Genomic DNA, 55,553 nt, shown 5'->3' on the forward strand with positions numbered 1-55,553 from the left:
CAAATCCTTCAAGAGCAACCACCGCTGTTGCTCCGATCATCATTAAACGCCCAAATCTTATTGACATGAGACTCCGCGAAGGTCTCAATTGACATACCTACCAGTCGGTTTGTAGCTTAGGTGCATGGAGAACGGCGATACAGGCAGCACACCAAAAGGCGTGGCCACCCGGAACGAGATCCTTCGGGTTGCCGCGGAAGTCTTCGCGCGGAAGGGGTTCGAACAAACCCGAATGGATGACATCATTCGCGAAGTGGGACTCACAAAAGGCGCCATCTACTTCCATTTCTCCTCGAAGGCACAGTTGGCCCAGGCCGTCGTCGACGAGCAAAAGGCCCACTGGCTGAGTCGCGTCCAAGAGGAAATTCTCAGCAAGAACAATCCGATCGAAGAGTTGCGCGGTCTCGGGGAGTTCATGGTCAGGACGGTCCTGAGTGATTCTTCAGCGTGGGGCGTAGTGCACTTGGCCAATCAACTGGCCTCAGTGAAAGAGCACCCGGGCGGCCCATCTCCGCTGGCCGCATGGGTGGAACTCGTGGCCGGCATCCTGCAACGGGGCCGGGCAAGCGGCGTCTTGACTTTTTCAGGCGCTCCCAGCGACACCGCCACCGTCATCGTGGCCGCATTCGATGGCTTGAAGTCGGTAACCGACGCTCTTGATCCCCAGGATCTCAAGGCCTTCGAACGGCGCGCGACGGTTCTCTTGCAGCTCCTGGAGCAGCAATTCATTTCCAGCTAAGACCAACAGCACAGCTTAAGACGTCAGTTTAAGAGGAGAAGAAATGAACATCACCGCCAAAACAGCACTCATCACGGGAGCGTCTACCGGCATTGGAGCAGTCTTTGCGCGAAGGCTTGCCGCCGAAGGGGCACGTTTGGTGCTTGTTGCCCGCAGCCAGGACAAACTTGACGAAATAGCACGCGAACTCCGCGAACTCGGCACCGAAGTCACCGTTCTGGCCATGGACTTGAGCGTGCCGGACTCCGCCAAGGAGCTCCGCCTCGCCACGGAGGCCCTGGGACTCACGATAGACATCCTGGTCAACAACGCAGGTTTCGGAACCCATGGACAGGTCCTCCATGCCGACCCCGATCGCTACAGCGAGCAGATCCAGCTTAACTGTTCCACGCTGGTCGGAACCACCACGCGCTACTTGCCCGGCATGGTGGAGCGCGGATCGGGTGCCATCATCAACATCGCGAGCACAGCCGCGTTTCAGCCGGTACCCCACATGGCCGTTTACGGAGCGACGAAGGCGTTCGTTCTCTCCTTCACTCAAGCACTCTGGGCCGAGACGCAAGGCACGGGCGTGAAAGTCCTCGCCGTTTGCCCAGGCGCCACGGACACGCCATTCTTCGAAATCGCGGGCGAGGCGGCGGCTGCCGGTTCCATGCGAACTCCGGCCCAGGTGGTGGAAACGGCATTGTCCGCCATCAGGGCAAACAAGCCGAGTGTCGTGGATGGCCGGCTCAATTCCTTGGTTGCGCGGGTGGCCGTCAAGCTGCTCCCGGAGAAGCTGGTGATTGCGGCCGCGGGGCGAGCCGTGCGCCCGGCCAACTAGGCCTCAAAGCAGCCGGTTCAGCCTCCTTGGATGATTCCGATCTGGACTACGCCCGTATTGACCAGCGTTTTGGCCAAGTACACCACTTGGCCGGAGTGCTCCACGGTTTGGGTCAAGATCAACACGGGATCCGCAGCATCGAGCTCAAGGAGCTTGCCTCGCGCCACGCCCGGAGTGCCGGCAGCGATGTCGGTTTCTCCGGGGCCAAAGGCCGGGCCAACAGCCGTAATCAGGTTCGCCAACAGGGTGGACTCCTTCCCGGCGTCGTCCATAATGGCCCGCGCCGATTCAGGATCCCCGTCAATCAGGGCGCCCGTCCTCGCCACATGTTCCTGAATCAGGGCGATCGGTGAGCCATCGCGTTTGAGAACGCTCTCGAAGAACCAGGAAGCCTCGTCTTCCCGGATGCCGAGGGGTTCCGCAATGAAGACCGACGACGACGGGTGCAGAACGTGCTGCGTACGGCACACCTGGACACCGGAACCAGCCTCGCCCAGGATCTCCTCCATGGGCCTGATCCGCTCGAGGCCGACGCGCGGCAGCCGAGTAGCCACAAAACGCCCAATGCCGCGGCGGGACCGTACATAGCCGTCTTCTTCCAGGAGCATCAGGGCCTCACGGACCACTGTCCGGCTGACCTTCATGGCCGAACCCAGATCCGTTTCCGAAGGCAACAGCGAGGAAACGGGGAAGTGCCCTGCCCGGATCGCGTTCATGATGCGCGAGTAGACAGCAACACGGAGCGGGATGTTGGCCGAGGCATCCAGGGGTTCGGAAAGAACGGCTTCAGCACTGCGGTCCAAGGTGGCTCCCTTCGTTGATATTGAGAGTTTACGCGATGGGTATTCCAAGCTTGTATAACAAGCGTGTATGATGCACATATAAGCCGCCTAGTGCTCTGCGCCACACCTGCATCGAGCCGCCTCTCCAGCCGTTCTGTTTCAAACAAGGAAGTTTGTCCATGACAACCCAACCCCACACCCTTCCAGGGCTCCAGTCCCGGCGCAAAGCAGCCCGGGTGCCTGTCCTCATCGCCACGCTCATCCTCTCGATCCTCAGCTACCAGCTCAACGCCAGCCTGTTCTCGGCTGCGCTGCCGGCTATGGCTGCCCACTTCCACGAATCCACGGAAAACGTAGCCAAGGTCCAATCGCTGTTCTTCCTGACGGGGGCAGTCGCTGGGCATGGCGTTCTCCCGCTGGAGCGACTTCCTGGGACGCCGCCGCACGCTGCTGATCGTCCTTACCCTGATGTTGGGCGGTACGGTCACGTGCCTGCTGGCACCGAACCTTACCGTTCTCCTTCTCGGCAGAATCCTGCAAAGCGCCACGAGCGCCACGTTCACCATTTCCTTCCTGCTGTTGTCGGAGCGGTTCAGCAAACGCCTCTTCGGCATATCGGTCGGCGTTATCTCTGCGGTCAACGGCGGGATCGGCGGACTCGATGGCTTCCTGGGAGGTTTCATCACGGACACCATCGGCTGGCAGTTCCTCTTCGTCTTGGTCCTCGGTGTGGGCGTGCTGGCGCTCGTGCTGGTCGCCGTCGTCGTCCCCAAGAGATCCGCCCGCACGAGGGAAGGGCGCATGGACTGGTGGGGCGCCTGCACCCTGAGCACGTTCCTGATTCTGCTGAGCAACTTGATCGGGCAGGCTTCCACCTCGGGATGGGGAGACGCCTGGACGCTTGGCTATCTCGCTGGCGCCGTGGTTGCTGGGCTGGCGTTTGTGGCCGTGGAAAAGCGAGTTGCCCGCCCCTTGATCGCGATCGAGCAATTGCGATCCCGCCAGGTATGGCCCGTTTTGGCCAGCACCGTCCTCACGCTTGCCGGCATCTTCTCGGCGCTGAACTTCACCGTGATCCTCCTGAGCCAAGACGCAAAAGCCGGATACGGACTGTCCGCGTCCATGTCAGCACTCCTGTACCTGACGCCCACCGCCTTCGTGGGCGTGCTCACCGCCGTGTTCTCCGGCTGGTTCGCGCAGCGCATCGGCTGGTTCAAAGCGCTGCGGATCAGCAGTGGGCTGATCGTCGTGGTAGCGGTCGCGGTCGCAATCTTCGCGGCAGACCGATGGATGGTTTTCGCCCTGCTGATCATCATGGGAATCCTCTACCTCGGCCAGTTCCAGAGCACCGTCAGCGGCATCGCAGTGCTGAATTCACCCAAATCGGCGCCGGGATCCGTGCCCGCCTCAATGGAGCGTGCTTTGGAATCGGAGCCAGCGTGGGTATCGCCGTCGTCGCACCGGCCGTCGCCGCCGGAACCATCGCCGGCTACCAAACTGCCCTGTGGATCTCGGCTGGCTTTGCCCTCGCAGCCTTTGCTGCTTCCCTCATCCTCCGGCCCGTTCCTGCGAGCGCCGGGGCGGTTCCCGCCGTCGTCGTCGCTCATTCCTAAGTCCGCCTCACCCCTTACCAAGGAGCAGCATGTCCATCACCACACCGCAGCCGTTCTATCTTGATTGCGATACCGGCATTGACGATTCCCTCGCAATCGCCTATCTCCTGGCGAGCCCGGAAGTGGATCTTGCCGGAATCGGGACCATCAGCGGCAACGTCAGCGCCGCGATCGGCGCCACGAACACCCTGAACTTGCTTCACGCCGCCGGCCGGGCCGGGATTCCGGTCGCTGTGGGGGCTCACGATCCGCTGATCGGAAAGTTCGACGGCGGCGCGCCGCACGTACACGGCAACAACGGCATCGGCGGGGCAACCTTGAGCGAGTCCGCGCATACCGTTGAAGCAGAGTCCGCAGCGGAAATGCTCGTGCGGCTCGCCCACGAATATCCGGGCGAATTGCGTGTGATCGCGGTAGGTCCGCTCACCAACCTGGCCCTCGCGCTGCAGTTGGACCCGGAGCTCCCGGCACTCGTCCGCGACGTCACTGTGATGGGCGGAGCGGCCTTTGTGCCGGGCAACATCAGTCCCGTTGCCGAGGCGAACATCTTCAATGACCCCGAGGCAGCCGCCGCGGTGATGGATGCCGGCTGGCCGGTCACCCTGGTTCCCTTGGACGTGACCATGAACCACCGCTTTGACGAGACCCATCGGGGCGCCCTGGCGGCCGCAGGCCATCCTGTGGCCAGCGCCTTGTCCGACATGCTTGTCCAGTACTTCGCTTTCTACAACACGATTTTCGGCGAGCACTGTGCCGCCCTCCACGATCCGCTCGCGGCGGCCATCGCGGTGGGTGCCCTTGAACTTGACGACGCTCCGCGCGTTGGAATTTCAGTGGATACCAGCGCGGGCGCGGATCGCGGCAAAACCCACTGTGAACGGTACGACGGCGGAACCCCCACCGGTCGGGAGCTACCGGACCGTGTGTCCCGAGTCGCGTCCTCGCCGGATGTACCGTCGCGGGATGCATCGTCGCGGGTTGTGCTGTCCGTGAAGGGCGACGCTGCCGCGCACCTTCTGGGACGAATCCTGACCCTGCCATCCCGCACCAACTGAAAGACAACGCATGACCATCTCAACCACACTGACTATCATCGGCAGCCTTAATGTCGATCTGACGTGCCGCGTCCACCGGCTGCCCTCCCCCGGTGAAACCACCGGGGGAGGCTCCCTCACGCGGCAGCCCGGCGGAAAGGGAGGCAACCAGGCCGCAGCTGCTGCTCGGCTTGCCGGTGCTGCCCGTATGGTGGGCGCCGTGGGCAGGGACTCGGATGGCCGCCTTCTCACGGAGGCCCTGGAGCTGGTGGGGGTCGACGTTTCCGCGGTGAAGCAGGTTTCCGAACCGACCGGCACGGCGTTGATCGTGATCGACAGCGACGGTGAAAACCAAATCGCCGTCGCCTCTGGGGCCAATGCCTTTGTTTCCCTGGATCGCGCCGGGCTTTCCGACGGCGGACCCGTGCTGGCTCAGCTGGAGATCGCCGTCGAGACGGTGACGGAAGCCGCGCGCCGCACCACCGGATTCTTTGCCCTCAATGCGGCCCCCGCCCGGGAATTGCCGGCCGAGCTCCTTGAACGGTGTGACCTGGTGATCGTCAACGAGTCCGAGTACCAGCTCATCCCCGAACTTCGGAACGCCAAGCGGGTCGCGGTGACGTACGGATCGGGCGGGGCCAGCATGTACGCGCACGGCGTGCGGACGGCACACGCTCCCGCGCAAAAGGCACGGGTCGTGAATAGCGTGGGCGCCGGCGACTCTTTCTGCGCGGCACTGGTGCTGGCCCTGGCGTCGGGGTTGGATGAGGAAAGCAGCCTGGCAGCGGCGTGCGCGGTGGGGGCCGCCGCCGTCGCCAGCGAACTTTCGCAACCGGAGTTCGCGCGGCTGGAACACTACCTCGACGGGCGCGCGCTCCAAGGCGCCTAGTGTTTTGGTGAACTAGTGTTTTAGCGAACCAGTGCTTTGGCGAACTAGTGCTTTAGCGAACCGCGGGCCGCACCCACGATGCCTTCCACTGCGCGGGCCAGGTGCGTACCGCGGTCGCTGACGCCGTCCCAGCGCACCAGTGCCTGGGCGTTCAGGCCGTCAATCATGCCCAGGATCTGCCATGCGACGGATGGGGCGTCGAAAGTATCGAACTCCCCTGCCGCAATCCCTGATTCCACCACGCGCTGCACCACGGCCTGCCAGGCATCCATTTGTTCACGGACACAGACCGCGAGCGCCTCGTTCCGGCGCCCCAGCGTCCACGCTTCCACCCAGATGGCCGTGACGTCGAGACGGCTGCCATCCATCAGCGTCCCAAGCAGCATCCCTAGCCGCTCCAAAGGGGTCGGCAGCAGATCCAGAAGGCCCGAGACTTCCTCGGTTTCCGCAGCCACGATTCCCGAAAAGATGCCCGCCACGAGCGCATCAACATTCGGCTGGTAATGCGCGACGAGGCCCGAGGCTACCCCCACCCGCGCCGCCACGTTGCGCAGCGTAATAGCCGAAAGCCCCTGCTCAAGGGCTATTTCCTTGGCGGCTTCGGCTATTTCGGCAGAGCGTTCCGCAGGCCTCTTCCGCGCAGCGCGTTTCTGTATGGTGCTTGACATCACACAACAGTCTAAAGTAACTTTCTTCTTATTGATCGTGTGATCAATAAGAAATCTGAACACCAAGAAACTTGCCGCTCGCGGCTTCTACCTCACAACACCGAGGAGTCTTCCATGGCCTGGAGAATGCCAGCCGAAACTGCCCGCCACGATCGCACCTGGATGGCGTTCCCCCGCACCGGCGTGACCCTTGGCGACGATACCGCCTCCGCAGAAGAGGCCTACGCTGCCTGGACCGCCGTCGCCCACGCGGTGTCCGAGTTCGAACCCGTCACCATGGTGGTCGACCCCAGTGAGCGGGACCGGGCCAAGCGCATGCTCGCCTCCGGGATCGAACAGCTCGAGGCACCTCTCGACGAATACTGGATGCGCGACGTCGGACCGACTTTTGTGGTGGACGACGAACGTCCCGGTGTGCTGGGTGCAGTCGACTGGATTTTCAACGGCTGGGGCGCGCCCGCTTGGTCCGAATGGCAGAAGAGTGCCGGGATGGCCCGCTTTGTCGCCGAGAGTTCCGGGGCGGAGGTGGTGACTTCCTTGCTGGTCAACGAAGGCGGCGCCATCCATATCGACGGTGAAGGCACTGTCCTGGTCACCGAAACCGTGCAGCTGGATCCGCGCAGGAACCCGCACGCGGACAAAGCGCGCGTCGAAGCCGAGCTGTTCCGCACGCTCGGCACCACGCACACCGTGTGGGTACCCCGTGGACTCACCCGCGACTACGAAGACTTCGGCACCCGCGGCCACATCGACATGGTTGCCACCTTGCCATCCCCCGGCCGGATCTTGTTGCACTCGCAGACCAATCCCGAACACCCTGATTTCGAGGTCAGCCGCGTTCTGCACAGCTTCTTCGAAACCCAGAAAGATGCAAGCGGCAAACCGTTCGAGATCATTTCGCTGCCCGCACCCGAGACCCTGCGCGACGAAGAAGGCTTCGTCGATTGGAGCTACGTGAACCACCTGGTGGTCAATGGCGGCGTGATCGCTTGCGGGTATGGCGAAGAGCGGGCCGATGCCCTGGCCGCGGAAATGCTCGCCGAGGCCTACCCGGGCCGACGCGTCGTCACCGTGGATGCCCGTCCCATCCTGGCCCGTGGCGGTGGAATCCACTGCATCACCCAGCAGCAGCCCACGCTTGACGGGCAGGTTGCGCGATGAGCCGCTTCGACGTCGTCGAGGCCTCCATCTCGCAGCTGCGGGAAGCGCTGGACTCCGGGCAGGTGACCAGCGAGGAACTCACGCAGGCCTACCTTGACCGCATCGAAGCCTTCGACCGCAACGGCATCAAGCTGAACGCCTTGGTGGTGATGAATCCAGAGGCGCTCCCGGATGCCCGGGCCTCCGACCAGCGCCGGGCGGCAGGCAACACCCTGGGGCCCCTCGACGGCATTCCCTACACCGCCAAGGACAGCTACCTGGCCAAAGGGCTCACCGCGGCGGCAGGCTCCCCTGCTTTCAAAAACCTTGTTGCCCAACGTGACGCCTTCACCATCGAACGGCTCCGTGCGGCCGGTGCCGTTCTCATCGGACTGACCAACATGCCTCCCATGGCAAACGGCGGCATGCAACGAGGCGTCTATGGTCGCGCCGAGAGCCCGTACAACGGCGATTTCCTCACTGCGGCATTCGGTTCCGGGTCCTCCAACGGTTCGGGAACCGCAACCGCAGCAAGCTTCGGCGCGTTCGGGCTGGGCGAGGAGACGTGGTCCAGCGGGCGCGCCCCGGCGTCGAACAATGCTTTGTGCGCCTACACGCCCTCCCGCGGCGTCATTTCGGTGCGCGGCAACTGGCCGCTCGTTCCCACCATGGACGTCGTGGTGCCCCACACCCGGTCCATGGCCGACCTCCTGGAACTGCTTGACGTCATTGTTGCCGACGACGCCGAAACCCGCGGCGACTTCTGGCGCGTGCAGCCGTGGGTTGAGATCCCCGCGGCGTCCTTGGTCCGTCCGGATTCCTATCCGGCCTTAGCGCCATCAGACCACGACGGCGCGCGCCGGGCTTTGAAGGGCAAGCGCTTCGGGGTGCCGCGCATGTACATCAACGCGGACCCCGACGCCGGCACCAGCGAAACCCCGGGCATCGGCGGACCAACCGGTCAACGGATCCAGACCCGCGATTCCGTGATCGAACTATGGGAAGCCGCGCGGCGGGATCTCGAGGCCGCAGGCGCCGAGGTGGTATTGGTGGACTTCCCGGCTGTCTCCAACTACGAAGGCGACCGCCCTGGCGCACCGACCATCGCAACCCGCGGACTGGTCAGCCCGGAATACCTGAAACGGGAAATAGTGGATCTCTCAGCGTGGGCCTGGGACGACTTCCTCGCGGCAAATGGGGATCCTGCGCTCAGCAGCCTGACCGACGTCAAAGGGGCGGACATTTTCCCGCACCCCGAAGGAGCGCTGCCGGACCGCTATGACGGTTTCGACGACGAGATCGCCGGCTATCCTGAACACCTCCGCGCGCACCGTGTTTCCTCCGTTGCCGAAATCCCCCATCTCGGGGAAGGCCTCCGCGGCCTCGAAGAAACCCGTCGGCTGGACCTCGAGGAATGGATGGACCACCTCGAACTGGACGCAGTCGTCTTTCCCGCTGCGGCCGACGTCGGACCGGCCGACATGGATACCAACGAAGCCTCAGCCGAGCTCGGCTGGCGTAACGGAACCTGGGTGGCAAACGGCAATCTGGTCCCGCGGCACCTGGGGATCCCGACCGTCACGGTACCGATGGGCACCATGACGGATATCGGTATGCCAGTGGGACTCACGTTCGCGGGGCGCGCCTACGACGACACCGCCCTGTTGGCGCTGGCTGCCGCCTTCGAAGCGACAGGAACGCGCCGCACCGCTCCGCCGCGCACACCCCGCCTCGCCTGACCGCTCAGGTGGATTCGTCGTCGAACGGGGCCTTCTGCCCGGCCGCCAACCGCACGGCCGGGCGGCCAGGAGGCGTCGCAGGAAGCGGCGTTTGGATGGAGGTGACAGGCTTCGGCAACGGATCCTCGTCCGCAAGGGCTTCGCGGATGATGCGTCGAGGATCATATTGGCGTGGATCCATCTTCTGCCAATCGATGTCCTCGAATTCCGGGCCGAGCTCTTCACGGAGCTTTTCCTGCGCGTTGGAAGCCATGCGCCGCAGTTCGCGGATGAGTCGGCCGAGCTTCCTGGCATACTCGGGAAGCTTCGTTGGTCCCAGGACCAAAACCGCAATGATCAGGAGAAGGGCTACCTTCTCGACCGAAATGTCGATCATGGCTCCATTCTAAAGCTGACGGCTGGCCATCCGGGGACGGCGCTCACTATGAGATCGCGTAGAACGCGACGGCAAGTCCGGCAGCCATGAGCGCCTCGCGGACCCCTTTCAACCGAGGCACAGCGTGCCTCTTGCTCTCGGCCGGCATGGCAAAGGTGCCCAACAACCATCCCGTGGCTGCGAAGAGCATGAGGATCGCGCCCATGATGTCAACCAGGATGACCCCCAACTGATGTCCGGGATGATCCGACACCGTTCCAGCCCCACTTGATGCGGAAATCAGCACCCAGCCTGAAAGGGCCGACGTGGCGGCGCCATATATCGCTGGCCATCGCCCGGTCTGGCCGGGTCCTTTTCCTGGTACACGATTCTCGTGGCGAACGTCACGAAGACAATGCCGATTGCCACTCCGAGCGGTACCACGGCGTAGGGCGCCCAACCGAGCCCTACCACCAGCATGATTGCGGCCAAGACCGCTGAGGCAGCCGCATCAATCCGGGCAGGCATGCTTTTGGCCCGGAACATGGCTCCGAACCCCGACACCGCCGCGGCCCCGAAACACAGCACCAGAGCGCCCACAACAAACCAACCTCGGAACATACCTTGCAATCCTCCTGCGCACTTCTCGTTGAATCCCACCCGCAGTCATATCACTCCCTCATGGGAGAAAGCTGCGTGCGTAGTGCAGCAGCTCAGGTGCGGAACAGCAACGCCATCACGCCCGAACGGACAATAATGGTGCTCCCCAGCGCGATGTACACCACCGGGATAACCCAGTGCCCGGCCCGGCGGCAAAGAGCCCCTACTTTCGGGTGCGCGGTCAGCCAATAGCCAGCGGCGCACCACACCGCCACCATGACGGCAAAAGTCAGTCCCGTCGTGGCTGCAGCAATCGGTCCCAAAGAGTGAAAGAGCGGTATGTACACGGAAATGTTGTCGCCACCGTTCGCTACCGTCACGGCGACAACCACGGGCAACGTCAGCGAGCGCGGCCTCGGAGGGTCTCCTGACGGACGGGCAAGCTTGATCAGTGCATAGCCGCCCAGACAGGGGTACCAGACCGAGCAAACCCACCCATTCGATGGGGACCGGACTGAGGGCCCAGGCCGCAGCAGCCGCCACCACAGTCAACACCCCAATTCCGATGAACTGGCCTACCCAGATTCTCCAGAGACCGGGCACCACACGTGTCCTAGCAGCGAGGAAGAGGACCGACAAGACCAGCAGGTCATCAAGGTTTGTCGCAACAAAGGCGCCAGCCGCTGTGAGTACGGTGCCGCCCAGATCTTCCATCGCTCCTGACACTACCGTTCCGGAGCACGCCATTGCAGCATCAGACGATGGACACCGCTACCACCGCCGAGGGAGCTACCCCGGTGATTCATTGGGAGTCTTGACGTGCCCAAAGAGTCACAGTTTGTGCACAGCAGGACGAAAGTAGTCCGACAGGGTTCCATCTGAGGATAAAAACAGCTTCGAAAGCCGGAGTGGAACCAGCAAGGAGAAAAACTGTGAACAACGTCCGGAAAATCGCGGCAGGTGCCACCCTGATCGGCGCCCTCATCGGCGGCGGAGCCCTCACCACCATGGCACTGCCTGCCAACGCAGCAACCACCCCTTCCCCGTCCGCCACATCAACGGCATCGGCCAATGCCAGCCACGCAAACGAAACGGACCTCACCGGCGACATTGCTGCCAAGGTCAAGGCTGCGGTCCATGGCCGCGAACGCCGGCGCGACCGTCGAGAACATGACCACCGAGGGCGACGGCAGTGCAGCGTACGAAGCCCACATCACCAAAACCGACGGCACCCACACGACCGTCAAGCTCGACGCCAACTACACCATCACCGCCACCGAAGCCGGCGGACAAGGCGGCCACGGCCACGGGAACGAAACCGCTCTCACCGGTGACGCCGCGACCAAGGTCAAGGCTGCGGTCCTGGCCGCGAACGCCGGCGCGACCGTCGAGAACATGACCACCGAGGGCGACGGCAGTGCAGCGTACGAAGCCCACATCACCAAAACCGACGGCACCCACACGACCGTCAAGCTCGACGCCAACTACACCATCACCGCCACCGAAGCCGGCGGACAAGGCGGCCACTAATCCTGTCGCACTCCTACGGGCGGGCGCCGCATTGCGGCGCCCGCCCGTAGACCTCTTCGCCGCCGACGCTGGCCATTGGACGCCGCGGCCCCGCCGGATCCGCCTCACCCAGCAGTCGCCGGAACATCCGCCCTTAGGAGGGCCCTGATGATCGTCTACCGCCCCGTCGCCTCGCTGACCACCAGTCTCGACCGGCAGGAGCCGGCCGTGAGCATCGCGGCACCCGCGCAGACGATGCGCCGAACAGCGCGGCTTCAATCAAGCGACAAATCCCCGGTGTGGTCCTGGCTCCAACGCGCTTTGTCCGTCACGGTCATCGCGGCTGCCGTCATCACGGGTGTGCAGCTCGGGGTGAACGCGCCAGCCGTCTCACCCGTGCAGCCGGCCACCGTCCCTGGTGCATCAACCACGAACAGCTCCACCGCACTTGCCGCACCCAACCAACAGGCACTCCCCGCGGCCGGTAGAAACGGGCCGGGCCACGGCCACGACAAGGGAGGCCGCTGAGCAATACCGAGCAAGACAACAAATAGGCGATCGCAGCCGCCTGCCCACATCGAAGAAGGAAGACGATGCCACTATCAGCCCCGCGTCAACGGGACAGACCCACACGATCGGGTGCGGCCGCTGAGACAGCTGCCCAGACCGTCACCCCGGCGGTGATGCTCTGGCTGATCACGGCCGGGGCCATCGCGGTCACCGCGTTGGCCGGCATCAGCGCTCCCCTACCGCTGCGGCTCAACCTGCCCCTGATGGCGCACACCTCAGGCCTGCTCGCCGGATACGGCGTCACCGTCATGGTGGCCCTGATGTCCCGCGCCCCTGCCCTGGAACGAGGAGTCGGTGCGGACCGGCTGGCCCGATGGCACGCCAAGGGCGGCAGAACCATTATTTGCCTGATCCTCATCCACGGCGTCGCCGCGACCGCCGCCTGGGCAATGGCCCGAGGCACCTCGGCGTGGGCCGCAACCGTGGACGTCCTGACCGTGCCGGGACTTATCGCGGCCACCGTGGGAACGCTGATCTTTCTCGCCGTCGGAGCTATCTCGGCCCAAAGCGTGCGCCGACGGCTAAGCTACGAGGCACCTGGCACGTCCTTCACCTGCTGACCTATCTGGCGATCGCATTGTCCTTCTCCCACGAACTGGCGGGCCCCGGCAGCCTGGCCGGCCTCCCGTTGGTTCAGGTGGCATGGAGCCTGCTCTACACATTCAGCTTCGGACTGGTACTGCGGTACCGGGTTCTTGCCCCGCTTACACAGCTATGGCGCCACCGGCTGCGTGTCGATCACGTAGTCGATGAGGGCGCCGGGGTGGTCAGCATCATCCTTCGCGGCCGTCACCTCAACGAACTCAACGCCGAATCCGGACAATTCTTCCGCTGGAGATTCCTGACCAGTGCCACGTGGCGGTTCTCCCACCCCTTCTCACTCTCGGCCGCGCCCCACCAGCAGTTCCTGCGGATAACCGTCAAAGCGATCGGCGGCGGAACCCGAATGATCCACTCCGTGCGGCCAGGGACAAGAGTCCTCGCCGCCGGCCCCTACGGCGCCATGACCAAAGAACGGCGCCAAGGCCGGGGAGTCCTCCTGATCGGCGGCGGCGTAGGCATCACGCCGATGCGCGCCCTCTTCGAGACACTGCCCGTCGACGGACGAGAACTGACCCTGCTATACCGAGCCTCCTCGGCAGAGGAGATACTCTTCCGCGACGAGCTCGAACACATCGCCCGGCACCGCGGAGCACAACTGATCTTCCTGACCGGACCCTCGTCCGACCCGCGGAACGCGATCACCGCCCAAAGCCTGATAACCATGGTCCCGGACCTTGCAGCCAGAGACGTCTACATCTGCGCATCCCCCCGGTTCTCCGCCGCCGCGAGAACAGCCCTGACGCGGGCCGGACTGCCGCGCCGGCAACTCCACCAGGAGGAATTCAACTTCTAGCTATCGCGCCCGTCGGACCTTCTATCGAGTTCGGACAGCACGCGCCGGTCAAACTCGATGTCGAGGGTGAGGGAAAGACTATGCGCGCCGGGGCCGCCCACCTGACGGTGGGCGGCCCCGCACGATGATCAGTGGTCTGCGATCACTCGCTCGGTACGATGCCTAGCTGCTGGAGGACTTTCACGCCGTCGTCGAGGCCGATTTCTTCGACGATGAGGCCGTCAACGACCTTGAGAACGGTCGTTCCGGTGAACCGCATCGTCCTACCCGAGGCCGCCTGGACAGAACCGATGGGCAGGTCGGTGAAGTCGACTTCGCCAGTGTGGGTGCCGCCGCCTTCCCACTGCCCGACGACGTAGTCGCCCTCAGCGATCAAGTCGGCGGTGCCCCAGAACTTCAGGTCCGGGAACGCCACGCGGAAGCGAGTCGCGAAGTCGCGGATTGCATCACGACCGGTCATCGGCTCGTGCAGCGAATAGTGGAACCTGATGTCCGGGGCGGCGAGCTCGTCGATGACGGCGGGGTTGAAGTTCTCGCCCCAGAACTCGGTGAACCAGCGCCCGACGACCGCCTTGTTCTCTTCGATCGACACGGTGATCTCCTTCTCTCGTGGTGATCGGCGGACCCGTTGGCCTCCGATGCCTTGAAGACGTTGTGGCTGCGAGGAGTGTGAGATCCGTTTTAGAGGTCTTTGCGGCACGATTCATCCTTCCCCTTCGCAGCCTTCCACGCCTGGTACTTGTCCCTGCAACAGGACCAGCACGGGCGGTAGCCGGCCACAATAGCGGTGGACTCGTCCACGAAGAACACGCGGTTCTTCACGTACACGCCCTTCGCGATCGCCCGCAGCGCGGCCGGACAGTCCATCCGGCCATAGATTCTGTTCCCACGGTGTCCGCCCCACGTGCCCTTGACGGGCGAGGAGTAGCTACGGCCATCGGGGCCGGTGAGCGTGTAGGCCCTCTGATCGCTCATACCGCGTCATGGAAGACGAGGGCGAGCGTGTGCCGCTCACCCGAGCGGATCGCCGAGACCCCGTGCCGCACCGGAGCCGCGGACCAGCCACGGGCCGACTGCACGGGCCGGTCGCGCGTGGTGAACACGTAACCGTGCCCGTGCGGCAGCAAGGTCGCGGTGCCGCGCGACTGCGCCCTGGGCCGCTGCTCAAGCAACAGGAACTCGCCGCCCGTGTGATCCAGGCCCGGCTCGTTCAGGTTGACCACGACCTGAAGCGGGAACACGAGGTCGCCGTAGAGGTCGCGGTGCAGCGCGTTCCAGTCCTTTTCGCCGTACTTGAGCAGGATCGCGGTCGACTTCGTCTGGCCCGCTTCGTGGCACATGTCCAGCCACTCGTCCAGCGTGTCCGGCCACGGCGTCTCGCGGCCCAGCTTGGTCCACCAGTCACGGGCGATCGGCAACAGCCTCGGGTAAAGCGCCTGCTTGAGTTGTTCGATCGGTTCCGGGTACGGGGTCCGGAAGTACCGGTACTCGCCTTCTCCGAAACGATACCGCCCCATGTTGATCGTGCTGCGGAACAAGCCGTCGCTGCCGTAGTGTTTCCGGAATTCCGCCGTCTCCTCGGGGGTGAGGAGCTGCGGGAGGAGCGCCCCGCCGTACTCGTTCACCTCCTCGGTCACGGCGGCCCAGTCGGCCGACTCGACGCGCTCGCGCCACGGGTTGGCCGGCAGCCTGTTCTTCGTGGTGTTCATGCTGCGGCCTCCAGCTCGAGCAGGGCGGCCTTGACGTCAAGGCCACCGATGTAGCCGCCGAGCGTTCCGTCATTGCGCAGAACCCGGTGACAGGGCACCACGACTGGGAGGGGGTTGGTTGCGCAGGCGGTGCCGACGGCGCGGACGGCTTTCGGGTTGCCGACCATCTCGGCCATCTCCTTGTAGCTGCGGGTCTGGCCGTAGCCGATTTCGGGCAAGTGTCGCTGCACGAGCTGGCGGAAACCCTTCGACAGGGACAGAGTCCAGGTCGAGGTCGAAGGCCTTCCGCTTGTACGCGAAGTACTCGTCGAGCTCGCGGGCAGCGGTGTCTAGCCGCTTGGGGGCCCGCAGAACCCGGGGGCTGATCTTCGCGGCCAGGTTTTCCAGCACTAGGTCGTGGTCCTCCTTGGCGAAGGCCACGCGGACCAGTCCTCTTGGCGTGGTCGCGAGCAGCAGCTTCCCGACCGGGCTGTCGATGATCCGGTACGCGACGTCGAGCAGCCCCTCGGCCTGGGCCCCCGCCTCCAGTCGGCGGTGCAGTTCCGCCAGTTTCTCGGCACCGATGGGCGCTGCCAGCGCCGCGAGGACATGCTCATCACGGTTCTCGCTCATAGTTGTGCTCCTTTCGTGATCGCGCCCGGATAGTTCCTCCGGAGGTTCTTCATCCCGTCTGCCGCCGCTCTCCGGGCCGCGTCGACGGACCCGCCGAGGATAGCCGCGATCTGCGCGTGCGACATCCCGGCGACATACCGGTACGTGATGGCCAGCCGCTGCTTCTCGGGCAACCGGCCCACCTGGCCCCACAAGTCGGCGTCACCGTCCCCGGGGATCCCGAGCTCAGTGGGTGCCTCGGGGAGCTCCTCGACCGGCAGCGGGTTCCGCTTCGCAGCCCGGTGGACGTCGATCGCCTTCCGGCGAGCGATCGTCACCAGCCACGCCCCGACGTTCGCCGTCTCCGGGAGACCCGGGTATGCGCGCATCGCTGCCAGGAAAGTCTCCGACCATGCGTCGTCCGCGTCCTGCACACCCAGCAGGGAGCGGCACACACGCAAGACGGTCGTCCCGTGCGTCTGCACCACTAATTCGAAAGGCTGTTTCACGTCCATCACATTGAAGACGATCGAAGTGGGCATTCCGTGAGACCGAACATTGAAACAGCCGCGACACGAGCAGAGTTGAAGCGAGGCTGTCATGAATTCGGTTAATGAGAATGATTATTGATAGCATCAATAATCATTCTCGTTCATCGCCCCCTACCCGGAAGTTCCCCATGCACCCTGCCCTTCTGGTTCAAGACTTGAGGGTGTCCCTCCGGGGACGCACCCTGATTGACGGAGTCAGCTTCGCTATTGAGCCGGGTCAAAGAGTGGCTCTTCTCGGAGCCTCGGGTTCAGGCAAGTCCTTGACCGCGGCAGCCCTTCTGGGACAGCTTCCAACCGCGATGAGTGCTTCCGGGCGGTTGCAGATCAACGGGGTGGATGTGCCGTTGTCCAAGAGGCGAGGCAGCCGCGCGGGGATCACCACCATCCATCAGGACCCGATGTCCGCGCTCAATCCCTTGGTACGCCTGGGCAAACAGCTCGAGATCCCGCTACGGCATGCCGGCCTTTCGGCCTCCTTGGCACGGACACAGGCACGTGAGCTGCTCACATCGGTGGGAATAGAAGAAGCCGGACGGACCATGGAGAGTTTCAGCGGCGAACTGTCGGGCGGCCAGCTGCAACGGGTCTGCATCGCTCTCGCCCTGGCCTGCCGTAGCACCGTCTTGGTGGCGGATGAACCCACCACCGCACTGGACATGGTCAGCCAGGCCAAGGTCCTGGATGCCTTGTCTTTGCATTCGGAATCCGTGCATTCGGAATCCCTGCATTCGGAATCCGCGCAGTCCGCGGCCGCGCATTCCAGATCCGCCGGCGCGATGTTGTTCATTACGCATGACCTCGCTGTGGCTGCGGCCTTTTGCCCCCAGGCACTGGTTCTGGGTTCCGGCCGGATCGTCGAGGAGGGATCGATGCGGTCGCTGGTAGAGCGGCCCACGCACCATTACACAAAGCAGCTGGTGGAAGCCGCCCATCTCGGCTTCGATTCTCTTCCCCGGGAAGCCACCGCATGAATGCGGTACTGAGCGCCGGCAACCTGGGTCTCACCTACCCCGGCAGAGGGCTCCTGAAGCAACGGTTAGCCCGGCCCGCATTGCAGAACGTTTCCCTCAGCATTGCCAGTGGAGACAGCATCGGCCTGGTGGGTGGCTCCGGCGCCGGAAAATCGACGCTCCTGCGGATCTTGCTTGCTTTGGAGAAGCCGAATGCCGGAACTGTCACGTTCAACGACACCCCGGTGGTGCCCGGTCCGGCCCCGTCATTGAGGTGGTACCGCCGTGCGGTGCAATACATCCCACAGAATCCGGCGGCGAGCCTTGACCCGGGCATGAACGTGGAGCGTCTTCTCCTGGAACCCCTGAGGCAATTGCGCATTGACGGAGACCACCGCGAGATGATCCTGAATGCCCTGCAACGGGTCGATCTCGATCCGGGCATGCTGACGCGCCGGCCGCGAGAACTTTCCGGTGGGCAAAACCAACGCGTGGCCATAGCACGGGCCTTGGTCCCCGCGCCGAGCATCCTCCTGGCCGATGAGCCGGTCAGCGGGCTCGATCTTCCCCTGAGGAACACGGTCCTGGACCTCATGGAGCATTTGGTCCATCGGGACGGGCTAGGGATCCTGTTTGTCTCGCACGACCTGGCCGCTGTCGCCCGCCTTTGCTCCCAGACCCTGATTCTCGCCGAGGGACGCATCGTGGAACGAGGACCCACCGCAGCCGTATACGCCACACCACAGACCCGCGAAGCCAAGGAGCTCGTAACCTCCATCCCCCGGCTGAACAGGTACAAGGAAAGCAGGTACAAGGAAAACAGGTACAAGGAAGAGGAAAAGCCATGAAGGCTGTGAACCCACGCGGGGAGCCCTCGTCCCGGCTCCTGCTGGCCAGCCAGCTCATCTTCAACCTCGGCTTCTACTCAGTTGTCCCCTTCTTGGCGGTTTCGATGCGCGAAGACTTTGGCATGGGGGCAATGGCCGTGGGAATCGTCCTCGGCGCCCGTACTTTCGCCCAGCAAGGATTGTTCCTCATGGGCGGTGCAGCCGCGGATCGTTGGGGCGCCCGCCCGGTGATGATCACCGGGTGCCTCACCAGAATCGTTGGCTACCTGACACTGCTCTGTGCCGCGGATTTCCCCCTTTTCCTCCTGGGAGCCGTGATCACAGGTGTAGGCGGCGCCCTCTTTTCACCCGCTTTGGAGAGCCTTGTGGGCGGAGCCGAAGAGCGACGCGCTTCCATTCAGCCCCACAAAACCACTCTCTTTACGCTGCTCGTCATTTTCGGAGAAATCGGGGCCGTGGCAGGTCCCCTCCTCGGTTCCATCCTGCTTCAGACCGGCTTCGACAGCGCCTTGCTCGCCGGTGCGGCCGTCTTTGCCGTGATGGCCGTGGTCTTCAACGCCTTCCTTCCAACGACAAAGGCGAGCGCCGTCAAAGCGTGCGCCGGGCACCCGCCAGCCGCACCGCCGTCGGACGCTTGGTCCTGGCGCAAGGAAAAGCGTTTCGTGGCATTCGCGGCTTTCTACAGCGTCAACCTCTTTGGCTACAACCAGCTCTACTTCGGGCTGCCCATCGAGCTGGAACGAAGCGACGCGGGTCTGGGTGCGTTTTCGGCGATTTTTGCCTACGCATCCATTGTGACCATCACCCTGCAGTGGCCCATCGCCAGGCTCATGAAGCGGAAGGGACCGGGCATTGCGCTCGCCGTGGGATTTGCCATTCAGGCTCTCGGGTTCGTGGCTGTCGCAGCCATGGCCGTGGTCCCACCGCCCGCCGTATTCCCTGCGCTGCCTGCGTTCGTGCTGGTCACCGCGCTCGCCCTCGGGCACATGTGCGTGGCACCCGTTGCCATGGATCTGGTCCTCGATTTTGCCTCAGGACGCCCCACCGGCGCCTACTACGGCCTGCTCGCCAGCTGCGGCGGAACGATGGTTCTCCTCGGCAATGTTGTCCTGGCCCCCCTCTATGAACACGCCGGCGCAGCATCCGCGGCCGCGGCGTTTCCGTGGCTGGTGTCGGCAACCTTCGCAATAGCCTCCGCAGCACTCATTCACCGCTTCCTTCCGGCCCCCGTCCGGGCCCCGCACCCGCACCAACTCCACCCCGTCTAAATCCACTCACACCCACTCCCACCACACGAAAGAAGGCACCCACCCATGGCTATTCCACGTCCAAAAGCAGTTGCCGGGATACTCATCTCCTCCGCAATGGCCGTCTCCCTTAGCGCTTGTTTCGCCCAAGGCAACACTCCGGCGGCCAGCAGCGCTGACTCCCGCATCAAAGTAGCCATGTTGCAGCCACCGCGTTCAGGGCTCACTCCCCTGAGCGACGATGCCTTTAAACTCTCACGGTGGAAGACCGCCGAGACATTGGTTGTCCTGGATGCCCTTGGCGATGCCCAGCCTTCGCTTTCAACAGCTTGGAAGCAACTGGACAGCAAGAACTGGCGCTTCGAACTCCGCGAGGGCGTGAAATTCCATGACGGCACGCTTCTGACGGCGGAGCAAGCGGCGGCATCGTTGACGGCGGCGTCCGCTGCTAAGCCCAAGCCGCGGATCCTCGACGGCGTCCAGCTGAGCGTCCGCACCGACGGCGGGAACGCCGTCGTCGTCACCACCCAGACGGACGACCCGCTGGTTCCGCAGCGGCTTTCCAGCCCCCAGCTTTCCATCTTTGCCACGTCCGCCTACAAGCCCGGCGGCGTCGTCAGCCCCATCAACGCCGGAACGGGTCCATATGTGCTTGCTTCCGCCGACGGCACCAGCTCGGCAACACTCAACCGCTTCACCGACTATTGGGGCGAAAAAGCGGCGAGCAGCGGCGTCGACGTCCAATACGTTCCCGACGGTACGGCGCGCGCAGCCGCGCTGAGGACCGGAACTGCCGACGTCGTGGAGGCCATTCCCGTGGGCCAGGTCGCCCAGATCAAAGCGGATTTGATACATGAAGTCCCCATGCCCAGGACCAATACCCTCTACCTGAACACCAAGGCGGGTCCTTTCGCGGATCCGTCGGTCCGGGCAGCGGCACGCACCACGGTCGAACGCGCCACCATTGTTGAGCGGGTCTACGAGGGACGGGCGGACGTCGCCGAAGGCCTCCTGGGACCGGCTCTCCCCTGGGCGGCCAAGGAACGGCAAAACACCTCATACATCGAAACCCTGAAGAAGCGGGCCGAAACGGCACCCGCCGCTGGCCGCCGCATCAAACTCGGCACGTTCACGGATCGGGCCGAGTTGCCTGAGGTTGCCGTGCAGCTTGAGCAGCAGCTCGAAGCCGCGGGCTTCATCGTGGAGCAGGAAGTCCGCGAGTACCAGCACATCGAGGCAGACGCGCTGGCCGGCAAGTTCGATGCCTTCATCCTGTCCCGCGCCACGGTCCTGGACTCCGGCGACCCCGTCGCCTACATGTTCAGCGACTTCTCCTGCAAAGGCTCGTTCAACATCTCCCAGTTCTGCGATCCGGAGGTGGATGCAGCCCTGAGCAAGGCCGCTGCCATCCCTGCGGGCCCGGAGCGCCGGGCGGCAATCGCCGCCGCCGAGGCACTGATCCTCTCGAAGGATGCTGCCGTGCCGCTGCTGCACGAACGCGTCATCCAGGGGAATCAGCCAGGTATCCACAACGTCGAACGTGATCCCCGCGAGCGCGCCCTGATCACCAGCAAGACAGAGATCACCAGCAAGACAGGAATCGCCGGCTGATGCCAGGCCCGGCGTTCATCAAAACCGCGGCTTCCCGGGCCGTTGCACTCTTCGCCATCATTGTGCTGATCGGCCTCTTGCCGTGGCTTTCGGGGCAAAGCCCCGAGTACACCATCCTGCGGGCCAGGTACGCCGACCGGGAAGCGACCGGTGAGACGCTGGGCTTGATCCGCGCGGAACTCGGACTCGATCGAGGACCGGTACACATCTTCCTCGACTGGGCCGGAAGCCTTTTGCGCGGGGATATGGGAAATTCCTGGATTACCAATACGCCTGTTGGCCCAGGCACTCTGGAAACCCTCGGAGTCTCGGTCACCCTGATGGCCTGCGCGGTGGCCGTTGCAGCGGTGGTGGCCACCGCGTTGTGCGTTCCTTCCGTGGTGCGCGGGCTGGCCGCCAACCCGGGCCGGGGTTCCGGCGTCGTGGCCGCGGCCATGACCGCCCTCCCCGAGTTCCTCCTGGCGGCGATGCTCCTTGTGGTCGGCGCCGTGTGGCTGGGTTGGTTCCCGCCCTATGGCTGGCAGGGCATGGACCACGCGGTGTTGCCGGCGCTTTCCCTTGGCCTGCCCGCCGGCGGGCTGATCGGGCGGCTGCTTTCGGACGCCATCAGCCTGGCTTTCGCAGAAAAATGGGTGGGCACCTGGGCCATGGCCGGAGCAAGCCGCGCGAGGCTCACCGCTGCGGTGTTCCGACGGGCCCTGCCATCCGTGATGGGCCAGATCGGGCTTGTCCTCATTGGCCTGACCGGCGGGGCTGTTGCCGTGGAGAAGGTCTTTGCGATTCCCGGTCTGGGCCGCGCAGTCCTGGGCGCGGCGAGCGCCCAGGACATACCCGCACTGCAGGCAGGAGTACTGGCCCTCCTCACGCTGGCCATCGTGGCAGGCTCCCTCAGCGCGGCGGCCCGGTACCTTCTGTTGGGAGCGGCGCTGCGCTCGGGGACAGTTCCGGTTCCGGACTCGCCGGGAAGATCACGACGGCGGGACGTCGCCGTTCCACTCGTTGCCGCGGGAGCGCTGCTGCTCATCGTCGTCGCAGGCTTGTTTCGCGATCCCTTCACCTCGGGCCATGCACGGCTTGCCGGCCCGGGCTTCGAGCTGCCTTTCGGGGCCGATGCCAGCGGACGGGACCTCCTTGCCAGGGTGGGGCATGGTGCTGTGTCCACTCTGGGAACGGCTTTGCTCGTGGTGCTGGCTTGCCTTGTGATCGGGATCGTCGCGGGGCTCTTCCCGCTCGCGGCCACCGGCCCCCTTGAAGTAGCCAACGCCGCTCCGCCTATCCTGGCCGGTCTGATCGTTGCCGCGATGACCGGTCCTTCTGCCGAAGGTGCGGCGATAGCCGTCACCCTGGTCAGTTGGGCACCCTTGGCCGCCCACGCAGCGGCGTTGGCACAGGAGGCCAGGGCACAGCCCCACGTGAAGATCCTTCCGGTCCTGGGCGTAGGACGGGTCCGCATCCTCTGGCGCTATATTCTCCCGGCCATCCTTGGCCCGGTGTTCAGGCATTCCATGCTCCGGATACCAGGAATCGCGCTCGCCTTGGCAGCCTTGGGATTCCTCGGCCTCGGCCCCCACCAGCCGTTGCCCGAGTGGGGCCTCATCCTCGCTGAGGGAATCAACTACGTGGAGCGTGCTCCTTGGGCCGTTGCCGCCCCGGCGTCGGCGTTGGTCCTCGCCTCGATCCTGGCCGTTTCCTTGTCGAGCGTGACATGGTCGCGGGAACATTCGAAGGGAAGCCCGGCGAGTAGCTCCAATTGACTCATTCGAATATATGTTCGAAAATTGAAGTATGTCTTCCCGCCTGTCTCCCGCTTCGCCAGCGTTGCTGCGCGATGACTTGCAGGCGAAAATCCACCTGATGCAGGGCAAGCGCGGCAGCGAACGCCCGCTGCCCGTGCTCCCCTCACTCAGCAGGCTTTTGCCGGGCGGATTGCGCCCGGGTGCGGCGTATTCCATCCAGGGGTCCATGTCGCTGGCCATGGCTTTGCTTGCCGGCCCTTCCCTCAATGGCTCTTGGTGCGGAGTAGCCGGCCTTCCCGATTTCGGGGTGGAGGCGGCCGTGGGTTTCGGCATCGCGCTTGATCGGCTGGTGCTGGTGCCTGACCCTGGGGCCAGCTGGTCACCGGTCATTGCTGCCATGGCGGACGTGCTCTCGGTGGTACTGGCGCGTGCTCCGGAAAGAGTCGCACCCGCCGAGGCTGCCCGCTTGGGTGCCAGGCTCCGGGAGCGGAGTGCTGTCCTTCTTGTCCTGGGACCATGGCCGCAGAGTGAAGCCGTCTTGCAAGTGAATGGATATGAGTGGTCGGGGCTCGGACAGGGCCATGGACATCTCTCCAAGCAGGAGCTCGAGCTCGAAGTCGCACTGCGGGGCAGTTCCCGCAGGGCCTCCGTGGATCTTGCGGACAGCGGCCCGGTAAATCTGTCCCGCCATCGGATGGGAGCATGATGCTGTTTCAGCTTGAAACCCCTGTGCGCGCGTTGGTGACCTGGTTCCCGGATTGGCCCCTTGTCGCCGCCCGCTTGGCAGATGCCCTGCCGCCTGATGTACCTGCGGCAGTCATAGGCCAAGGTGTCATTGCTGCTTGCTCCTCGGAAGCCCGGGCAGAGGGAGTGGTCCGGGGCTTGCGGCTGAGAGAAGCGCAGACCCGTTGTCCTGAGCTGGTGGTATGTGCCGTTGACCCTGTGCGGGATGCGAGGGAATTCGAACCCATGATCTCCTCGCTCGAGGAACGAACTCCCGGCGTAGAAGTGCTGCGCCCCGGCCTGTGCGCTATCCGGGCCAAGGGTGCCGCCCGATATTACGGCGGAGAGGAAGCGGCTGCCGGTGCCGTGCTTGAATCGGCGGACAGCCTCGGCGTGGAAGCCCGGGTGGGGATCGCTGATTCAGTGTTTGCCGCCGAGCAAGCAGCCCGGAGCACCAGCGAACTCTCCGCCGTTCTTGTGCTCCCGCCGGGTTCTTCCCGGGATTTCCTGGCTCCATTTCCGGTGGAAGTACTAGGCCAACCGAAGCTGGCTTCCTTGCTCAAACGCCTTGGCGTCCTCACTTTGGGGAATTTCGCCAATCTTCCCGCTGCAGATGTCAGGGCACGTTTCGGGGCTGCCGGAATCACTGCGCACGCACTGGCAAGCGGACAGGATCCGCGCAAGGTGATCCCCCGGACTCCCCCGCGGAAACTGGATCAACGGGCGGAATTCGAACCCGGCCTGGACCGGGTTGACCAACTCGCCTTCCAGCTCCGGGCCAAGGCAGACGCCCTCGTGGCCGGGGTGCAGATGGAAGGCTTGGTCTGCACGGAGCTGAGGGTTCTGATCACGGACGAAGCAGGGAGCCGCTCCGAGCGGACATGGGGCCACCCCCGCCACTTCACGGCCAGCGACGTCGTGGACAGGGTGCGCTGGCAGCTTCAGTCACAGCCCGTTGCCCAAGCCAACGATAAAACGCTCAACGGTGGAATGGACGACGGCGGCATGGCTCGCGGCGGGCTGTCGTCACCGGTCACGCGGGTCGAGTTCGTCCCCCTCCGGGTGGACTCCATCGCCCATCATGGGCGGGCGCTCTTTGGAGACGGAGCAGAGGAACAGATTCATCATGGACTCAGCCGGATCCAAAGCATGCTTGGACATGAAGCCGTTGTAGTACCTGCGGTCTCCGGAGGACGGTTGCTGGCCGAGCGGCGCCGACTGGTTCCATGGGGAGATGCCTTGCCCGCGGGAACGGCCGCCCTGGCCTCCAGGCCGTGGCCCGGCAGGATTCCAGACCCGCAGCCCGCCACGGTGTTCGCTTCCCTCATCCCTGTCCTGCTTCTTGATGCCAATAAGGAAAAGGTCCGCACAGACCATCGAGGCGGGTTGATTGCCCCGCCAATGTGGTTCTGTCCCGGCGGAGACCCTGCACGACGGCGGCTGGTAGCTCAGTGGGCCGGCCCTGGCCGCTGCGGCAGCGGTGGTGGGACGCCGATCACCGCCTTGAAGCGGACCGGTTCCAGCTTGTGGACGGAAACGGAGAGGCCTGGCTCCTTCTCCTGGACGAGGGGAACTGGTGGGCAGAGGCCCGGTACGACTGAACACCCGGGTCGAAAACGAACTTTTAGGAAGACAAAGATGGCTTGGAACAACCCGTCAATCCCATGGTCGGAGTTCGAACGTACGCTCTCAGACCGGCGGGTGCCGGAGATCGGCAAGGCCAAAGGAGACGGCGGTGACAGCCCCGCTTGGTCAAGAAAACGCGGGCCTTACCGTCCGGTCCCCCTCGATCCCGCAAGGGTCGTGTCCAAGTCGGGCGCCGGCGTCGTGCCTTATGCCGAACTGCACGCGCATTCGCACTACAGCTTCCTGGACGGTGCCTCCTCACCCGAGAAACTGGTTGAGGAGGCGGTCCGGCTGGGCATCCATGCCCTCGCACTGACCGATCATGACGGCTTCTACGGGATCGTGCGCATGGCGGAGGCCGCCGAAGCCTACGAGCTGAAGACAGTGTTCGGCGCTGAGCTGTCACTCGGACTCAGCAAACCCCAGCAAGGGGAAGCCGACCCCGAAGGTGACCATTTGCTCGTCCTCGCCCGCAAAGAAGAGGGCTACCACCGCTTGGCCGGGGCGATGACTTCCGCCCATCTGGCTGCCGATGCCGAGAAGGGCCACCCCATCTACGACCTCGATGCGTTGGCGCATTCCCTGAGGGACCACTGCCTGGTGCTGACCGGATGCCGCAAAGGCTCAGTCCGGAGGGCCCTTCTAAGCGACGGCGAGCAAGCCGCTGCCTTTGAGGTGGAGGCGTTGATCGAGAGGTTCGGACGGGAAAATGTGGTGGTGGAGCTCTTCGATCACGGGAATCCCCTCGACAGCAGCCACAATGACGCCCTCGTCCGTATTGCCGACCGGGCGGGCATACCTTTCATCGCCAGCAACGCCGTCCACTATGCCTCCCCGGAGGGATACCCACTGGCAACGGCCATGGCGGCTGTCCGGGCACGCCGCAGCCTGGAAGAACTGGACGGGTGGCTGCCCGCGAGCAGCGGCGCCCACCTGCGGAGCGGTTCCGAGATGGCAGCGCGGTTCGCCCGCTACCCCGGCGCGGTCGAACGGACTGTCCAGATCGCTGACGAGCTTGCGTTCCAGTTACGGGCCGCCCGCCCGAAGCTCCCCAAGCTTGATGTTCCGGCAGGGCACAGCCTTATCACCTGGCTCCGGCAACTTGTTGAAGAAGGCGTGAGGGACAAATACCCGAACGCCGACGAGCGGGTCCATCGCCGGATCGAACAGGAACTCGCAGTGATCGAGGCGAAGAACTTCCCCGGCTATTTCCTGATTGTGCACGACATTGTGCAGTTTGCCCGTTCCCGCGGCATCCTCTGCCAAGGCCGGGGTTCCGCGGCGAACTCTGCCGTCTGTTATGCGTTGGGGATCACCGCCGTCGACAGCATCTTCTACAACCTTCCGTTCGAGCGCTTCCTCTCCAGCCTCCGCGAGGAAGAACCGGACATCGACGTCGATTTCGACTCGGACCGGCGGGAAGAAGTCATCCAATACGTCTATCGCAAGTACGGACGGTTCAACGCGGCCCAGGTAGCGAATGTCATCAGTTACAGGCCGAAGAACGCCGTCAGGGACATAGCCAAGGCACTCGGCTACAGCCAGGGCCAGCAGGACGCTTGGTCCAAGCGGCTCGATCACTGGGGCGATCTCAGCGATGGCAAGACCAATAACATCCCGGCCCCGGTCCTGGACCTTGCTGATCAAATATTGGGCTTCCCCAGGCACCTGGGCATCCACTCCGGCGGCATGGTCCTCACCGAGAGGCCTGTTGGCGAGGTGGTACCCATCGAGCGGGCCCGGATGGAAAACCGCACGGTCCTGCAATGGGACAAGGACGATTGCGAGTGGATGGGCCTGGTCAAGTTCGACCTTCTCGGCCTGGGGATGCTCGCCGCCCTGCAGTACTCCTTTGATTTGATCGACAAGCATTTCGGGGAGCGTTGGACAATCGAGACGATCCCACGGGAAGAACCGGCCGTCTACGACATGCTCTGCCGGGCCGACTCGATCGGGGTTTTCCAAGTGGAATCACGTGCCCAGATCAGCACGCTGCCGCGGCTCAAACCGAGGGAATTCTACGATCTGGTGGTCGAAATCGCGCTGATCCGCCCAGGTCCTGTCCAAGGCGGTGCCGTCCACCCGTACATCCGACGCCGCGCAGGCACGGAAAAAATCACGTATCTCCATCCATTGCTGGAGCCCGTGCTCAAGCGGACCTTGGGTGTGCCCTTGTTCCAGGAGCAGCTGATGCAGATGGCGGTTGCCGTGGGCGGCTGCACTGCCGAGGACGCGGACCTGCTCCGCCGCGCGATGGGCTCGAAACGGGGCCGGGAGAAGATCGAGTCGCTGGAGGCCAAGCTCTATGCGGGGATGGCGGCCAACGGGATCAGCAAGGACGACGCCGACGCCATCTACGGCAAGATCCAGGCCTTTGCGAACTTCGGCTTCGCGGAATCCCACTCCTTGAGCTTCGCGGTGTTGGTCTATGCAAGCTCGTGGCTGAAGCTGCACTACCCTGGCGCCTTCCTCGCGTCCCTGCTTCGGGCGCAACCCATGGGCTTCTACTCCCCGCAAACCCTCGTGGCGGATGCCCGCAGGCACGGGGTCCAGGTGTTGCGCCCGGATGTTCTCCAATCACTGGCCGAGGCAACCCTCGAAGTGCTCGACGAGACTACGATGGCCGAAGCGGGCCAGGTGGGCGGCATGGATTCCTGCCTGGACTTCCATCAGCCGAAGCCCGGCCTCTTCCAGCAGGATCAACCACGCGAGGACCATCTGCACCGGCGCGATGGCTCACACGCAGTGCGGTTGGGGCTCGACGGCGTCACGTCCATCGGGACCGAGGTGGCGAAGCGGATCGTCACCGAGCGTGAGGAGCATGGCGCCTATCGGGACATGGCGGATCTGTCCCGCCGCGCGAACCTCAGCGCGGACCAGCTGGAGGCACTCGCGTCGGCCGGCGCACTCGATTCGCTGGGAATGAACCGCCGCGAAGCGCTGTGGCAGGCCGGCGATGCTGCGCTGGAGCGCGAAGGCCAGCTGCCCAGGACCCACGTCGCTGTCCAGCCACCACTGCTGCCCGAGCTCTCCCCCCAGGAGAATGTTGCCTACGATATGTGGGCGACGGGCATCAGCACTGATGACCACCCGATGCGCCATGCCCGCGGAGCCTTGGATTCCAGAGGGGTGCTGCGGGTGGACCGGCTCTCCCAGGTCGAGTCCGGCACGCGTGTTGAAGTGGCCGGCGTCGTGACCCACCGCCAACGACCCCAGACCGCGCAAGGGATCACCTTCGTCAATCTGGAGGACGAGAGCGGCATCCTCAACGTCATCTGCAGCGTTGGCCTCTGGAAAAGGCATCGCCGAGTAGCCCGGGAATCATCCGCACTGATCATCCGGGGCTTCCTTGAACGATCACCGGAAGGAGTCACCAACCTCGTGGCAGACAAGCTGGAGCCCTTGGTGCTGACGGTGAAGTCGAACTCCCGCGACTTCAGGTAGTCAGAACCAGGACCGGACCGGGTTGGTCACTGCCGGGGCATCCCGGAATTGATCAGGCTGCGCAACCCAGCCCACTCCGTTGGCGATGACCCTCTGGATCTGCGGCTGGTGGTAGACGGGGTACTCCTGGTCACCGGGGCTGAAATAGAAAATCCGGCCCTTGCCCCGGGAGAACGTCACACCGGAGCGGAATACCTCGCCACCTTCGAAGGAGCTGATGAAAATCAGGTCGTCCGGCTCCGGGATGTCGAAGAGTTCGCCGTACATCTCCTGTTGGGGGATCAGGATGGGGCTTTCGACGCCGGCCGCGATCGGATGCGACGGCTTGACCGTCCACACGAGCTCGCGTTCTCCATCGTTGCGCCACTTGAGCGAACATGTAGTCCCCAGCAACCGCGTGAAGACCTTAGCGAAGTGGCCCGAATGCAGCACCACAAGACCCATTCCGCCCAAGACGTGCCGCTGGACGCGTTCCACTACTTCTTCGCCCACTTCATGGTGCGCGATGTGCCCCCACCAGAGCAGGACGTCGGTAGACGCAAGGGTGTACTCGTCCAGGCCGTGTTCGGGATCGGCGAGTGTCGCCGTCGTGATGTCCGCATCGGGGTAGAAGCCCTTCAGACCTGCGGCAATGGCCCCGTGGATTCCCTCCGGGTACATTTCCGCCATCGTCTCCGGATGGTTGCGGGACTCGTGGACGGCCTCGTTCCAGACGACGATCTTCAGTTTCTTGTCAGTCATGAGAGCACCACTTCGCGTTGTTCGAGGGCGGACTTGTAGCAGGCATCCAGAATAACGGCGCGGCTCAGGGCGAGTGATCCGTCGTGCTGTCCCCAGACCGTTTCACCGCCGCGGACTGCGGCAATGAAGTCGTCGACGACGGCTTGGTGGGCGAGGCCGGGAAACGCTTCAGGCTCGTAGTCGGCATTTACGCCATCCTTCTCAGTGAAGATCCGCAGGCTGCCCACCGGCTGCAGGGGCGCACCGACGGCGCGGAGCTCCGCACCGCCGTCGGTCCCGTAAACAGTGAAATCGAGCAGATCGTCCACCTCGCGGTAACTCGCCCAGCCTGCCTCAAGGATCAGCGTGCCGCCGCCTTCGAGCCGGATAAAAGCGGAAGCGAAATCCTCAACATCAAACTTGTGGCTTGCGGGGCCTGCTGTGTAGCGGGCGTTGCCACCGCGGCCCATTGGGCCCAACTCCGAGTGGGTCTGCGCGGAAACGGACAGGACCTTGGGTTCGCCCAACAGATGGAGCGAGTAGTCCAACACATGGACCCCGATGTCCGCCAGCGGACCGCCGCCGGAGAGCTCCGGATTCGTGAACCAGCTACCCAGGGTGGGGATTCCGGACCGGCGCAGGCAGGATCCTTTGGCATAGTACGGCCGGCCGATGCCGCCGTCGTCGATGATGCTCTTCAGTTTCTGGATGTCGCCACGGCGGCGGTGGTTGAAGGCTACGTCCAGGACGCGGCCGGCCTTCCGGGCTGCTTCGACCATGGCGCGCCCCTCCTCGCCGTTGCGGGCGAGCGGCTTTTCGCTCAGCACATGCAGCCCGCGCCCCAGGGCCGCGATGGATAGCGGTGCGTGAAGGAAAGTAGGAACGGCGACACTGATCGCGTCCAAGCCCTCCAGCTCGATCATGTCCTCCCAACTCGCGAAAGCGTGCGGGATGCCGTATTCCAGCTTCATCTGGGCAAGGAGTTCTTCCTCCATGCCGGCGACGGCGACGATCTCCACGCCTTCGATGGTGCTGTATGCCTTGAGGTGCTGCTGGCCGGCCCATCCGATGCCCACCACTCCCACCTTGAGGCTCGCCGGCGGATCCTGCTGCTGAGTGCTCACGGAATTCCTGTCTGACTGGTGTCGGGCTGGTCTATAAGTAAGATTTCATGGGCCTCGAAAACGTGTCAATCGTCCAGGGAGTTCGGCTTTCAGCGCCTAGTCCCCCTCTGACCTACCTTGGCTCACGCGTCGTGGTTTCGGGATGGGCCGGCGCTGTGACCTGCGGTGATGTGTTCTGACTGATGGCTTTTCACGCATTGACGCTTTTGAAAAGTTTCTCCGGCCAGCAGCGGCAAGGTGCAAATCTCGGTCACGGCATTCTGGGCAGAGTTTGCGTGCACGGTACACATACCGGGAAGGCCGGAATTCAAGGCAATGAGCATGCCTAGGCTTTCGACTTCACGGACTTCCCCCACCACGAGTTGGGATGGTCTCATGTGCAGAATAGCGATTTCCACCTCTACCTGGCGGTGGGCGTCGATTACAAGAATCTCAGATTTTCGTTTGTCACCGAACTCCAAGAGCACCTCGACAAATCGCGCCGGGACTCGCGAGAATTTTTCGATCCCGATCTTGCTGGGGCTTGCCAGAAATTCACCGCGGCTGCCGAGGCCTATACGTCAAAGACGAACCAGTACGTGTGAATAACGGAAAAGGGTGACGATCTGCACGTTCCGCCAGACTGGAAGGCCGGGACCATAAGCTTTATCAAACCGCGTTCCGCGAGCTCCACCCGTGCAGGACAGCACCCTATGTGCCCTGATGAGCTCCATAGTATTCAGCACGCCAAGGGAATCCGCGCCACGTCACAAGATTTGCCTACGACTTCAATCCCGGCCGGGGGCCAAGCCCATGTTCCGCCGCACCCGCGACGCGATCGAGGCACACCTGACGATCGTCTTCACCGCACTTGCCGAGGAACCGAGCCGAGCGCACGATGAGCTGGCGCGGTTGAATGTACGCGGTGCACCCGGAGAAAACAAAAGAGCCACTCGGCTGGGTGGCTCTTCGAATTTTCAAATAGTTGAGGCCCTACTCAAAACGTGAATTTCGAGTAAGGCCTCAATGGTGGAGCTGAGGGGACTCGAACCCCTGACCCCCTGCATGCCATGCAGGTGCGCTACCAGCTGCGCCACAGCCCCATATTCTTGCCGCTTCATGGACCTTGCAATGGCCAGAAACCCTTGCTCAGTTGCGGATTTCTCCGAAGCAACTCAAATATCTTAGAACAGCATTTCCGAAAATTCCAAATCGGGAATATTCAATGGATTTGCCGCGTGATACCTAGGATTCCTCGGCGGCGGGAGCCTTGGCCGAAGCGTCGTCTCCGAGCTCAAGTTCCACCACGGGGCAGTCCTTCCACAGCCGTTCGAGGGCGTAGAAAACCCTGTCTTCGGTGTGCTGGACGTGCACCACGATGTCTGCATAGTCCAGCAGAACCCAGCGGCCCTCGGAACGCCCTTCGCGGCGTACCGGGCGCAGATCCTGCTTGAGCAGCTCTTCCTCAATACCGTCGACAATGGCGTTGACCTGACGCTCGGTCGGCGCGGACGCGATGAGGAAGACGTCGGTCAGCGCTAGACGTTCGCTGACGTCCAAGGCGACGATGTCCTCAGCCAGCTTGTCCGCTGCCGCGCGGGCGGCGTGGCGGGCCAAGAGAATAGATGTTTCATGTGCAGTCACGGGACTCCTTGTATGCGGCTTCGAGAATAGATCGAAGCCTGATTTGTGGCGAAAAGCCTTTTGTTGTCAGCGGGATAGTCCGCTGGTGATCATGATGATGCCTGCAATCAAGGCAATGGCTCCGATGCCGACGAGCCCCAGGACCAGAAGCCGGGCACGCTGCGCGCGTCCCAGTCCGGCTGTCGCGGCGTCGAGCGGTTCAAGCCCATAAGCCGAACTTGCCGAAATGGGCGGACGTTCGGCCACTTCGGCGATCGCCTGAGCGTCCGGAACGGACTCCGTCTCCGGACGGCGCCCCGCCGCTTTCGCGGCCGCCTCCGCACGGGCCAGCACGCCTCCCCTGCCACGCAAGGTGCGTGCAATGCCCGACGCCGGCTGCGCCGGCTTCATCTTTTGCCCGGGCGAAGTCACTAGAGGAACAAAGCTGGTGCCTGGCGGTTTCATGACAGGACGGTCAAGTCCCGGAACCTTCACGAATTCCAAAGGCGTCACCATGGCGAGGTTGCTGGCCTCTGAAGGCTCGACACGGACTGGTGCGGTGGGAAGGTTGTTCTGCTGCGCAAGCTTCTGCTTGGCGATGGCCCTCTTGTTGAGGACCGCCTCGCGTTCGGCCTGGGCGATCTGTTCCGCCAAAACCCCAGGATCGGCGTCTGCCCCAGCACCTTCAGTTTCCGGAACCGGGACCTTTTGCACGGCTGATTCCATTGCCGCGATGTGCTCAAGCTTGTTGGACTGATTGTTCGCTTGGGCCGCCAGGAAGCTCACGGGCCATCAAAGCCTGCTCCACTGTCATTTCCGGCCCACCGGGAGGCGGGCCTGCTGTAACACGGACGCCGCCGTCATGGGAGGTGCCAATCGAAGCACCACTAGCCTGCTGGCTACCGGGCTGCTGACCACTAGCCTGCTGGCCACCGGGCAGCTGACCGCTGGGCTTCTGGGCCGGGATGGAGGACGTCCTGGGCCCGGATCCGGGGACGGGAACAACCGGTATCGCCGAGGTGCCCGGAGCAACTTCCTCCTGCAATTCCTGAAGGCGCAACTGACGGCGCGTGGGAGGACCGCCGCGGGAGAGCTGCTGCTCCTTGTCCGCCAGCTCCTTGATGGCGCGGAGGGCTGCGCGGTCGCGCGCACGCGCCTGCGAGGAACGTTCAGCAGCCGGCTGTGCGTCGACCGGAGCATCGGCTACCCGCCGCACTCGGTTACCCGAAGCGCCCGCGGACGCGGCTTTGACGCCGTCGGGGGTAACGGTCTCGGTTGCTACCGGGCTCGCACCGGTTTCTTCCGAGCGTGCGTCCCGGGCTCGTCGAAGCTCGCGCCGGCTAGGGATGGGGGGCTGGTCCTGGCTCATTCAAAACTCACTCGGTACGTGCTCGGTGGTCTGATCCGGTCATAGCGTGCAGGGGCTCCCCCATGCCAGCCTTGCCCGAGTACAGCTTGTATTTGGCGATGTACTGCACTACGCCGTCTGGAACGAGGTACCAGACGGGGTTGCCTGCACCCACGCGCGCGCGGCAATCCGTCGAGGAAATCGCCATGGCGGGTACTTCCAGGAGACTGACGTCCTCTCCCCTACCCATGTCGTCAAGGACGTGGCCGGGCCTGGTAACACCCACGAAGTGGGCCAAGGACCAAAGCTCGTCGACATCCTTCCACGACAGGATCTGGGCCAAGGCATCCGCACCCGTGATGAAGAACAGATCGGCATCCGGCCGCTGCGTCCTGAGGTCACGCAAGGTATCAATGGTGAAGGTGGGACCTGGCCGGTCCACATCCACGCGGCTCACCGTGAAACTGGGATTGGAAGCCGTAGCAATGACGGTCATCAAGTACCGGTGCTCAGGCTCGCTGACCTGCCTGTTCAACTTCTGCCAGGGCTGTCCGGTGGGTACGAAGACCACCTCGTCCAGCTGAAACTTGGCAGCAACCTCACTGGCAGCAACCAAGTGGCCGTGATGAATGGGATCGAATGTCCCACCCATCACGCCCAAGCGAAGCCGACGCCCCGTGTCCTCGAAGGGTTTTGCGGCGGAAATGTTAGTGACCCAGCCCTGGGTGCTTGGCAGGGTGCTGGCGGTGCGGATCCGAGTGCTCATCGACGGCGTCGTGACGGTTGCCGAGGTTCGTGTAGGAGACTGCCACAAACATCAGAACCAGCAAGATGCCGAACATGGAGAGACCGAAAACCCACGGTTCAACCCACAATGGTGCCGGCGCCTCGGCCGCGCTTCCGCCTCCTTGCGTGAGAACGGAAATGGCGATCTGCTGAAACTGCATTTTCTCCCCTAGCGGTTCAAAGGATATCGACGGCGGATCCTCCCACCGTTCAGGACTTCTGTTCTATGTTACAGCGTTGCTAGCCGCGAATCTGGCCTTCACCCTGAACGATCCACTTGGTGGTGGTCAGCTCAGTGAGACCCATGGGACCACGCGCATGCAGTTTCTGGGTGGAGATTCCCACCTCTGCGCCGAGGCCCAGCTCGCCTCCGTCGGTGAAACGAGTGGACGCGTTCACAATGACAGCGGCAGAGTCGATTTCTGCGATGAACTTCTCGGCATTGGTCAGGTTGTTCGTCAAGATGGCCTCGGTGTGGCCGGTGGACCACTTGCGAATGTGGGCAACGGCATCGTCCAGGCCGTCCACCATGGCAACGGCAAGGTCAAGGTCCATGTATTCCGTGGCCCAATCGACGTCGTCGGCAGGCACAGTATCAACGGTGCCGGACAGCGCCGCTTGGATTCTGGCGTCGACATGCAGAGTGACGCCGGCAGAACGCAGGGCGGCCGCGACGGCGGGAAGCACGGTGGACTTCGAATGCACCAGAAGCGTCTCCACGGTGTTGCAGACGCTGGGGCGCTGGGTCTTGGCGTTGAGCAGGATATCGACGGCCATGTCCTCGTTCGCGGACTCATCGATGAAGATGTGCACGTTTCCTTCGCCTGTCTCAATGACGGGCACAGAAGAGTTGTTCACGACAGTCTGGATCAAGTCGCGTCCACCACGGGGGATCAGCACGTCCACCCGGCCACGGGCCCGCATCAGGACGTTGGCGCCCTCGCGGCCGAACTGGTCAACGGACTGGACGGCATCCGCCGGCAGCCCCACGGACTCCAGGGCATCGCGCAAGATGGTCACCAACGCCGCGTTGGTGTGGGCCGCAGCCGACCCACCGCGGAGGATCACGGCGTTGCCGCTCTTCAAAGCAAGTCCGGCGATGTCAACGGTGACGTTGGGGCGGGCCTCGTAAATCGCTGCCACGACTCCCAAGGGCACGTTGACCTGGCGCAAGCGCAATCCGTTGGGGAGAGTCTGGCCGCGGACTACATTGCCCACGGGATCCGGCAAACCGGCCAGGTTCTCAAGGGCCGCCACCAGGCCGTCGATACGCGCGGTGGTCAGTGTCAACCGGTCCAGCATGGCAGCGGAAGTTCCGTTGGTGCGGCCCGCCTCAACATCCTTGGCATTGGCAGCGAGGACTAAGCCCTGCTGTTCGCGGAGGGCAACGCCAATAGCGTGAAGGGCACGGTCCTTCCATGCGCGGTTCGCTTGGCCCATGCGGCGGGCTGCCTGCCTGGAACGGTCCGCAATGGAGTGAACGGCCGCTTCCACCTGCTCGGGAGTGTGCGGCGCGGTACCGGATTCTTGGGTTTCCAACGGGATCTGGGCGGCATTGCCGGAAGCCAGCGCGTCGGTCATCACAGGAGAATCAGGGGTAAGTGCCTCAGTCATTCTCCAAGTTTAGTGGAGCGGGGCTGTTGGACCAGCACGAGGTCGTCAACATGAACAACTACGCGGTCATATCCACGGCCAAGGTCCTTCGCAAGCTCCTTGGTGGATCGGCCGAGCATGCGGGGCAGCTCCTCAGCGGAGTAGTTCACCAGTCCCCGGGCTATCACGGCGCCCTCGGCGGAAACCATCTCCACGGGATCGCCGGGTTCGAAGTCGCCTTGTACCGATGAGATCCCGGCGGGCAGCAGCGAGGTGTGGCGGTCCCGCACGGCCTTGACGGCGCCGTCGTCGAGCACCAACCGGCCCCTGACCGAAGCGAGGTGGGCCAGCCAGAGCAGGCGCACGGGCTTGCGGTTGCCGTTGATGGCGAACCAGGTGCCCGACATCCTCGCCTGCCAGCGCGGCGGCGGCATTGGACGTGGATGTCACCAAGGCGTGGATGCCGGACCCTGCGGCGATGGAGGCCGCCTCCACTTTGGTGGTCATGCCGCCAGTACCGACGCCGGCCTTCCCGGCCTTTCCTATGGTCACGCCGTCGAGGTCCCGGGGACCGGTGACAAGAGGAATGCGTTTGGCACCAGCCGACGGCGGACCGTCGTAGAGTGCGTCGACGTCGGAAAGCAGGACAAGTGCGTCGGCCCGGACGAGGTGCGCCACCAAAGCGGCAAGCCGGTCGTTGTCGCCAAACCGGATTTCATGCGTGGCGACCGTGTCGTTTTCATTCACGACCGGCACGACGCCGAGATTCAGCAGACGGTCCAGCGCCCGGTACGCGTTGCTGTGCTGCGTGCGTCGCATCAGGTCATCCGCCGTGAGCAGGACCTGGCTGACGGTTACCCCATGCGCGGCAAAAGCCTGCGAGTAGCGTGCCATCAGCAGCCCTTGGCCCACGCTGGCCGCGGCCTGCTGGGTGGCAAGGTCTTTGGGACGCTTTGCCAGGCCGAGCGGGGCGAGCCCTGCCGCGATGGCACCGGAGGACACAAGGATGATCTCGGTGCCGGAATTGCGCTTTTCGGCCAAAGCGTGGACGAGTGCCGTCAACGCCTTCTCCGAGATGCCGCCCTTGATGCTGGTCAGCGAGGACGAACCCACCTTGACCACGATCCGCTTTGCGCCCGCCAACGCATGGCGCTCGGCGGCATCGGCGTCTCCAGCCGCGTCAGCCACGCGGGCCGTGCTAGTCGTCATTGTCGGCTTCCAGGCCGCTGTCCTTCACGGTCTGGGCCGCACGACGGCGGCTGACGGACTCAGTCCAGATGCCCGCCTTGCGCTCGGCTTCGAGCTCAGCGCGCGCTGCAGCCCTGGCATCGCGCCGTTCGATTTGCTCCTCGCGCTTCTGGGAGCGCGTGGGGCGGTCGCCGATGTCGGCCACGCGGATGTCGGTGCCTCGCGGTGTGGCCAGGAGTTCGGCGCCTGCCATCATGGTGGGCTCCCAGTCGAACACCACGCCGTCGTCTTCGCCGATCACCACGGTGTCGCCCGGAACGGCGCCCATTTTGAACAGCTCGTTTTCAATGCCCAACTTGGCCAGACGATCGGCAAGGTAGCCAATGGCCTCTTCGTTGGTGAAGTCGGTCTGCTTGACCCAGCGGACCGGCTTCTCCCCCAGTACCCGGAAGAGCGGCTCGAGGTTCTTTTCCTCGCGGCGGATCTTGAAACCTGATTCGTTGACGGCCCGGGGGCGGAGCACTGGCGCTGCCACCTTGGGAGGCGCAGAGGCGACCTCCTTGCGGGCGGCCATCACAATCTCACCCATGGCGAAGCTCAATTGGCGCAGCCCCTCGTGGCTGGTGGCTGAGACTTCGAAGACGCGGTAGCCGCGCTCTTCCAGCTCCGGACGAACGAATTCGGCCATGTCCCGTCCGTCAGGAAGGTCCACCTTGTTCAGCACCACGAGCTTTGGGCGTTCGTTCAAGGGAACCACTTCGCCGTCCACGCCGGCGTAGCTCATGTCCACTGCGTACTTATCCAGCTCTTGCTCAATGATGGCGAGGTCCGAGAGGGGATCCCTGTCCGACTCCAGTGTTCCGCAGTCCAGGACGTGCGCCAGAGCTGCGCAGCGCTCCACGTGGCGCAGGAAGTTGTGGCCAAGGCCCTTGCCCTCGCTGGCGCCTTCAATCAGTCCAGGAACGTCGGCAATGGTGAACCGGACGTCGCCGGCCTGGACCACGCCAAGGTTGGGGATCAAGGTGGTGAAGGGGTAGTCGGCAATCTTGGGCCGTGCAGCAGACATTGCCGCAATGAGGCTCGACTTGCCCGCCGAAGGGAAGCCGACCAGGGCGATATCTGCAATGGATTTCAGTTCCAGGACGATATCGCTGGAGTCGCCTTCGATGCCGAGCAGGGCGAAACCTGGTGCCCGGCGCTTCTGCGAAGACAGCGACGAGTTGCCAAGGCCACCTTGACCACCGGCGGCCGCGATGAACTCGGTCCCTTCGCCGACGAGGTCGGCCAGGACAACGCCGTCCTTGGTCTTGACTACCGTGCCCTCCGGAACGGGAAGGACAAGGGTTTCACCGTTCTTGCCGCCGCGCCAGTCTCCCATGCCCGGGCCGCCATTGGTTGCGTGGCGGTGCGGGGCGTGGTGGTAATCAAGCAGGGTGGTGGTCTGCGCATCAACGCGCAGGATGACGTCGCCGCCATTGCCGCCGTTGCCGCCGTCGGGTCCGCCAAGGGGCTTGAACTTCTCGCGCTTAACAGAGACACAGCCGTGGCCGCCTGTTCCGCCGGATACGTGAAGTACTACCCGGTCTACGAAGGTGGCCACGTGTTTCTCCTCTGTGTGGAAATTACTGCTGTGTGGAATTTACTGCTGTGTGGAAAATTCTAGTGCGGTTAAAAAGACAAGTGGAGCGGGCCATACGGCCCGCTCCACCCGTTCAGAACTTGGTATTACTCTGCAGCTGCAGCAGCAACGATGTTCACTACGCGGCGGCCGCGGCGAGTACCGAACTCAACCGCACCTGCCTGCAGGGCGAACAGGGTGTCGTCGCCACCGCGGCCGACACCGGCGCCCGGGTGGAAGTGGGTGCCGCGCTGGCGGACGATGATCTCGCCTGCGGAAACGACCTGGCCACCGAAGCGCTTTACGCCGAGGTACTGGGCGTTGGAGTCACGACCGTTGCGAGTGGAACTCGCGCCTTTTTTATGTGCCATTTGAAATGCCTGCCTTTAAAATTCTGGGGAATCTGTTGAAAACCTGAACAGCAACCAGTGGTTACTTGATACCGGTGATCTTGATCTTGGTCAGTTCCTGACGGTGACCCTGGCGCTTCTTGTACCCGGTCTTGTTCTTGAACTTCTGGATGACAATCTTCGGACCACGGAGGTCTTCGAGGATCTCAGCCGTAACCTTGACCTTGGCCAGATCCGCAGCGGCGGAGGTGACCTTGTCACCGTCTACCAGGAGCAGTGCGGGCAGCTCAAGGGTGCTGCCGGCTCCACCGGGGACGCGGTTCAGGGTTACGTAGTCTCCAACGGAAACCTTTTCTTGGCGGCCGCCTGCGCGGACAATCGCGTACACCACTTGGGCACTCACTTCTCTCGACGTTTATTACTAAATTTGCGTGCGGAACCCCGATCCGAAAACGGTCCTGGTTCACGCTGTGCCTCAACGCCGTGGACTCCGGTACGGAGTCCATGAGTCGTCCCACGAACAGTTCCAAATGAATGGTTCCTAGGGGCATAACCCAAGTGTTGGCGTAAGCACCGAAGATCTAGATTACGCTAGTTTCGCCCTCGGCTGCAAATGAGGCCAGGTCCGGAGGCTGCCACGTGATGGCTGCCACAGACTGGCTATGCCGCCGTCCGGTACCGTGCCCATATAGCTTACCCTGCTCACCGGGAAAAGTACGGATGGCCACCACGACACGCAGCAGAGTCTCTCGAACCCAGCCTCCGGGCCCCTTTTCGCAACCGAGGCCCCGGTTCAGCCGTGGAGCCGCGGAGCATCGAAGAACGCCGTCTCGTAGCGGCAAGACTGGGAGAACGCCACCATCATCGCGGTGCGCTCCGCAGGTGAAGCCGCCCGCCCAGCCGCATCTGTAATGTTGATCGCCGTGCGTGTGGCCTCGGCGAATTCCCCGTCCGCATAAGTCCGCAGCCAGTCCGAGTAAGCATGTCCTGCCGGGGATCCCGCCTGCACGAAGCCTTGGTGGAGCCGCTGGCCCACCTCGGCGTACAACCAGTAGCACGGCAGCACCGCAGCCAGCAGCACGGCGTAGCTGCCCGACGCCGATGCAGCCAACAGGTGGTCCACGTAGGCCTTGGTAACGGGGCCAAGTTCTCCGTTTGCCTGGCGTCCGCTGAGCCAGTTCCGATGGAGTTCGGACTCGACTTCAAGGCACATTCGTGCGCCGCGGGCCCAGAACAGCTGTTCGTCTTCGCTGGGCGCAAGGGCGCTTGCCCTGGCCAGGACGCGCGAATACCCGTTGAGATAGAGGGCATCCTGTGCCAAGTAGTAGGTGAACTGCTCCTCGCTGAGTTCACCGGACTGGAGGTCCTGGATGAATTCCAAGCCGTAGATGGCCTCGAGCTCCTTCTGTGCACCGTCCCACATCCGGGCTGCAAAATCCCCCGGTTGAAGGGCTTGCTGAAGCTCGTGGAAGTGGTGGATCGGCCCGTTACCCTTCCCCACTTCCAGCGTGCCGGACTGGGCGAGCGCTTCCTGAAGCCAGGGCTTGACCAGACGAAGGGCGGATTCCCAGTCGCCAAGCCGCGCCTTGGCCGTTGCAATCGCTGATGACAGGGAACACCCCGTGCCGTGGCTGTTGCGGGTTTCCACCCGGTCACCGGCAAATTCCACCACGTCCTGGCTCAGGAGTCCGACCGTATTGACCAAGGCATCGGGGCAGCCGGCTCCCTGCAGATGGCCGCCCTTCACCAGCACGGTGTTTCCGCAGGCGGCAGCAAGACGCTTGCCTTGTTCCAACGCCGCGGCCCAGTCCGTTGCCTCTGATTCGCCGAGCAGCATGGCCAGTTCCGGAAGATTTGGAGTGACCAGGTCAGCGAGGGGCAGCAGTGCCCGTAGCGCGGCTTCAGCGGATTCAGCAAGGAGCCGATCACCACTGGTGGCAATCATCACTGGGTCCAGGACCACGACGGCGGGGCGCACCTCCTCCAGCCAGCGGCGGACTTCGTCGATGACCGCGACGTCCCCGAGCATGCCGATCTTGACGGCGTCCACCGTGATGTCATCGCTAATGGCCCTGAGTTGCTGACGCAGGAACTCCACGGGGGGCACATGAACTGCGGTGACACCCTGCGTGTTCTGTGCCGTGAGCGCCGTGATCACGGCCATTCCATAGCCGCCGTTGGCCGCAATGCTCTTGAGGTCAGCCTGTATCCCGGCGCCGCCTGAGGGATCGGAACCGGCAATGCTGAGGACCCTGGGAAGTGGCCGATGAGTGGCATTGAGGGGGTAGACAGCCGAATGCACTGAATCAGTCATACGAGACATCCCTTCGCCGGTGCTAACCGGACAGGTTCAACGGGTCTGGTCTCAGCCGGCTTGGTGCGCGGCACCCCGTGTCAGTCCCTCAGCTTAACCCGGATCACAACTCGCCCGGCAATAATGACCGGCGAAATAGCCGCCGGAATAGTCCGCGTCAAAGTCCAGTGAACCGGCCGGGAACGCCGAAGCCCCGGCCGCCTCCACAAGTGTGGAAGCAGCCGGGGCTCCTGACATGAACTGATTCTAGAGTTCGGACTTCGGCACGCCGACACCGAGGATGATCGGTTCAGCCGCGGCAGCCGATTTAGCCGGAACCGACGCAGGCGCCTTGGCCTCGTGGGCGGACCCACCGGACACGGCCGTGACAACCTCGTGGTGCTCCACATCGGTGGCGTTGGCGGCACCCTGCGCCCGGCTGGCACTACGGTTCCGGCGGCCCCTGCGTCCACGCGAGGCCTGCTCTGGGGATTCCCCCACCGATGCGGTGGCAGAGTCCCTGGTAGGCGCTAGCGTCGCCGTCGTTCCGGTACTAGTCGTGCCGGTACTAGTCGTTTCGGTGTCAGACGCCTCGCCGAGGCCTGCAAACGCCTGTGCCAACAGATCCAAGCTCATGGCGGGCGAGCCGCTCACCGGCTCTTCTTCGTGGTGGACGAAAGGCAACGCCACTTCCTCGCCACCAAATCGCAACACCGGCTTCGAGCGCTGCTCGCCACTTGCCGGAGCCTGAACGGGAACTGTCCCGGCTACGGCAGCCTCGGCTGCAGCGGCCTCTGCCAGGGTTTCCGCGGCGTGGTGCAACTCGTCGTCGTGCAGGTGCGCAGCGTGGGCCGCCGCCGCGATGGTGGCCAGCGCAGCGCGGGTGGCAGCCTGACGGTTGGGATCCGAAGACTCATTGTGGACCGGCGCCGGAGGGGTCACCGGGAGCTTCCTGGGTCCCCTGGCCTGTGCCCCTGCCCCGGCGGCGCTTGCGCTGCTCCGGGCGGACGGCCGGCTGTGACTCCGTGCGCGGGTGATGGTGTTCAGCGGCCACCACGTTGGCCCGGCGGTGTTCCACCGGCTCGTCGTGGGTGACGATTCCGCGTCCTGCGCAGGTTTCGCACTGCTCGCCGAAGACCTCGAGCAGGCCGGTGCCCATGCGCTTGCGGGTCATCTGGACCAAACCAAGCGAAGTCACTTCGGCAACCTGGTGCTTGGTACGATCACGGCCGAGGCACTCGACCATGCGTCGCAGAACGAGGTCGCGGTTGGATTCCAGGACCATGTCGATAAAGTCGATGACGATGATTCCGCCGATGTCGCGCAAGCGCAGCTGACGGACTACTTCTTCGGCAGCTTCGAGGTTGTTCTTGGTGACGGTTTCCTCGAGGTTGCCACCGCTGCCGGTGAACTTGCCGGTGTTGACGTCAACAACCGTCATGGCCTCAGTGCGGTCGATCACGAGTGAACCACCGGAAGGCAGGAAGACCTTGCGCTCCAATGCCTTGTGGATCTGTTCGTCCACGCGCCAGGCCGAGAAGATGTCCTGGTCCGAGGTCCACTTTTCGAGGCGACCCACCAGGTCCGGCGCCACATACGTGACGTAGGCCTCAATGGTGTCCCAAGCTTCATCGCCCGAGACGATCAGCTTGGAGAAGTCCTCGTTGAAGACGTCGCGGACAACCTTGATGGTGAGGTCCGGTTCGCCGTAGAGCAGTTCCGGGGCGAGGATCTTCGTGGAAGTGGACTGGCTTTCAATACCTTCCCACTGTGCACGCAGGCGGTTGATATCGTGCGTCAGTTCTTCTTCGGAAGCACCCTCAGCCGCTGTGCGGACAATAACGCCAGCGTTCTCCGGGAGGCGATCCTTGAGGATCCGCTTCAGGCGGTTGCGCTCGACGTCGGGCAGCTTGCGGGAGATGCCGGTCATCGAACCGCCGGGAACGTACACGAGGTAACGTCCTGGGAGCGAAATCTGGCTGGTCAGGCGAGCACCCTTGTGGCCGACGGGGTCCTTGGTGACCTGCACCAGCACGGAATCGCCCGACTTCAGGGCATTTTCGATGCGACGCGGCTTGCCTTCAAGGGTGACGGCATCCCAGTTGACTTCGCCGGCGTACAGCACTGCGTTGCGGCCGCGTCCGATATCGACGAACGCAGCTTCCATGGACGGCAGCACGTTCTGGACCTTGCCCAGATAGACATTGCCGATCAGGGAATCCTGCTGCGTCTTGGACACGAAGTGCTCCGCGAGCACGCCGTCTTCCAGGACACCGATCTGGATCCTGTCGTCGCGCTGGCGAACGATCATCTGACGGTCCACAGACTCACGGCGTGCCAGGAATTCGGCTTCGGTGATGACCTGGCGACGGCGACCGGTTTCCCGGGACTCGCGGCGTCGCTGCTTCTTCGCTTCAAGGCGCGTCGAGCCCTTGACGCTGGTTACGCGGTCCGAGCTGCTGGTGGACTCGACGTGTGCGCGGGGAGCGCGGACACGGGTCACCGTGTTGGGGGGATCATCGTCTCCGCCGCCCGTCAATTCCAGGTCCTGGTCGCCACGGCGGCGTCGCCGGCGACGACGTGAGGTGACGAATTCCTCGAGGGCTTCCTCTTGGCCTGCTTCTGCCTCGTCCTCGGACTCGGCAGACGATTCTTCTCCCGCGGCTTCATCGCGCTCGTTCCCCCGGCGTCCACGACGCCCACGGCTGCGACGCCGACGGCGGCTGCCGGCTTCGTCCAGTTCGTTGTCCTCGGAAACCTCTTCAGCGTCAGCCTGCGGTTCCTCTTCGACGACGGGCGGCCTGACAACTGCGCTCAGGTCCGGTGCCTGGAAGATCATGGACGTGACGGACGAAGGTTCCAGGAACAGCGAAGCGATCGGGCTTGCGGCTTCCGCCTCGGCGGCCGGCTCGACAGCTTCCGTCTCGACGGCGGGCTCCCCGGGCGCAATCTCCGCAGCCGGCGGCTCCTCGGCCGCACCTTCGGCAGGCGGTGTTTCAACCGGGGCTTCCTCGGCGACGGGCTCGGCGCTCTTTACTTTCGTCGTACGACGGCGGCGGACCGGCTTTTCAGGGGCCGCTTCGGTCTCCGCCACAACTTCAGGCTCGACGACGGCGGCAGCCTCAGCTACCGCGCCACCCTCCGTCGAGGCTTCTCCATCGAAACCTGGCAACGGCTCGGGAGTTTCGACCTTCTTGCGGGCCCTGCCACGCCGGACAGGAGCCTTGGCATCTGTTTCAGCAACAGGCTCGGCTTCTGCAACAGGCTCGGCGGCCGCCGCGACAGCTCCGGCGTCGGGCGTTTCTTCTGCTGCGACCGGCTTCGGGGCCGCCTTGCGGCGGGTGCGCGTGACCTTCTTGGGCGCTTCAGCGGTGTCAGCGGACGCCGCATCTTCGGTGGCGACTACAACTTGCTCGTTATCCATATGTGGCAACACTCCTGCCCTTGCGCAACCGCCACATCCGGTGCCCAGAGGGGCAATATTGTCAAAACCCGCAGGCGTTGACAGAAGTCAATAGTGGTCTTTCCGGTTCGCACCAGCATGGGGGTGCGGCATCCACGGAAAGCCGGCTTTGCTCCAAACCCGTTGTTTCTACAGCTACAACCAGGTGCCGTCCATTGTCACTGCGGGCTTACCGGGGATCTTTGAATCCTGGGCATGCCCTGCTGGTGATTGGCGGTCTTGGGAACAAGATACCGGACCGGATTCCGCATGTGGATCGGCTTCCGGCCATGTTCATTCTCTCACACGCCTGCACTCTCGGCAGGAAGCACGTGGCGAAAGCTTCCGTGCCGCCGCCCCTCGCTGGACGCGTCCCCCAGCCGCCGCGGCTAGAATCCTCCCAAGAGCAGTCTCCGGCCCCGCGCCGGGCCTTCCAGAAAAGGACCGTCAATCATGCCGAGCCCCGCCAGCCCGAACCTGGCCAATAATGATGCCCACTCCCTGGGAATAGACAACACGGGGAAGGGCAATATCCTGAAAGTCAAAGCCGACGCGGCCGTGCCGCGTATGGTCCGCGACCGGCCCTTTGCCTGGCTTCTGCTCGCGACCGGCGTCATCGCATGGCTTGCATCCGGGGAACTCGTGCTGGAGAAGCTGCAGGTTCTCGTCGATCCCAACCACATTACGTCCTGCGACCTCAATCCGTGGGTGTCTTGCGGCAGCGTCATGAAGACACCGCAGAGTTCGGTCTTCGGCTTCCCCAACATGTTCATCGGCATTGTCGCCTTCGCCGTGATCATCACCACCGCCATGGCGATCCTTGCCGGGGCCAAGTTCGCACGGTGGTACTGGATCGGACTGCAGACGGGCGTCACGCTCGGCTTCATCTTCATCGTCTGGCTATGGTCCCAGGCACTGTATGTCATTCACATCCTGTGCCCGCTCTGCATGGTGGTGTGGTCATGCATGATCCCGCTCTTCGTCTTCGTGACCATCAGGAACGTAGTGCACGGTGTGATTCCGGCGCCTGCCCGCGTAGCGAAGTTCCTGGGCGAATCCGGTTGGATCATTTCCGCACTGCTCTATGTGGCCGTGATCGCGACCATTTTCTTTGCCTTCATCAATGTTTTCATCGGCACGTCGGGCTACTGAGCGCTGAGGTTTATTGAGCACGAAGACACCGAAGGGGCCCATGTTCGCGTTGAACATGGGCCCCTTCTGTTGGACTTGGCGAAAAACTACACTTCGAACCAGATCTTGATCTCGCGCGCGGCGGAATCCACCGAATCAGAACCGTGGACCAGGTTCTGCTGGACGGCCAGGCCCCAGTCGCGGCCGAAGTCACCGCGGATGGTTCCCGGCGCCGCCGTCGTCGGGTCCGTGGTCCCGGCGAGGGAACGGAAGCCCTCGATCACGCGGTGTCCCTCGAAGATTGCCGCGACAACCGGGCCGCTGAGCATGAACTCGACCAGCGGCTCGTAGAACGGCTTGCCCACGTGCTCCTCGTAGTGCTGCTCCAGCAGTTCGCGGGTGGCGTTGACCTTCTTCAGTTCGGCCAAGGTATATCCCTTGGACTCGATGCGGGCCAGGATGCTGCCGCTCAAGTTGCGGGCGACGCCGTCGGGCTTGATCAGTACAAGGGTGCGCTCAATGCTCACGGTTGCTCCAATGTGGTGGTGTGGGGTTTCCCAGCCAGTTTACGGGGTTTAGTTCAGGCGGATTGCCCCGTGGGGTCTTCCCCGTGCGAGGCGTTCCATTCAGCTTGCTCCCGATCGCGCTGGGCGTTCTCGCGGTCAATCCTCATGCCGGCTCGGATGCCGTACCACCAGCATGCCGCAAACAGTACCCCGACCACGAACATCGTCGGCTCGACGAAGCCGGTGAGTATGAGGACGATCTGCAGTGCCCAGCCGATACCTACACCCCACGGCTTGCTGAGGACGGCACAGGCCGCCACCAGCACCAGGCTCAAGGCGATGCCGAAGGTCAGGATGAGCGCAAGCTGCCCCTCTCCACGCTTCAGGCCGAAGACAGCCAGAGTGGCAAAGAACGCGACGAAGGCTTCCAGGAGGAGCACTGTGGATGCGAACATCACCTTGGTGGAGCGACGCTTTTTCGGCATCCCGGGGCGCCATTCGCGCTGGGCCTTGGTGAGTTTGGCCACGCTCACGCACCTGCCTTTCCGAGGAGCATGCGGGCTTCCGCCACAACCGTGATGGAACCAGTGACGAGTACTCCGCCGGCAAGATCATCGTTGGCTTCGGCGCGTTCCACCGCCCATTCGATCGCGTCGTCCAGCTTCTCGGCAATGTGGACGTTCTCCGCGCCAAAGCCAAGGTCGACGGCGAGATCGGCCAGTTGCGCGGCCGGGATGGCGCGCGGCGAGTTGGACTGGGTGAAGCAGAACTCCTCTGCCAGTCCTCCCAGGGATTCCTTGAGTTGCCTCAGGATTTGCTCCGCATCCTTTTCCTGAAGAACCCCGAGAACCACCACCAGCTTGCTGAAGCTGAAGGCCTCCTGGATCGCCTCGGCCGAGACACGGATGCCGTCCGGGTTATGCGCCGCGTCCACAATGATCGTCGGAGCGGTGCGCACCACTTCAAGGCGGCCGGGCGAGGTGACACCGCCGAAAGCCTCGCGGAGGATGTCGCCGTCGAGCTCCTTCTCGCCCCCACCGAAGAAGGCCTCCAAGGCCGCGACGGCGACGGCGGCGTTCTCGGCCTGGTGGGCTCCATGCAGCGGCAGCAGAAGGTCTTCGTAACGGCCTGCGAGGCCCTGGATGGTCAGTACCTGTCCCCCAACGGCCACGCTGCGGGACTCGACGCCGAATTCGACACCTTCGAACCGGAACGGCACGCCTACTTCGCGTGCTTTCTCCAGGAGCACCTGAGCGGCGTCCACGGGCTGGGCTGCGCTGATCAGGAAGCCGCCGGGCTTGATGATGCCCGCCTTTTCGTGCGCGATGTCCTCTGTGGTGTCTCCGAGGAGATCCGTATGGTCCAGGGAGATCGGCGTGACCACGGAAACTTGCCCATCACCGACATTGGTGGCGTCGGTGATCCCGCCAAGGCCCACCTCCACAACGGCGACATTGACCGGCTGGTCCGCGAAGATCGCGAAACCGAGGATGGTCAGGCACTCGAAATATGTGAGCCTGGGTTGGCCGTCGGCCTCGAGTTCCTTATCGACGATCTCAAGGTAGGGGCGGATTTCGTCCCAGATCCGGACAAACGTCTCATCCGAAACCGGCTCGCCGTCAATGCTGATGCGCTCGGTGACCTTCGAGAGGTGCGGACTCGTATAGCGGCCCGTGCTCAATCCGTGGGCGCGAAGCCCGGCCTCGATCATGCGGGCGGTGGAGGTTTTGCCGTTGGTACCCGTGATGTGGATGATCGGGAACGCCTTGTTGGGCTCACCCAACACATCCATCGCCCGGTACAAGGGAGCCAGCCGCGGCTCCATCTTGTTTTCCGGGGCGCGGCCCAGGAGTTCGGCGTAGACGCTTTCTACGGAGAATTCGTCGCTCATGTACTCGTCACTCATCTACTAGGCCTCGATCTTGGTAACGGTGATCTGCGGCTCGATGGTATCGCCGGAGACGACCGGGTCGAGCTTGAGGGACAAGGTTTCGGTCTTGACCAGGTCCGCATTCGCGCGCAGGGCGTCAACAACGTCGTGAACAGCCAGCACCGTGGTGTGGATGCGGTCGCTGACGTTGAGTCCGGCGTCTTTGCGGGCCTGCTGGATGGCACGGACCATGTCACGGGCCAGGCCTTCGGCCGCAAGCTCGGGAGTGACCTCGGTGTTCAGCACCACGAAGCCGCCGCCGGGGAGGACAGCCACTGCGGAAGAGGAACCGTCAGCCGATTCGGCGACGACCGTCTCCAAGGTGTATTCCTGCGGCTCCAGCTGAAGGCCACCAGCTGTTACCACCCCTTCATCGGTAACGGACCAGTCTCCGGACTTGGAGCCCTTGATGGCCTGCTGGACATTCTTGCCCAGGCGGGGACCCGCCGCACGGGCGTTGACCACGAGTTTCTGCTCAATGCCGAATTCCTCCGGCGACGCCGTCGCGGCATCCAGGAGCCGGACGGAACGGAGGTTCAATTCATCCGCGACGACGGCGGCGAAGCCTTCCAGTGCATCTGCGCCGGGTGCCACCACAGTAAGTTCCTGCAGGGGCAGCCGGACGCGAAGGTTGGCGGCCTTGCGCAGGCTGGAACCGGCGGAGCAGATCTGCTGGACGCGGTCCATGGCCTCGACAAGATCCGGGTTTGCCGGGAACAGCGATGCCTCGGGCCAGTCGGCCAGGTGCACTGAGCGTCCGCCGGTCAGGCCGCGCCAGATCTCCTCGGAAACCAGTGGCAGCAGCGAAGCCGAGACGCGGCAGACGGCTTCGAGTGCCGTGTAGAGGGCATCGAACGCGTCCGTGTTCTCGTCGAAGAAGCGCTGACGGCTACGGCGCACGTACCAGTTGGTGAGCATGTCCAGGTAGCTGCGCAGTTCATCGCATGCCCCGGAGATGTCGTATTCGTCCAGGCTGGAAGTGATGTTACGGACCAGGGCCCCCGTGTTCGCCAGCAAGTACTGGTCAAGGGTGTCCGTGTAGCCGTCGTAGCGAAGCTTGGCGTCGTACCCGGCCGCTTTTCCATCCACTACATTCGAGGCGTTCGTGTACAGCGTGAAGAAGCTGTACACGTTCCAGAGGGGCAGGATGACCTGGCGGACGCCGTCGCGGATTCCCTGTTCGGTGACCACGAGATTGCCGCCGCGCAGGATGGGGCTGGACATCAGGAACCAGCGCATGGCGTCGGAGCCGTCACGGTCCAGGACCTCGGAGACGTCCGGGTAGTTGCGCAGGCTCTTGGACATCTTCTGCCCGTCCGAACCCAGCACGATGCCGTGGCTGATGACGTTGCGGAAGGCCGGCCGGTCGAAGAGCGCGGTGGACAGAATGTGCAGCATGTAGAACCAGCCGCGCGTCTGCCCGATGTACTCCACAATGAAGTCGGCCGGGTTGTGCGTGTCGAACCATTCCTCGTTCTGGAACGGGTAGTGGACCTGGCCGTAGGGCATGGAGCCCGAGTCGAACCAGACGTCCAGGACGTCCTCCACACGGCGCATGGTGGATTGGCCCTCTTCAGGAGAGCGCGGGTCGTCCGGGTTCGGGCGCGTCAGTTCGTCGATGAACGGGCGGTGCAGGTCTACCTGGCCCTCGTTGTTCATCGGCAGGCGGCCAAAATCGGCCTCCATCTCGGCGAGCGAGCCGTACACGTCCGTGCGCGGGTACTCGGGGTCATCGGACTGCCATACCGGGATGGGTGAGCCCCAGTAGCGGTTGCGGCTGATGGACCAGTCGCGGGCGTTGGCCAGCCATTTGCCGAACTGTCCGTCCTTGACGTTGCCCGGGATCCAGTTGATCTCCTGGTTCAGCTCGGACATGCGGTCCTTGAACTTGGTGACTTCCACGTACCAGGAAGACACAGCGCGGTAGATCAGGGGGTTGCGGCAGCGCCAGCAGTGCGGGTAGCTGTGCTCGTAGCTGGCCTGCCGGACCAGGCGTCCACCGGAACGCAGCGCCTGGGTGATCGGCTTGTTGGCATCGAAGACCTGCAGCCCGGAGATTTCGGAAAGCGGTCCGTGCGCGAACAGGTGGAGGAACTTGGCGCCCTCGTCGACGGAAAGGACCACGGGGATGCCCGCGTCCTCACAGACCTTCTGGTCGTCCTCGCCGTAGGCCGGGGCCTGGTGGACGATTCCCGTGCCGTCGGTGGTTGTGACGTAGTCCGCCACGAGGAAGCGCCAGCCGTTCTGGGTGCCGTATTTCTCGGTGTCGGAGAAGTAGTCCCACAACGGCTCGTACTCCAGGCCGGCCAACTGGGTGCCGGTGTAAGTGGCCCTGACAGCGGCAGTAGCGGCCGCGGCGTCGTCGTACCCCAGATCCTTCGCGTAGGTGCCCAGCAGATCGGCAGCCAGCAGGAAGCTGCCCGTCACCGGAGCCTCTGCGGAGGCGGCCTTCACGCCGTTCGGTCCGGCGGGGACAACGGCATAAGTGATGTCAGGTCCGACGGCGAGCGCCAGGTTGGTGGGCAGCGTCCAGGGCGTGGTGGTCCAGGCGAGCGCCTGCACACCCGCCAAGGACTGGGAGAGCTCCGAGTCTCCCGCCGTGATGGGGAACGTCACGGTGACGGTCTGGTCCTGACGGTTCTTGTAGACATCGTCATCCATGCGCAGCTCATGGTTGGACAGCGGGGTCTCGTCCTTCCAGCAGTAAGGCAGGACGCGGTAGCCGTTGTAGGTGAGGCCCTTTTCGTGCAGCTGCTTGAAGGCCCAGAGAACCGATTCCATGTACTCGACATTGAGGGTCTTGTAGTCGTTGTCGAAGTCCACCCAGCGGGCCTGGCGCGTGACGTAGCTCTTCCATTCGTCCGCGTACTTCATGACGGAGGCACGGCAGGCGTCGTTGAACTTGTCGATGCCCATGGCTTCGATCTGGGTCTTGTCCGTCATTCCGAGCTGCTTCATCGCTTCGAGCTCAGCCGGCAGTCCGTGGGTGTCCCAGCCGAAGCGGCGTTCGACGCGCTTTCCGCGCTGGGTCTGGTACCTGCCTACGAGGTCCTTGGCATAGCCGGTCAGGAGGTGGCCGTAGTGAGGCAGTCCGTTGGCGAAGGGAGGGCCGTCGTAGAAGACGAACTCGTTGCTGCCGGGGTGGCCGCCGGGAAGGTCCGCATCACGGTTGTCGATGCTGGCTTGGAAGGTACCGTCTTCATCCCAGTACTTGAGGATGCGCTCTTCGATCTCCGGGAACTTCACGGAGGCGGACACACCCGGTGCTGTGCCGGACAATGCTGTGGAGGCCTTGGGGTAATACGTCATTCTCTTCATCCTGGGTTGAGCTGGTGAACACGAAGTTTCGTTCAGGATGCGAGGACGGCGCCAAGGACGTTGTTTCCAACAGCTCCAGTACCGCGGTACCACCTCACTTACCAACGCTGGGGCTGCTCCTCTTAACGGGGAGCTGTTCCGGCGTCGGCCGCTCATTGCTGCTGTGACGGGCTTACCCGTCCGGTTCTACTGACTCCCACGGTGGCGGGGGCGTTCTTCCGGAAGCTCACCGGTGATGTCCGGGTCAAAGCTTTGTCCCACAAGTCTAGCGGCAGCGGCGCCGCGAGCTCCACTTGGGCTGCCGCACGGACGCCGGCGATCTTCAGAGGAGGGCAAATGCCTGCGAAACCGTGGTCAGGGGCACGTCGGGAACGGCGTCGCGTGCAGGGAGCGCGTCGAGGGAATGCCCGGTGTCTGCCAAATGAAGCGCTGATTCCACGGTGCGTCGAACACTGTCCGGCGCGAGGGCCGGCCAGCTTGTCACCATCCTCAACACGGCGCACGGAATGTGAACCGTCGCTCCGCTGGACCCGTACCGGCTTCGGAGTGCTGCGACAAACTGGTTCATCGTCAAATTCTCCGGCCCTCCCATATCGATGGCTTTGCCGCGGAGCGCAGGGTCGGCAACGGCCAGGACAAGGACTGCCGCAACATCGTGGACGGAGACGAAATTGATCTTCTGCTGACCGTCGCCGAAGATCAAGGCCACGCCCGACTTGCGCATCGGGGCTCCAATAACTGCAGCAAAAGTCTCGGTGAGGACCGTGGGCCTGACAATTGTCCAGGCCAGTGGCGCGGACATCAGCTCCCGTTCGAACTCGTATTTGAGGCGGGCGAGCTCCAGCGGATGGTTCTCGGCCGCCCCATGCATCGAGACCATGATGAAATGTTCCGTCCCCGAGCGTCGGGACGCCAGAAGGAGATTTCGGTTGCCGGCGAGGTCTACCCGATCCGGCGATGACCCGGACCGGGGCCCGAATCCGCTCATTGCGGAAATGACTGTAGAACAGCCCCTCGCGGCGCGGTCCGCGTCCTCCTGGCTTCTCGACCGTGCCCACGATGGCCTCGACTCCGCGGGCATTCAGCGCCGTGCTCAGCTTGGCATGGCGTGTGAGCACCCGGACGGCATACCCCGCGGCTACCAGTTGGTTCACAAGTACGGAGCCCAGGGTCCCGGTTCCCCCTGTCACCAGGATCACGAAGGGCCGCCAAGCGCCGCGCTGCGGACGGCGCGGTCAATGTCGCCTGTTCCGCGCTCCACCGGCTCGAGGTAGAAGCGGCAGGCCCGGATCAGCCCCTCACTAACGGTGAAGATCATGACGCCGCGCATTTCGTGCCGGCTCCCGTCATTCCGGATACCTGTCATTTCCCACTCGCTCCATACCTCCGGGCCGGCCTCGAACGCGGCCGGCATTCGAGCGGAAAGATCCGGAATGGAAGTGAAGAACATCGACCAGTTACGCCGGACCTGCTCGACGCCGCGAAAACTCCTGTCGGGGTGCGCTGGCATCTCAAGTCTGTAGTCAGGGGCGAAGCAGGCCGTCAAGGCCTCAAGATCGTGAAGGTTGGTTGCGTCCAGGAGTGCTGTTACTACTTCAAGGGGTCCAGGAAATGATCGTTCGATAGACATGTGAGCCTCGGTAACCTAGATTGAGTACAATGCTTTGTATCCAATTCCAACGATAGATCCGGTGGATGACATGGTCAATGGGTCCAAGGAAAACGCGCGGCGCCGTTACGACTCGAGTGTTCGCCGCGCAAGGGCGGAAGAAAGCCGGGAGCGGGTGCTCTCTGAGGCGTGGAGGCTGTTCCGTGAACGCGGATATGGCGCCACCACGATTTCCGCGGTCGCCGCCGGGGGCGGGGTGTCCGCCGAATCCGTATATAAGGTTTTCGGCAACAAAGCCGGTTTGCTGCGCGCACTGCACAACAGGGCGCTTGAAGGCGCGGGACCGGTTCCGGCCGCCCAACGCTCCGATCTCCTCCAGGCACGCGAGGAGGACCCGAAGAAGCTCATTTCCGGGATCGGAGCATTGGCGGCTGAAGTCGCTCCCCTGGTGGCGCCCGTGTTGCTCCTCATCCGTCAGGCGGCAGCCACCGGCCAGGCGGACATGATCGCGCTTCTGGAAGAAACCGAACGCAGCCGATACGAACGTATGTCGCAGGTGGCAGGAACCCTGGCTGAAAGGGGCATGCTCCGCCGAGAGGTCCCAACGGAAGAGGCAGCCGACCTCATGTGGGCCTACACCTCGCCCGGCCTCTTCGAAGACCTCGTCATCAAGCGCGGCTGGGAGACGGCCCGGTTTGGTGAGTTCGTGGCAAGGGCGCTCTCGGTTCTCTTGCCATGAAAAATGAAAACCGGGACCTAGCCCTTGCGGATCAGTTTGTGGGTGGCGGCCTGCGCCACCGGGCGGACGATGATCTCATCCAGGTTGATGTGATGCGGCAATGAGACCGCGTACTTGACGACATCGGCCACGTCCTCCGGGGTGAGCGGCTTCTCGACGCCAGCGTAAACCTTGGCTACTGCATCGGCATCGCCGAGACGGTTGAGCGCGAATTCCTCCGTGCGGACGAGCCCAGGTGCCACCTCGATCACGCGGATGTTGTTCTCGGCTTCCTCCAGGCGCAAGGCACCGGTCATGGCGTGCTGGGCGAACTTTGCCGCGTTGTATCCGCCGCCGCCCTCGTAGGCAGTGAATCCCGCCGTCGACGTCAGGTTCAAAACGGTGCCCTCGCCGTGTGCCCGCAACATCGGAAGGAACGCGCGGGTCAGCTTCAGGGTGCCGAGCACGTTGACTTGGTACATCCAGTCCCAGTCTTCGGTCTGTGCATTCGCCACGGTGTCCGCGCCTCGTGCGCCGCCGGCAATGTTGATGAGCGTGTCGGCTCCGCCTGCTTCGGTGACGGCGGAGAGCAGGGCCGCGACGTCGTCGTCGTTCGTGATGTCCGCGGCGAACGGCACGGCGCCGCTCTCGGCGCCGAGCGCTTCAAGTCGTTCCGCCCGGCGGGCGACGGCGAACACGTTCCAACCGTCGGCGGTGAGGGCCCGCACTGTGGCTTCGCCGATTCCGGTGCTGGCGCCGGTCACTACCGCGGTCTTCTTCTGTACTTCCTCAGTCATGGCACCACCCTAACGTGGTTCACGGGGAGAAATCGCCCGGCCAAGGATGTGCGCGATCGACGGAGACAGCGGGCCGGCAGAGAAGGCGAAACGCTTGCTGTGCAGCACCTGGAAGCCGGCGGCGGCGATCGCCTGAAGGGTATTGCGGTTGGGATGGCAACCTCCGGCCATGTGCTGCCAGGCAGGGGTGAGCAGATCCTCGACGGCGGCGAGAAGCGTCTTGACCGAGCGCACGTGCTCGTAGAACGCCAAGGTTCCGCCGGGCCGAAGCACGCGGCGGATTTCCGCCAATACCGCCGCCTGCTCGGCGACGCTGCAAAGGACAAGACTGACGACGACGGCGTCCGCCTCACCGTCCGCCGCCGGAATGTCTTCGGCGGTTCCGGGAACAACCGTGACTGGTACAGCGGCAAGCCGTGCCTTGGCCGCGGCGAGCCCCCTAAGGTAGTCATCAGGTTCAACCGCGAGGACGCTTTCCACGGTGGCCGGGTACAGGCCGAACGACGAGCCCTCGCCGGCGCCGACCTCGATGACGCAGCCCCGGAGGCCGGACAGCAAGCTGCGTCGGTGCTCTGTTCCCCCGCGGA

The 55,553-nt window shown here is 63.8% G+C and carries 53 protein-coding genes, 1 tRNA gene, 6 pseudogenes and 1 riboswitch (1 of these 61 only partly in view); of the genes and pseudogenes, 21 read left to right on the forward strand and 39 right to left on the reverse strand.

The annotated features are described in order from the left end of the window. Window positions 1–124: 124 nt before the first annotated feature. Together ACF0H6_RS03160 and ACF0H6_RS03165 are read left to right on the forward strand one after the other, a co-directional pair. On the forward strand, window positions 125–739 hold the full coding sequence (locus ACF0H6_RS03160; RefSeq protein WP_395248429.1) for a TetR family transcriptional regulator: 615 nt from the start codon (window positions 125–127) through the stop codon (window positions 737–739). Between the two features lie 43 nt (window positions 740–782). Next, complete coding sequence (locus tag ACF0H6_RS03165) at window positions 783–1,562, forward strand: SDR family NAD(P)-dependent oxidoreductase (RefSeq protein ID WP_395248430.1); 780 nt, start codon at window positions 783–785, stop codon at window positions 1,560–1,562. A 17-nt stretch (window positions 1,563–1,579) separates the two neighbouring features. On the opposite strand, the gene ACF0H6_RS03170 is transcribed toward ACF0H6_RS03165, so the two are convergent. Next, window positions 1,580–2,365 carry a GntR family transcriptional regulator gene (locus tag ACF0H6_RS03170; RefSeq protein ID WP_395248431.1) on the reverse strand — a complete coding sequence of 262 codons (786 nt, stop codon included), beginning with the start codon at window positions 2,363–2,365 and terminating at the stop codon, window positions 1,580–1,582. A 381-nt stretch (window positions 2,366–2,746) separates the two neighbouring features. Here ACF0H6_RS03170 and ACF0H6_RS03175 point away from each other — a divergent pair, with 381 nt between their 5' ends. The 3 genes from ACF0H6_RS03175 to ACF0H6_RS03185 are packed head-to-tail and all read left to right on the forward strand — an operon-like array spanning window position 2,747 to window position 5,880. After that, window positions 2,747–4,021, forward strand: coding sequence for an MFS transporter (locus ACF0H6_RS03175; RefSeq protein ID WP_395248432.1), 1,275 nt, complete (start codon window positions 2,747–2,749; stop codon window positions 4,019–4,021). Continuing rightward, window positions 3,987–5,012: a nucleoside hydrolase gene (locus ACF0H6_RS03180; protein ID WP_395248433.1), complete on the forward strand. Its 1,026-nt coding sequence runs from the start codon at window positions 3,987–3,989 to the stop codon at window positions 5,010–5,012. Before ACF0H6_RS03175 ends, ACF0H6_RS03180 begins: the two co-directional genes overlap by 35 nt. A gap of 10 nt (window positions 5,013–5,022) precedes the next feature. Continuing rightward, window positions 5,023–5,880, forward strand: coding sequence for a PfkB family carbohydrate kinase (locus tag ACF0H6_RS03185; protein ID WP_395248434.1), 858 nt, complete (start codon window positions 5,023–5,025; stop codon window positions 5,878–5,880). A 44-nt stretch (window positions 5,881–5,924) separates the two neighbouring features. On the opposite strand, the gene ACF0H6_RS03190 is transcribed toward ACF0H6_RS03185, so the two are convergent. Next, window positions 5,925–6,548: a TetR/AcrR family transcriptional regulator gene (locus tag ACF0H6_RS03190; protein WP_395248435.1), complete on the reverse strand. Its 624-nt coding sequence runs from the start codon at window positions 6,546–6,548 to the stop codon at window positions 5,925–5,927. A 114-nt stretch (window positions 6,549–6,662) separates the two neighbouring features. On the opposite strand from ACF0H6_RS03190, the gene ACF0H6_RS03195 reads away from it, so the two are divergent. Then, complete coding sequence (locus ACF0H6_RS03195) at window positions 6,663–7,709, forward strand: agmatine/peptidylarginine deiminase (RefSeq protein ID WP_395248436.1); 1,047 nt, start codon at window positions 6,663–6,665, stop codon at window positions 7,707–7,709. Next, window positions 7,706–9,427, forward strand: a complete 1,722-nt coding sequence (locus ACF0H6_RS03200) for an amidase (protein ID WP_395248437.1) — start codon at window positions 7,706–7,708, stop codon at window positions 9,425–9,427. Before ACF0H6_RS03195 ends, ACF0H6_RS03200 begins: the two co-directional genes overlap by 4 nt. Window positions 9,428–9,431: 4 nt before the next feature. Here the strand turns inward: ACF0H6_RS03200 and ACF0H6_RS03205 are convergent, their stop codons facing one another. The 5 genes and pseudogenes from ACF0H6_RS03205 to ACF0H6_RS03225 all read right to left on the reverse strand — a co-directional run. Then, window positions 9,432–9,803 (reverse strand): sec-independent translocase, encoded by a 372-nt coding sequence (locus ACF0H6_RS03205; RefSeq protein ID WP_395248438.1) that lies wholly within the window; start codon window positions 9,801–9,803, stop codon window positions 9,432–9,434. A gap of 46 nt (window positions 9,804–9,849) precedes the next feature. Beyond that, complete coding sequence (locus ACF0H6_RS03210; RefSeq protein WP_395248439.1) at window positions 9,850–10,056, reverse strand: hypothetical protein; 207 nt, start codon at window positions 10,054–10,056, stop codon at window positions 9,850–9,852. 26 nt (window positions 10,057–10,082) lie between these two features. Beyond that, window positions 10,083–10,403 (reverse strand): hypothetical protein, encoded by a 321-nt coding sequence (locus ACF0H6_RS03215; protein ID WP_395248440.1) that lies wholly within the window; start codon window positions 10,401–10,403, stop codon window positions 10,083–10,085. 92 nt (window positions 10,404–10,495) lie between these two features. After that, window positions 10,496–10,774 (reverse strand): cadmium resistance transporter, encoded by a 279-nt coding sequence (locus ACF0H6_RS03220; protein ID WP_395248441.1) that lies wholly within the window; start codon window positions 10,772–10,774, stop codon window positions 10,496–10,498. A gap of 88 nt (window positions 10,775–10,862) precedes the next feature. Further along, a pseudogene (locus ACF0H6_RS03225) lies at window positions 10,863–11,129 on the reverse strand (cadmium resistance transporter); the annotation flags it as partial. 390 nt (window positions 11,130–11,519) lie between these two features. Between ACF0H6_RS03225 and ACF0H6_RS03230 the strand changes: the two are divergent. The 4 genes from ACF0H6_RS03230 (at window position 11,520) to ACF0H6_RS03245 (ending at window position 13,857) form a co-directional block, all read left to right on the forward strand. Further along, window positions 11,520–11,912 (forward strand): PepSY domain-containing protein, encoded by a 393-nt coding sequence (locus ACF0H6_RS03230; protein ID WP_395248442.1) that lies wholly within the window; start codon window positions 11,520–11,522, stop codon window positions 11,910–11,912. A gap of 147 nt (window positions 11,913–12,059) precedes the next feature. Next, entirely contained in the window at window positions 12,060–12,419 is a 360-nt protein-coding gene (locus tag ACF0H6_RS03235; protein WP_395248443.1) for a hypothetical protein, read from the forward strand. 65 nt (window positions 12,420–12,484) lie between these two features. Continuing rightward, entirely contained in the window at window positions 12,485–13,021 is a 537-nt protein-coding gene (locus ACF0H6_RS03240; RefSeq protein ID WP_395248444.1) for a ferric reductase-like transmembrane domain-containing protein, read from the forward strand. A 17-nt stretch (window positions 13,022–13,038) separates the two neighbouring features. Next, window positions 13,039–13,857 (forward strand): hypothetical protein, encoded by an 819-nt coding sequence (locus ACF0H6_RS03245; protein WP_395248445.1) that lies wholly within the window; start codon window positions 13,039–13,041, stop codon window positions 13,855–13,857. A gap of 142 nt (window positions 13,858–13,999) precedes the next feature. On the opposite strand, the gene ACF0H6_RS03250 is transcribed toward ACF0H6_RS03245, so the two are convergent. From ACF0H6_RS03250 to ACF0H6_RS03270, 5 genes and pseudogenes are all read right to left on the reverse strand, one after another. Further along, complete coding sequence (locus ACF0H6_RS03250; RefSeq protein ID WP_395248446.1) at window positions 14,000–14,449, reverse strand: ester cyclase; 450 nt, start codon at window positions 14,447–14,449, stop codon at window positions 14,000–14,002. A gap of 89 nt (window positions 14,450–14,538) precedes the next feature. Then, on the reverse strand, window positions 14,539–14,832 hold the full coding sequence (locus ACF0H6_RS03255; RefSeq protein WP_395248447.1) for an Ada metal-binding domain-containing protein: 294 nt from the start codon (window positions 14,830–14,832) through the stop codon (window positions 14,539–14,541). After that, a complete protein-coding gene (locus tag ACF0H6_RS03260) occupies window positions 14,829–15,566 on the reverse strand; it encodes a 2OG-Fe(II) oxygenase (RefSeq protein WP_395248448.1) in 738 nt (245 codons plus the stop codon). Before ACF0H6_RS03260 ends, ACF0H6_RS03255 begins: the two co-directional genes overlap by 4 nt. Continuing rightward, a pseudogene (locus tag ACF0H6_RS03265) lies at window positions 15,563–16,178 on the reverse strand (methylated-DNA--[protein]-cysteine S-methyltransferase). The gene ACF0H6_RS03260 and the pseudogene ACF0H6_RS03265 overlap by 4 nt, the downstream one beginning before the upstream one ends. Beyond that, window positions 16,175–16,699, reverse strand: a complete 525-nt coding sequence (locus tag ACF0H6_RS03270; RefSeq protein ID WP_395248449.1) for an RNA polymerase sigma factor — start codon at window positions 16,697–16,699, stop codon at window positions 16,175–16,177. The pseudogene ACF0H6_RS03265 and the gene ACF0H6_RS03270 overlap by 4 nt, the downstream one beginning before the upstream one ends. Before the next feature lie 137 nt (window positions 16,700–16,836). On the opposite strand from ACF0H6_RS03270, the gene ACF0H6_RS03275 reads away from it, so the two are divergent. The 8 genes and pseudogenes from ACF0H6_RS03275 to ACF0H6_RS03310 all read left to right on the forward strand — a co-directional run bounded on the left by ACF0H6_RS03275 (window position 16,837) and on the right by ACF0H6_RS03310 (window position 28,893). After that, on the forward strand, window positions 16,837–17,679 hold the full coding sequence (locus ACF0H6_RS03275; protein ID WP_395248450.1) for an ATP-binding cassette domain-containing protein: 843 nt from the start codon (window positions 16,837–16,839) through the stop codon (window positions 17,677–17,679). Next, a complete protein-coding gene (locus ACF0H6_RS03280; protein ID WP_395248451.1) occupies window positions 17,676–18,506 on the forward strand; it encodes an ABC transporter ATP-binding protein in 831 nt (276 codons plus the stop codon). The genes ACF0H6_RS03275 and ACF0H6_RS03280 overlap by 4 nt, the downstream gene beginning before the upstream one ends. Further along, window positions 18,503–19,774 carry an MFS transporter gene (locus ACF0H6_RS03285; protein WP_395248452.1) on the forward strand — a complete coding sequence of 424 codons (1,272 nt, stop codon included), beginning with the start codon at window positions 18,503–18,505 and terminating at the stop codon, window positions 19,772–19,774. Before ACF0H6_RS03280 ends, ACF0H6_RS03285 begins: the two co-directional genes overlap by 4 nt. A 45-nt stretch (window positions 19,775–19,819) precedes the next feature. Then, window positions 19,820–21,364 (forward strand): ABC transporter substrate-binding protein, encoded by a 1,545-nt coding sequence (locus ACF0H6_RS03290; protein WP_395248453.1) that lies wholly within the window; start codon window positions 19,820–19,822, stop codon window positions 21,362–21,364. Then, entirely contained in the window at window positions 21,364–23,118 is a 1,755-nt protein-coding gene (locus tag ACF0H6_RS03295) for an ABC transporter permease subunit (protein WP_395248454.1), read from the forward strand. Before ACF0H6_RS03290 ends, ACF0H6_RS03295 begins: the two co-directional genes overlap by 1 nt. A 31-nt stretch (window positions 23,119–23,149) precedes the next feature. Continuing rightward, window positions 23,150–23,806, forward strand: a complete 657-nt coding sequence (locus ACF0H6_RS03300) for a hypothetical protein (protein WP_395248455.1) — start codon at window positions 23,150–23,152, stop codon at window positions 23,804–23,806. After that, window positions 23,806–24,207: pseudogene (locus ACF0H6_RS03305) on the forward strand (DNA polymerase Y family protein); the annotation flags it as partial. The gene ACF0H6_RS03300 and the pseudogene ACF0H6_RS03305, both read left to right, overlap by 1 nt. Before the next feature lie 1,254 nt (window positions 24,208–25,461). After that, window positions 25,462–28,893, forward strand: coding sequence for an error-prone DNA polymerase (locus ACF0H6_RS03310; RefSeq protein WP_395249864.1), 3,432 nt, complete (start codon window positions 25,462–25,464; stop codon window positions 28,891–28,893). On the opposite strand, the gene ACF0H6_RS03315 is transcribed toward ACF0H6_RS03310, so the two are convergent. From ACF0H6_RS03315 to ACF0H6_RS03400, 18 genes and pseudogenes are all read right to left on the reverse strand, one after another. Beyond that, window positions 28,894–29,634, reverse strand: a complete 741-nt coding sequence (locus ACF0H6_RS03315) for a ThuA domain-containing protein (RefSeq protein ID WP_395248456.1) — start codon at window positions 29,632–29,634, stop codon at window positions 28,894–28,896. It abuts the gene before it with no gap. After that, window positions 29,631–30,737: a Gfo/Idh/MocA family protein gene (locus ACF0H6_RS03320; RefSeq protein ID WP_395248457.1), complete on the reverse strand. Its 1,107-nt coding sequence runs from the start codon at window positions 30,735–30,737 to the stop codon at window positions 29,631–29,633. The genes ACF0H6_RS03315 and ACF0H6_RS03320 overlap by 4 nt, the downstream gene beginning before the upstream one ends. 215 nt (window positions 30,738–30,952) lie before the next feature. Continuing rightward, window positions 30,953–31,120 (reverse strand): annotated as a pseudogene (locus tag ACF0H6_RS03325) (ATPase, T2SS/T4P/T4SS family); the annotation flags it as partial. A gap of 623 nt (window positions 31,121–31,743) precedes the next feature. Then, a tRNA-Ala gene (locus ACF0H6_RS03330) sits at window positions 31,744–31,819 on the reverse strand. 142 nt (window positions 31,820–31,961) lie between these two features. Beyond that, window positions 31,962–32,360, reverse strand: a complete 399-nt coding sequence (rsfS, locus tag ACF0H6_RS03335; RefSeq protein ID WP_395248458.1) for a ribosome silencing factor — start codon at window positions 32,358–32,360, stop codon at window positions 31,962–31,964. 66 nt (window positions 32,361–32,426) lie between these two features. After that, complete coding sequence (locus ACF0H6_RS03340) at window positions 32,427–33,125, reverse strand: hypothetical protein (RefSeq protein ID WP_395248459.1); 699 nt, start codon at window positions 33,123–33,125, stop codon at window positions 32,427–32,429. Beyond that, a complete protein-coding gene (locus ACF0H6_RS03345) occupies window positions 33,079–33,708 on the reverse strand; it encodes a hypothetical protein (protein ID WP_395248460.1) in 630 nt (209 codons plus the stop codon). Before ACF0H6_RS03345 ends, ACF0H6_RS03340 begins: the two co-directional genes overlap by 47 nt. Before the next feature lie 7 nt (window positions 33,709–33,715). Beyond that, complete coding sequence (gene nadD / locus ACF0H6_RS03350; protein WP_395248461.1) at window positions 33,716–34,453, reverse strand: nicotinate-nucleotide adenylyltransferase; 738 nt, start codon at window positions 34,451–34,453, stop codon at window positions 33,716–33,718. After that, window positions 34,395–34,634 carry a hypothetical protein gene (locus ACF0H6_RS03355; protein WP_395248462.1) on the reverse strand — a complete coding sequence of 80 codons (240 nt, stop codon included), beginning with the start codon at window positions 34,632–34,634 and terminating at the stop codon, window positions 34,395–34,397. The genes nadD and ACF0H6_RS03355 overlap by 59 nt, the downstream gene beginning before the upstream one ends. 79 nt (window positions 34,635–34,713) lie before the next feature. Further along, window positions 34,714–36,087 carry a glutamate-5-semialdehyde dehydrogenase gene (locus tag ACF0H6_RS03360; protein ID WP_395248463.1) on the reverse strand — a complete coding sequence of 458 codons (1,374 nt, stop codon included), beginning with the start codon at window positions 36,085–36,087 and terminating at the stop codon, window positions 34,714–34,716. Continuing rightward, window positions 36,084–37,275, reverse strand: a pseudogene (gene proB / locus ACF0H6_RS03365) (glutamate 5-kinase). The gene ACF0H6_RS03360 and the pseudogene proB overlap by 4 nt, the downstream one beginning before the upstream one ends. Further along, window positions 37,265–38,854 (reverse strand): GTPase ObgE, encoded by a 1,590-nt coding sequence (gene obgE / locus ACF0H6_RS03370; protein WP_395248464.1) that lies wholly within the window; start codon window positions 38,852–38,854, stop codon window positions 37,265–37,267. Before obgE ends, proB begins: the two are co-directional and overlap by 11 nt. Before the next feature lie 125 nt (window positions 38,855–38,979). Continuing rightward, entirely contained in the window at window positions 38,980–39,243 is a 264-nt protein-coding gene (gene rpmA, locus ACF0H6_RS03375; RefSeq protein WP_003803426.1) for a 50S ribosomal protein L27, read from the reverse strand. Between the two features lie 61 nt (window positions 39,244–39,304). Then, a complete protein-coding gene (rplU, locus tag ACF0H6_RS03380; RefSeq protein WP_028267456.1) occupies window positions 39,305–39,613 on the reverse strand; it encodes a 50S ribosomal protein L21 in 309 nt (102 codons plus the stop codon). 402 nt (window positions 39,614–40,015) lie between these two features. Beyond that, window positions 40,016–41,536 carry a bifunctional hydroxymethylpyrimidine kinase/phosphomethylpyrimidine kinase gene (gene thiD / locus ACF0H6_RS03385; RefSeq protein WP_395248465.1) on the reverse strand — a complete coding sequence of 507 codons (1,521 nt, stop codon included), beginning with the start codon at window positions 41,534–41,536 and terminating at the stop codon, window positions 40,016–40,018. Further along, a riboswitch (TPP riboswitch) is annotated at window positions 41,528–41,624 on the reverse strand. Its footprint overlaps the gene before it by 9 nt. A gap of 5 nt (window positions 41,625–41,629) precedes the next feature. Continuing rightward, a complete protein-coding gene (locus ACF0H6_RS03390; RefSeq protein ID WP_395248466.1) occupies window positions 41,630–41,773 on the reverse strand; it encodes a hypothetical protein in 144 nt (47 codons plus the stop codon). Window positions 41,774–41,782: 9 nt separating this feature from the next. Continuing rightward, complete coding sequence (locus tag ACF0H6_RS03395) at window positions 41,783–42,457, reverse strand: hypothetical protein (protein ID WP_395248467.1); 675 nt, start codon at window positions 42,455–42,457, stop codon at window positions 41,783–41,785. Continuing rightward, window positions 42,429–44,939 carry an Rne/Rng family ribonuclease gene (locus ACF0H6_RS03400; RefSeq protein WP_395248468.1) on the reverse strand — a complete coding sequence of 837 codons (2,511 nt, stop codon included), beginning with the start codon at window positions 44,937–44,939 and terminating at the stop codon, window positions 42,429–42,431. The genes ACF0H6_RS03395 and ACF0H6_RS03400 overlap by 29 nt, the downstream gene beginning before the upstream one ends. A 471-nt stretch (window positions 44,940–45,410) precedes the next feature. On the opposite strand from ACF0H6_RS03400, the gene ACF0H6_RS03405 reads away from it, so the two are divergent. Beyond that, window positions 45,411–46,109 carry a vitamin K epoxide reductase family protein gene (locus ACF0H6_RS03405; protein WP_395248469.1) on the forward strand — a complete coding sequence of 233 codons (699 nt, stop codon included), beginning with the start codon at window positions 45,411–45,413 and terminating at the stop codon, window positions 46,107–46,109. Between the two features lie 86 nt (window positions 46,110–46,195). On the opposite strand, the gene ndk is transcribed toward ACF0H6_RS03405, so the two are convergent. The 7 genes and pseudogenes from ndk to ACF0H6_RS03440 form a co-directional block, all read right to left on the reverse strand. Then, a complete protein-coding gene (ndk, locus tag ACF0H6_RS03410) occupies window positions 46,196–46,615 on the reverse strand; it encodes a nucleoside-diphosphate kinase (protein WP_395248470.1) in 420 nt (139 codons plus the stop codon). A gap of 53 nt (window positions 46,616–46,668) precedes the next feature. After that, window positions 46,669–47,121, reverse strand: coding sequence for a DUF4233 domain-containing protein (locus tag ACF0H6_RS03415; RefSeq protein WP_395249865.1), 453 nt, complete (start codon window positions 47,119–47,121; stop codon window positions 46,669–46,671). 2 nt (window positions 47,122–47,123) lie between these two features. After that, the gene (locus ACF0H6_RS03420; RefSeq protein ID WP_395249866.1) at window positions 47,124–48,485 is read right to left on the reverse strand and encodes a bifunctional folylpolyglutamate synthase/dihydrofolate synthase; all 1,362 of its coding nucleotides are present in this window, start codon (window positions 48,483–48,485) and stop codon (window positions 47,124–47,126) included. Between the two features lie 18 nt (window positions 48,486–48,503). Further along, window positions 48,504–51,833 (reverse strand): isoleucine--tRNA ligase, encoded by a 3,330-nt coding sequence (gene ileS / locus ACF0H6_RS03425; RefSeq protein WP_395248471.1) that lies wholly within the window; start codon window positions 51,831–51,833, stop codon window positions 48,504–48,506. A gap of 331 nt (window positions 51,834–52,164) precedes the next feature. Further along, the gene (locus tag ACF0H6_RS03430) at window positions 52,165–52,923 is read right to left on the reverse strand and encodes an SDR family oxidoreductase (RefSeq protein ID WP_395248472.1); all 759 of its coding nucleotides are present in this window, start codon (window positions 52,921–52,923) and stop codon (window positions 52,165–52,167) included. After that, a pseudogene (locus tag ACF0H6_RS03435) lies at window positions 52,898–53,041 on the reverse strand (NmrA family NAD(P)-binding protein); the annotation flags it as partial. The pseudogene ACF0H6_RS03435 and the gene ACF0H6_RS03430, both read right to left, overlap by 26 nt. After that, the gene (locus ACF0H6_RS03440; protein ID WP_395248473.1) at window positions 53,038–53,472 is read right to left on the reverse strand and encodes a nuclear transport factor 2 family protein; all 435 of its coding nucleotides are present in this window, start codon (window positions 53,470–53,472) and stop codon (window positions 53,038–53,040) included. The gene ACF0H6_RS03440 and the pseudogene ACF0H6_RS03435, both read right to left, overlap by 4 nt. Before the next feature lie 70 nt (window positions 53,473–53,542). Between ACF0H6_RS03440 and ACF0H6_RS03445 the strand changes: the two genes are divergently transcribed. Beyond that, complete coding sequence (locus ACF0H6_RS03445; protein ID WP_395249867.1) at window positions 53,543–54,190, forward strand: TetR/AcrR family transcriptional regulator; 648 nt, start codon at window positions 53,543–53,545, stop codon at window positions 54,188–54,190. A gap of 17 nt (window positions 54,191–54,207) precedes the next feature. Here ACF0H6_RS03445 and ACF0H6_RS03450 read toward each other — a convergent pair whose 3' ends face one another. Both ACF0H6_RS03450 and ACF0H6_RS03455 read right to left on the reverse strand, forming a co-directional pair. Beyond that, on the reverse strand, window positions 54,208–54,966 hold the full coding sequence (locus ACF0H6_RS03450) for an SDR family oxidoreductase (protein WP_395248474.1): 759 nt from the start codon (window positions 54,964–54,966) through the stop codon (window positions 54,208–54,210). 9 nt (window positions 54,967–54,975) lie between these two features. After that, window positions 54,976–55,553, reverse strand: the 3' portion of a protein-coding gene (locus ACF0H6_RS03455; RefSeq protein ID WP_395248475.1) for a class I SAM-dependent methyltransferase. It continues 61 nt past the right edge of the window; 578 of the gene's 639 nt are visible here — the last part of the coding sequence; its start codon lies off the right edge, out of view; the stop codon is at window positions 54,976–54,978.

The sequence above is a fragment of the Arthrobacter sp. NA-172 genome, from assembly GCF_043952055.1.
Taxonomy (GTDB): domain Bacteria; phylum Actinomycetota; class Actinomycetes; order Actinomycetales; family Micrococcaceae; genus Arthrobacter.

What these genes read in the sequence shown, in the direction of transcription:
- ACF0H6_RS03160 (WP_395248429.1), top strand. Translation starts at nt 125, where the DNA reads ATGGAGAACGGCGATACAGGCAGCACACCAAAAGGCGTGGCCACCCGG.
- ACF0H6_RS03165 (WP_395248430.1), top strand. Translation starts at nt 783, where the DNA reads ATGAACATCACCGCCAAAACAGCACTCATCACGGGAGCGTCTACCGGC.
- ACF0H6_RS03175 (WP_395248432.1), top strand. Translation starts at nt 2,747, where the DNA reads ATGGCGTTCTCCCGCTGGAGCGACTTCCTGGGACGCCGCCGCACGCTG.
- ACF0H6_RS03180 (WP_395248433.1), top strand. Translation starts at nt 3,987, where the DNA reads ATGTCCATCACCACACCGCAGCCGTTCTATCTTGATTGCGATACCGGC.
- ACF0H6_RS03185 (WP_395248434.1), top strand. Translation starts at nt 5,023, where the DNA reads ATGACCATCTCAACCACACTGACTATCATCGGCAGCCTTAATGTCGAT.
- ACF0H6_RS03190 (WP_395248435.1), bottom strand. Translation starts at nt 6,548, where the DNA reads ATGTCAAGCACCATACAGAAACGCGCTGCGCGGAAGAGGCCTGCGGAA.
- ACF0H6_RS03195 (WP_395248436.1), top strand. Translation starts at nt 6,663, where the DNA reads ATGGCCTGGAGAATGCCAGCCGAAACTGCCCGCCACGATCGCACCTGG.
- ACF0H6_RS03200 (WP_395248437.1), top strand. Translation starts at nt 7,706, where the DNA reads ATGAGCCGCTTCGACGTCGTCGAGGCCTCCATCTCGCAGCTGCGGGAA.
- ACF0H6_RS03205 (WP_395248438.1), bottom strand. Translation starts at nt 9,803, where the DNA reads ATGATCGACATTTCGGTCGAGAAGGTAGCCCTTCTCCTGATCATTGCG.
- ACF0H6_RS03215 (WP_395248440.1), bottom strand. Translation starts at nt 10,403, where the DNA reads ATGTTCCGAGGTTGGTTTGTTGTGGGCGCTCTGGTGCTGTGTTTCGGG.
- ACF0H6_RS03230 (WP_395248442.1), top strand. Translation starts at nt 11,520, where the DNA reads ATGGCCGCGAACGCCGGCGCGACCGTCGAGAACATGACCACCGAGGGC.
- ACF0H6_RS03235 (WP_395248443.1), top strand. Translation starts at nt 12,060, where the DNA reads ATGATCGTCTACCGCCCCGTCGCCTCGCTGACCACCAGTCTCGACCGG.
- ACF0H6_RS03240 (WP_395248444.1), top strand. Translation starts at nt 12,485, where the DNA reads ATGCCACTATCAGCCCCGCGTCAACGGGACAGACCCACACGATCGGGT.
- ACF0H6_RS03255 (WP_395248447.1), bottom strand. Translation starts at nt 14,832, where the DNA reads ATGAGCGATCAGAGGGCCTACACGCTCACCGGCCCCGATGGCCGTAGC.
- ACF0H6_RS03260 (WP_395248448.1), bottom strand. Translation starts at nt 15,566, where the DNA reads ATGAACACCACGAAGAACAGGCTGCCGGCCAACCCGTGGCGCGAGCGC.
- ACF0H6_RS03270 (WP_395248449.1), bottom strand. Translation starts at nt 16,699, where the DNA reads ATGCCCACTTCGATCGTCTTCAATGTGATGGACGTGAAACAGCCTTTC.
- ACF0H6_RS03275 (WP_395248450.1), top strand. Translation starts at nt 16,837, where the DNA reads ATGCACCCTGCCCTTCTGGTTCAAGACTTGAGGGTGTCCCTCCGGGGA.
- ACF0H6_RS03280 (WP_395248451.1), top strand. Translation starts at nt 17,676, where the DNA reads ATGAATGCGGTACTGAGCGCCGGCAACCTGGGTCTCACCTACCCCGGC.
- ACF0H6_RS03285 (WP_395248452.1), top strand. Translation starts at nt 18,503, where the DNA reads ATGAAGGCTGTGAACCCACGCGGGGAGCCCTCGTCCCGGCTCCTGCTG.
- ACF0H6_RS03290 (WP_395248453.1), top strand. Translation starts at nt 19,820, where the DNA reads ATGGCTATTCCACGTCCAAAAGCAGTTGCCGGGATACTCATCTCCTCC.
- ACF0H6_RS03295 (WP_395248454.1), top strand. Translation starts at nt 21,364, where the DNA reads ATGCCAGGCCCGGCGTTCATCAAAACCGCGGCTTCCCGGGCCGTTGCA.
- ACF0H6_RS03300 (WP_395248455.1), top strand. Translation starts at nt 23,150, where the DNA reads ATGTCTTCCCGCCTGTCTCCCGCTTCGCCAGCGTTGCTGCGCGATGAC.
- ACF0H6_RS03310 (WP_395249864.1), top strand. Translation starts at nt 25,462, where the DNA reads ATGGCTTGGAACAACCCGTCAATCCCATGGTCGGAGTTCGAACGTACG.
- ACF0H6_RS03315 (WP_395248456.1), bottom strand. Translation starts at nt 29,634, where the DNA reads ATGACTGACAAGAAACTGAAGATCGTCGTCTGGAACGAGGCCGTCCAC.
- ACF0H6_RS03345 (WP_395248460.1), bottom strand. Translation starts at nt 33,708, where the DNA reads ATGAGCCAGGACCAGCCCCCCATCCCTAGCCGGCGCGAGCTTCGACGA.
- nadD (WP_395248461.1), bottom strand. Translation starts at nt 34,453, where the DNA reads ATGAGCACTCGGATCCGCACCGCCAGCACCCTGCCAAGCACCCAGGGC.
- ACF0H6_RS03355 (WP_395248462.1), bottom strand. Translation starts at nt 34,634, where the DNA reads ATGCAGTTTCAGCAGATCGCCATTTCCGTTCTCACGCAAGGAGGCGGA.
- ACF0H6_RS03360 (WP_395248463.1), bottom strand. Translation starts at nt 36,087, where the DNA reads ATGACTGAGGCACTTACCCCTGATTCTCCTGTGATGACCGACGCGCTG.
- rpmA (WP_003803426.1), bottom strand. Translation starts at nt 39,243, where the DNA reads ATGGCACATAAAAAAGGCGCGAGTTCCACTCGCAACGGTCGTGACTCC.
- thiD (WP_395248465.1), bottom strand. Translation starts at nt 41,536, where the DNA reads ATGACTGATTCAGTGCATTCGGCTGTCTACCCCCTCAATGCCACTCAT.
- ACF0H6_RS03390 (WP_395248466.1), bottom strand. Translation starts at nt 41,773, where the DNA reads ATGTCAGGAGCCCCGGCTGCTTCCACACTTGTGGAGGCGGCCGGGGCT.
- ACF0H6_RS03400 (WP_395248468.1), bottom strand. Translation starts at nt 44,939, where the DNA reads ATGGATAACGAGCAAGTTGTAGTCGCCACCGAAGATGCGGCGTCCGCT.
- ACF0H6_RS03405 (WP_395248469.1), top strand. Translation starts at nt 45,411, where the DNA reads ATGCCGAGCCCCGCCAGCCCGAACCTGGCCAATAATGATGCCCACTCC.
- ACF0H6_RS03420 (WP_395249866.1), bottom strand. Translation starts at nt 48,485, where the DNA reads ATGAGCGACGAATTCTCCGTAGAAAGCGTCTACGCCGAACTCCTGGGC.
- ileS (WP_395248471.1), bottom strand. Translation starts at nt 51,833, where the DNA reads ATGACGTATTACCCCAAGGCCTCCACAGCATTGTCCGGCACAGCACCG.
- ACF0H6_RS03430 (WP_395248472.1), bottom strand. Translation starts at nt 52,923, where the DNA reads ATGCCCGCGGAGTCGAGGCCATCGTGGGCACGGTCGAGAAGCCAGGAG.
- ACF0H6_RS03440 (WP_395248473.1), bottom strand. Translation starts at nt 53,472, where the DNA reads ATGTCTATCGAACGATCATTTCCTGGACCCCTTGAAGTAGTAACAGCA.
- ACF0H6_RS03445 (WP_395249867.1), top strand. Translation starts at nt 53,543, where the DNA reads ATGGTCAATGGGTCCAAGGAAAACGCGCGGCGCCGTTACGACTCGAGT.
- ACF0H6_RS03450 (WP_395248474.1), bottom strand. Translation starts at nt 54,966, where the DNA reads ATGACTGAGGAAGTACAGAAGAAGACCGCGGTAGTGACCGGCGCCAGC.